The organism is uncultured Campylobacter sp., from assembly GCF_937921625.1.
In the GTDB taxonomy this organism is placed as follows: Bacteria; Campylobacterota; Campylobacteria; order Campylobacterales; family Campylobacteraceae; genus Campylobacter_B.
The window spans coordinates 1-57,671 of record NZ_CAKZTI010000026.1 but is presented as its reverse complement, the minus strand read 5'-3'; the positions used below and the strand labels follow the sequence as shown (position 1 = coordinate 57,671).

Below are 57,671 nucleotides of genomic sequence, written 5' to 3'. Positions count from 1 at the left end.
GCGCGCATTTTAAGGAGCTAAGCAATGACGATTTTGGGCCTGGCTCTGATTTCAAAGAAAACGAAGTTGACGATTATTTCAGCACAGCGCATTCTAAAAAGCAGGATTTAGCGTCACTTCAAGCTCAAAATTCCGCCGCGCTAAATATCCGCAATGCTGCCGCGCGCCAGCAAAATTTCGTTTCACAGCCGCAGAATTTTACGATCCCTGAGGCGCGAGACGATGAGCTCGCCACGCCGCAGCTTCGTAATTCCGCCAAGCAGGATATGCAAGCGGGAAGTCTTGCTTCTTCTGGTGCTAAAAATTCCGCCACGTGCCATCCTGAAGCAGTGCGACATCTCGGGGCTGCGAGACAACCTCAAGCGGGCTACAAATCAAAATATCTCGCAAATGCAGATTTTAAAATTTCAAGCGAGGCGGAGTTTTTGAGCGCGATAAAAGAGCGAATTTTAGTGCTTTTTGAGGGGCTAAACGCTTTTGAGAAGGGTGATTTGAACGCGCGTGTGGAGCTAAATTTAAAATTTATGGAATTTTTGCTTGCAAGTATCGAAAACCGACTTGAAAATCTATCAAAATGACGATTTCATCGCGCTTTTAGATTATCTTAAAAAATTTAGCTCACGCATATATCTAGTAGGCGGCTGCGTGCGCGATCATTTTTTGGGGCGGGCGAGCGCTGATGTGGATGTGGAGCTTTACGATGTGGGACCGCGCCGTTTCGAGCAAATTATGCAGGACTTCGGCGCACAGGGCGTCGGCAAAAGCTACTTCGTCTATAAATACAAAAACTTCGATATCTCGCTTCCGCGCACCGAGAGTAAGACGGGCATAGGGCACAAGGGCTTTAGTGTCGCTTTGGCTATGGACGAACATGAGGCTAGCAGGCGACGCGATTTTACGATCAATGCGATGATGATAGATGTTATAAGCGGCAAAGTGCTCGATTTTTACGGCGGGCTTGCGGATTTGCGCGCGCGTATTTTGCGAGTGGTTGATCCACGCACTTTCGTGGAGGATAGCTTGCGCGTGTATCGCGCGGTGCAGTTTGCCGCAAGATTTGAGCTTCGCGCCGAGCCTCTCACCTTAGAGCTCATGCGTAGTATCGACGCTAGCGATCTTAGTTGCGAGCGCATTAAAGCAGAGCTGATTAAATTTTTCCGTGCACCCATGCACCGATATGGGATGATGCTAATGCAAGAGCTGGGGCTTTATGAGCGGGTTTTTGGATTGCGGATTGATCCGCGCACGCACGAGCGACTGATAAAATTCATAGAGCGCGGCGAATCTTTCGTGAGAAATGAAATGTTTTTTTTATATGCGTTTTTGAATTTTTTAGGATTAGATAAAAATAAGATTTTAAAGAATTTAGGGCTAAATTCTCTTTATAAAAGGCTACTTAGCGAGCCGTTTTTTAAGCGGGTAAGCGACGAGCAGCTATGCAAAATCGCTCTAAAAATGCCGCTTAAGCAGTGGCTCGGGCTGTATTGTAAAGGTAGGGTGCAAGCAGCGAAGCGGCTTGGGATTTGGGATAAGAAATTTAAAAGCTTGGTTTGCGCCGCGGATGTCGCTCGCAATCTGCGCGGTGCGGCGATCGGCAAGGAGATTGAGAGGCTGCAAGAAGCGGAGATTAGGGCGTTCGTAGCGGCTTTAAAAGCGTAAATTTAGAGAGATTTCTGTAAAATCGCCGTTTTATTTAGGAGCTAGTTTTATGAAAAAATTCTATCGTCGCGACGAAATTTACGCGTTTTGCAAGAATGCTGCGTCTTTGCAAAAGTGCGCTTTTTGCTTTGATCGTAGGCAAAATCCCGTGATTTTTGCTGCGCGAAATTTTATCTTTTATGGCGAGCGAAATTTAAATTTTTGCGGCGTAAGATTTCATAGTGCAAAGCTTAGCTCGGTAGAATTTTATGACACAGAATTTTACCTATTAAAATTTCATCCGTCGTGCCGCCATACCGAAAAAGCCCACGAGGCGAAGTTTTATGGATCGAGAGAATTTCGCAGATCACATCGCTGCGGCGAGAAATTATACGAGCCGTGTAGCAGCGAGACGGAATTTCACGGCTCTCATTACAGCGAGATGAAATTTTGCAGATTAGGGCATCTTGGCACAAAATCTCACAGCCTGCGTCATATTAAACGCATTAAAGCAAAATTTAGCGAGCCGTATTGCGCGTCCTGTGCTATGGGAGTAGCTGTCGCGCCGCACCACAAAAAAATGCAAGAGCCATATCGCTGCAAAGAGATATCTGACGTCCTGCAGCGTCGCAAAATCATGAACCTAAATTTTATTTCACAGAATTTCAAATTACAGAATTTTGCCCATTCAAATTTGCAAGGCTTTACTGCGCGAAATCCCAAGCCGCGTAATTTAGCTTTTCGAAATTCTAAATCTCAAAACTTTGCCTCGTGGAATTTTAAATCGCAAAATTGTGCTCGTGCAAAATCGGTGATTTTTGATGTTTAATATTGTACTAGTCTATCCGCAGATCCACACAAACACGGGCTCCATCGGGCGTATGTGCGTCAATGCGAGCTGCCGCTTGCATCTGATCAAGCCGCTGGGATTCCTAATCGACGATAAGCATCTGCGCCGTGCGGGGCTCGATTATTGGGCGAACTTGAATCTTAAAATTTGGGAAAATTGGGACGAGTTTATGGCGGCGAACGATAAATTTAAGCAACGCTTTTTTTTTGCGACGACGAAGACGAACAAGCTCTATTATGAGGCAAAATTTCAGCCGGGCGATTTTTTGATTTTCGGCTCGGAGGGGCACGGACTGCCGCTTGAGATCATGCGCACAAAGCGCGAAAACTGCATCACGATCCCGATGAGCGGGGCGGGGCGCAGTTTAAATTTAGCTACCAGCGTGGGCATCGTAACCTACGAAGCGATCCGCCAAAATATCGATAAATTCGACTTTAGGAGCGCGGTTTGCGAGTTTTAGCGCTACTTTTTGCGATGTTTTTCTGCGGTGCGGGTGCGGCGGAGCTGAAAATCGCATCGTTTAACGTGCAAAATTTATTCGACGGCGTAAACGACGGCACGGAGTATGCGGACTTTGAGATCGGGCGCGGTGGTTGGAGCGAGCAAAAATACGAGCGCAAGCTGCAAGCGGTAGCGGACGAGATAAGCGCGCTTAATGCCGATATTTTGGGGCTGCAAGAGATCGAAAACGAAGCCGTGCTAAAAGCGCTTGCGCAGAAAGCGGGCTATAAATTCTACGCTTTTTCGCGCGCACAGACTGCACCTGCGGGCGTGGCGGTGATGTCGCGCATACCGATAAAATTTCAAAAAACCTACCGCCCGATAGAGCTTAAAACTAGAGATATTTTGCGCGCTGATTTTGCGCTTAACGGCGCTGATTTTAGCTTTTATGTCGTACATATGCTCTCTGCACGCAATCCGCTTAGCGAGCGCAGGCGAAATTTCGCCTTTTTACGCGAGGTTTTGCAAGGGCATCAACGCGCTATCGTAGCAGGAGATTTTAATACGAATTTCGGGCGAAATTCTTTGCTAAACGAGCTTATCGAGCGCGACGGATTTAGTGATTTATGGGCACTACATCCCTGCTCGCAGTTAAAGCATTTTGGCTCTTGTGAATCTCACGAAAGAGGCGCGGTGCTCGATCATATCTTGCTTAGCGACGATTTTTTTAGTAGCGAGCCTGGATATAAAAAGGACAGTTTCGCGGTTGCTAAATCCTCTACCGCTTCCGATCATTTCCCGATTAGCTTCATTCTGACGGACGAGGGCGCTTTAAAATCTATGCCGAAAAAGCAAGAATTTTTAGCTAAAAATACCGCTAGTGTCGCAAAGACCGTCACGATAGAGGAGCTTTACGGGCGCATTGTAAGTGAGCCTATGCTGATAAAAGGCGCAGTCGTGAGCTTTACAAACCGCCACGGCTTTGCAATTTCTCAAGATGGAAGCGGAGTTTTTGTCTATGGCGGCAGCGGGCTGCAGCTAGGCGATAAACTCGATCTGCTAGTAAAAAAGACGAAATTTTATAAGCAAAGCTTTGAAATCGACGATTTTGAGATCGTATATAGAAGCGGCAACGTAGGCTCTATCGCACCATACGTTTTGCCTAGCGCATCGGTGCGGCAGCTGCGCGCAGGAGATGTGATAAGTACGATTAAAGGTGACGTTAAAGACGGCATAATTGATCTAAAAAGCACGGGAGAGTTTAGAATTTTTCGCAAAAGCGCTCCTGTGCAAAACGGTAAAAATTTAGAATTTAAAAATGCCTATTTTACGATTTATAAAGGGCAAAAGGAATTTATAGTAGAATGATACACACCGTTATAACCGCACTTTTCGTGCTTTTTATGATATTTATGATCGTAGGATTTAACCGCGAAATGATGGAGAAAAACGAAAAACGAAATCAACGAAAAAAGGATAAAGATGGAACTACTCATTGAGATTGGGGTCGAGGAGCTGCCTGCGATCCCGTTTTTAAAAGAGCGTGCGAATATCGCGCCAAAATGGCGCGCGGTACTTGAGGCTAACCGCATAAATAGTGACTTTCGCTTCGAATTTAGCCCGCGTAGATTTGTGCTATTTCACGAGGATTTTCCGCAACGCGGTGATGATGCGCAGATCGTAAGCACGGGCGCACCAAAATCCGTCGCGCTCAAAGACGGCGCGTGGAGCCCTGCGGCGCTAAGTTTTGCTAAAAAATGTGGCATAAGCGAAAGCGAGCTGGAATTTCGGCAGATAGGCGGCAAAGAGGTGCTCTACCACGCTGCGGTGCAAAAGGGGCGTGATAGTCGTGAAATCCTAGGCGAAATGATAGAGGAGTTTTTACGATCACTAAATTTTGGACGCGCTATGCGCTGGGGTAGCGGCGAGTTTGAGTTTATCCGTCCGATAAGAAGCATAGCCTGCGTTTTGGGCGGTCAAAACGTAAATTTTGAAATTTATGGCGTGCGAAGCGCGGCTGCATTTTTTCCGCACAGAAAATTTGGCTATGAAGCGATTAAATTTAAAGACGCCGCAGATTATTTCGCACTGCTGGAGCGTAACGGCGTAATTTTAAGCGAGCAAAAAAGAAAAGATAAAATTCTAAGCGAGTTTGCAAAGCTCGAGAAAAAGCATGGCTTTAAGATTGAGGTCGATCCTGCGTTGCTAGATGAAGTAACGGCGATCACCGAGTATCCGACGGCGCTGCTAGGCAGCTTTGAGCGAGATTTTTTAAGCGTGCCAAAAGAGGTCATTATCACTTCGATGAAGGAGAATCAGCGCTATTTTCCAGTTTTCGAGGGTAAAAACTTAAGCAATCACTTCGTTGTTGTTAGTAATGCGATCACCGATGATGATGAGCTTGTAGTACGCGGCAATGAAAAAGTTTTACGCGCGCGCCTAAGCGATGCTATGTTTTTTTGGAAAAGCGATTTGCAAGCGGAATTTAGCCCTGAAAAACTTAAGCAAATTTCCTATATGCAAGCCCTTGGCTCGGTTTATGATAAGCAAGTGCGCGAGCTAGCGGTAGCAAAGGCACTGAGCGCGGATTATGCTACGCAGATTGAGGCGGAGATCGGCAAAAAGGATTTTGCGCAGGATATAGAAAATGCCGTAATGTTTAGTAAAACAGATCTTAGCAGCACGATGGTGGGCGAATTTAGCGAGCTTCAAGGCATTATGGGCAGCTACTATGCCGCACACGCTGGACTGGCAGATCATGCATGCCGCGCGATACGCGAGCAATATCTGCCTAGCGGCGAGGATAGCGAGCTGCCAAGCGGTGTATTTAGTAGCGTAATCGCTGTGGCGATGAAATTTGAAACGCTCCTGGGGCTTTTTAGCATCAATAAAGTTCCAAGCGGCAATAAAGATCCGTATGCACTTCGCCGCGCAGCTACGGGGCTAATTAAAATTTTACTAAATCAAGGATTGAGCTTTGATGCGAATACGCTGGCGCAAAAGCTGGCGCCAAATTATAAGAAATTTGACATTTCTAAGCTGCTGGATTTTATGAAAGATAGATTATATGGAATTTTTGACGAGATAAATCCGTCCGTGATCAAGGCGTGCATCGCAAGCGGCGAAAACGATCTATTACGACTAAGCAAGGCCATAAAGGCGCTGGGCGAGATCGCAGCAGCAGCGGATTTCGGGGAAAATTTCGCGACTTTTAAGCGCCTAGCCAATATCATCAAGGACGAAAAAATAGGCGCGGTGGACGAAAGCCTATTCGAACACGACGCTGAGCATGCGCTAAATGCGGCGTTCAGGGCGGTTAAGCTCAACGAAAACGACGTGAGTGGGTATCTGCGCTCACTATTTGGGCTTAAAGGCGTGATTGATGATTTTTTCGATAATGTGATGATAAACGTCCAGGATGCCGCGATACGCGCAAATCGTATCGCAAATATCGGGCAAATTTATCGCGCGTTTTTGCAGTTTGCCGATATCAAAGAGATAGGATTTTAATTCCGCTTAGAGCTCATTCGCCCAAGGTTTGCACGAATCTTGGGCAAAATTTTACCGCGCAAAGGAGCGCAAATGCTAATCATCAACGCAAAATTACCAACTAAAAATCTAAAAATCACAAAATCTCTCTCGCAGCTGATTCAGGGCTTTCTTTATCGCTATCTGCCAGCTTCAGAGCACGTAGGATACAGGCACGAATCAAGCGGTAAAATTTTTAAACGCACGGTGTTTGATTTTATCTTGCGAGGAGAGGATTTGCGCGTGCGATTTGCTTCATGCGAGCCGGAGTTTGAACGTAAAATCGCGCTAGCAGTGCTAAAAGACGGGCTAAGCTTGGGTGAAATTCTATTTACGCAAACTACCGTCGAAGCGAAAAATCATAAAATTTGCGAGAACGAAGCTATTGTGCAAGGCTACGTGGCGTGCGCAGTAAGCGGGCTTTTGGGGCATAAAGTCTATTTGCAGCCGCAAGATAGCAGGCATTTAGAGATGATGAAGACAAATATTTTACAGCGATTTGAAACGATTATGGAGCGAAAATATGATGGCGAAATGGAGTTAAATTTATTGTGGCAAAAGCCGGGTGAGTCTGTGAAATTCTATTATGGCAACAATCGCGAGCCGGTATATGCGTGGCAAGCAAGATGGAGAATTATAGCTAGGGCTGAACTAATAAATTTGATCCTTGGCACGGGCGCTGGAAGTGGGTGTATGAACTACGGAGTAGGGGTTTTGGAGGTTGTAAAGCAAGACCTTATTAAAGTACAAATTTCAAATCCTAAAAAGGATAATTGCTTGCTTTGAAATCGATTGTATAATAAAAATCTAAAAAAGGCAAATCATTCTTTTAAAATACAATAACTATTGACAATATAATTAAAATTTAGTTATAATTCACCTATATTTTAGAAAGGATAAATTTTGGGCGATATAGTTAAAATTTTTTCTAGTATCGGCGAAATTTATGATAAACAGAAAACTAAAATCAACAACAAGAGCTATGAATACGATGCTATTAAAATTTATCTTTGCGATATTAAAAGTAAAGAAATATCAGTAAATAATAATATTTCAAGAGACGATTTAATAGTTTGTAGATTTGGCATAGGCGCGAATTCTGGCAATTTGTTCCCTAATGTCCAATTCATTAGCAAAGCCGTAAAAGACGATACTCCTAAATTTATAAAAGGAATTTTAAAAGCCGTAAAAAATATGCTCTCTTGCTTCAATCCTGACGATATCAAAAATGATAAAATATTAACGGATTTATCTAGCTTAAACGAGAGCTTTTTTGATGATATTTTAAGTGAAATTACAACTCTACAAGAAGAGCCTAAGAAAAAGGGCATGAAAGTAGCTACTTTTTTTGCATTATCTTGGGAGAGTATACCGATTTCAGCGTATTTTAAAAGTATTTTTATGAGTCATTTAGGCGATAGCAATAATGGTAAAACTGCCAAAATTTATGGTTATGATATGCTTACAAATAGTATTGGTATCGGCGGAGATGCGAATTTAGCGTTTTGTTCCGTAAATGAGTTACCGACTGCTTTACAAGACATTAAAGTTAGATTACTACCTCTAAATAGTGCTAATGCAAATTTGGTTAAAAACGGTTTTATGGCAATTGATAAGGAATTATCTTTTAATTTTTACGGGGATAAAATGGCGGTCTTACCGACGTTAATGGTAAATGATGCAAATTTATTAGAAAAAATAGTGGAAATTTTAAAAGATCCGAGCGAAAAGAAAAAAGATCTGCAAGGCATACAAAATATCGAAGAAAGTATTAATTACGAGTTGGAATTCGTAGCTAAAGCACAAGCAAATATGCCCGTACTAAATACAATTTTATTTTATAAAAAAAGCAATGCTGCGGTTAATGTATTATTGCAAATAGATGATGTATTGCCGTCTTATATTTCTAAAATTTCCGATTTAATGGGTAGATATAATATTAGGGCGATTAGGCGAAAAGATAGTAAAGATCAACAAGATGATACTATTTACATGCAAAATTTATTTCTTAAAAACATCGACATTATGAATTTTTTATTATCGCAAAATAGGATGAATTTGGACGATATGATGGAAAAATATGCTACTTTGATTTATAAAGGCAATATTAACTCTAGCTATGCGTCAAAAATAGAATGGGGATTTTATTTTAATCGCGTTAAGACATATCAAAATAGAAGTATAGAAAGTATCGAAAAATATCAAAATTTCTTTAATGAAATGGGTGCTTTAAATGAAAAAATATCATTTGCAAGGGAGGTTAATTTGCAAAGCTTAAGCGATAAAAAAGAGCTAATAAGCTCTATTTTGAAAAATAGCGAATTTCTAAAAGATAATGAAGTGTTGCAGAGCGCATATTTGCTAGGAATGATGTCTGCAGGGTTGATAAATCGCCAATTTGCTATTAGCAAAAATAGTTCATTTGAAAAATGGCTGAATAATGCCGGACTAATTACGAAAGAGCTTTTAGAACGGATTTGGACTAAGTGCGATGAAACTAACAAAAAACTCTCCAATGTATCGCGAGGAAAAAGAAGTGCTAATATAGAAATCATGCGCGATATTTTGATCGGAATTTTACCAAGTGCGTTTTTATCTCAAAAGCGGGTTAAGAGCGCTTATGTAACGCTAGCTTTTGCTATGGGCGGAAGTGATTTTACGAAATATATTAAAGATAACACTCAAGGAGACGAGTAATGAAAAAGAAAGAAATTCTATTTCTTTGGGACGGCGAAAATTTTAATCCAAACGGCGATATGCTAAGAGATAACGCTCCTAGGATAGACGATGAGACGGGTATAGCAGAAGTTACTGATGTACGTATAAAGCGAACAATTAGAGATGAAATTATGAAAAAAGACGAAAGTGCGATTTTCATTAAAGAGTATAAAAGAGATGAAAATATCTTAGATTGCAAAAGCGCAATACGTGAAGTAATTAACGTTAAGCAAGAAAAAATCGAGATTGAAAAAGAAATTTTATCTAAATTTATCGATATTCGCGCATTTGGTGGAGTTTTGCCGATATCGGATAAAGACGAGATGAAAAAAGAAGGCATAAAAACAGCCGGAATTCAATTTGTTGGACCCATTCAGTTTAGAATGAGCAGATCGCTTCATAGAGTTGCGGTAGAGCATATAAAAGGCACCGGCGCATTTGCAAGCGGTAGCGATAAGGCGAATAAAACGTTTAGGGAAGAAGATTTTTTAAATTATGCAATCTTTGCAACTTACGGAATAGTGGATAATCATAGTGCAAAGATTACAAATTTAAGTGAAGATGATGTGAAAGTGATTTTAAGCGCGCTCTGGAGTGGGACTAAAAATTTAATTACTCGCACGAAAATGGGTCAGATGCCTAGATTTATGCTAGTAATTACATATAAAAATGATACTTTCGCTGGAGATTTAAATAACTGTGTGGCTATAAATAGTAGCAAAGAAGATGTGGAGATAAGAAGTATAAATGATTTTACGATTGATTTTTCTAGATTAAAAGCTAAACTTACTAGATACGCGCAAGAGATCGAAAAAATAGAGTATATGAGTGATTTTGACTTCGAGCAAAATAACAGATCACAATTTGATAGTAATTGGATAAAAATAGGATTTTAAATGGATATAATAGCTTTTGAGCTATCGGGAGATTATGCGCATTTTTCTCATCCGGCTACTATCTACTCGTCTCTTACATACCCGGTGCCGCCAAAGACTGCAGTAATGGGGTTTTTGGGGGCGATTATAGGTGAAATGAATTATTTTAAACTTAACGATATAGGTTATAGCGTTATTTTAAGTTCGCAATTTCGCAAAAAAACTATGATTTTTAACGGTATAAAATTTGCTCTATCTTCAAGTATGCATATCGAACAAGGCTACCAAGATTCTAGTGAGAAAAAGCAGTTTTATAAAGAGCTAATAAAAGATCCTAGATATGTTATATTCGTTGATTTAAGTGCTTTAAATGTTTCTTATAAAGAAAATATAATCAACAGCTTAAAAGCTCATAGATGTGTCTTTACGCCATATTTAGGTATAAATTTTTGTATAGCGGATTTTAAATATATCGAGATAAAAAATTGTGAATTGGTTCATGAAAAAGAAAGTTTTATAGATACGTTCGTTTTGATGGACGATTTTATATTTGATGCACAAAGCTTTGATATCAGACTTACTACGGCTAGAATGGCTTGCGGATGCGAAGAGGGTCGAATTTTTAAGGATTTTAAAGATTTCGTTATCAAGCTAGGCGGCAATAGTCAAATCAAAGCAAAGAATAGAGGAAATATTTATCAAATAAATGACTACAAGGTCTACTTTGCAAAGTGAGCTGCTATCGCATCCTAATAAACCGCTAATAAAGCATATAACAAATATGCTTGCTGAAACGGATAGTAGGCTTTTACAATGCATTAAAATTTATCACGATATAGCTAAGCTAAAAACTAATTTTCAAATTTATATCAAAAATCCTACCGAAAAAATTGCAGATAAAAATCATGCTTTATTATCCGCTTACATATTTTTACTAAATTCAGAATTTAATGAGCTAGATACGGCTTTTGGGTTTTTATCCATCGTATCACACCATGGAAATGTAGAAAATTTTTGTGAGCTTACAACGCAAAATAAAAATTTCGGTAAATATTTTGAGAGCTCGAAAGAGCTAGGCTTTTGGGATGAAGTCTTAGATAAAGCTTTAGGTTTAGAAATTTACAAAGATATTAAAAGGGATAAAAATGAGCTTTTAATTAAAGCTAAACATTTAAGAGAATATTTCAAATTTGCGAAAAAGAAGTTTGATTACGATGACTTTTTAAATTTCAAAGACATATTTTCGTCGCTTATTTATAGTGATAAATATGAAGCTATTTTTAATCAAAGAATTCCTATTTCTAAACCGGCGAATCTTAATACGATCGAAAAATATATCAAAGCTCTGGAAAAACGTAAGCCAAATGAAAAAAGAAGTGAGTTTAGAAAATTCGTTTTAAATAATTTCGATGTAGATCATAATCTTTTTACTTTAACCGCGCCTACAGGCTACGGTAAGACTTTGACTGCGCTAAATTTTGCCGCTAAATTTAATAAAGAACGTATTATTTACGTGCTGCCGTTTACGGCTATCATAGATCAAGTTTATGATGAGATAAAAGAGATTTTCGAAGACGATAAAAATATATTAATTCATAAAATTCATCACAAAACTACGATAGATGAAAGTACCCCGCAAGATCGCTATTCTAAAGTTAAATTTTTGATAGATTCCTTTAGCGGAGATATTAACGTAACCACGCTATATCAATTTATATTTGCACTCTTTGGAAACAAAAATAAAGATAGCGTAAAATTTAACCGATTAAAAAATAGTGTAATAATAATCGATGAGGCGCAGGCAGTACCGTATAAGTTCAGGGCGGATTTTATGAAACTTTGCGAGATGATGGCGGAGAAATTTGGCTGCATTTTTATCTTTATGTCCGCCACGATGCCTATTGTTGATACGACTAAATTTAAAGAAATTTCAAATTTAGATTATTTCAAAGACCAAAATAGATACGTTTTAAAGTGGTTTGATGGCAATGAGAGTGCTTTAAAAGATAAGATTAAACAATCGGCAAAAGGCAAAAATACACTAGTCGTCGTAAATACCATTAAAAAAGCGCAAGAGCTATTTTTGGAATTTTACGATGAATTTAAAGTTTTTTGCCTAAACGGATATATGTGCGATGATCACAAACGAAAAAATATCGAAAATATAAAAGATGCAATTGCAAAAAATAAAAGTGGGCGCGGTGATCCGATCTTGCTAATTTCTACACAGTCTATTGAAGCTGGCGTGGATTTGGATTTTGATGTTGGATTTAGAGAGATAGCGCCCATTAGCTCGATTATCCAAACTGCCGGTCGCATAAATAGAAATTTCACAGCTCTGGGAGAATTATACGTATTTAACGATATTTGCGACTATTCCGATCTCATTTACGGTGATTTAAAACGCATTAGCGATACTATTTTGGTAAAAATTCTAAAGCAAAGAGATATCATCGAAAGCGAAATTTTAGATATTTCCACTAGGTATTTCAGCGCCATAAAGCAAAGCCTAGAAAGTTTATTTTTGGCGGAGCAGATGCGAGAGCTCGGATTTTACGATATAAACGAAAAGATTAGCGAGGCGATGGATGATAGACTTAAAATTTTAGTAATAATTGAGCCAAAAGAAGATTATATTAAAAAATTTCAAAATGAAATTTTTGAAATCAATAGGCTTGATATGGACAAATTTAATAAGAAAGATATATTTACGAATACTATTAAGAAAATTAATAGATTTGGTGTAAATATCACAGAATTTGATGCAAAGCGTTTAAATATAAAGCGTATTGATGGGCTAAAAGATGTTTATTATTTACCATTCGGCGATACTTCGTACAATAATAATTTCGGGATTAAAAAGGATGCCGCCTTAAATCTCAAGAATGAGTTTTTCGACTAATGTTTTGCAAAGACCAAATCACCGGCACGCTTGTGAATTATTACGTCACCTGCAAGCGCGAGGCGTGGCTTTACGCTCACCATATCCACGCAGATCAGGAGGATGAAAACGTGCTGATGGGCAAGGCGCTAGCAGATATTAAAGAGAGCGATTTGCAGGACTTTGCATTTTCAAATTTGAAATTCGACAGGCTCTCCAAGCAGCGCGGACATTATCTCATTACCGAATACAAAAAGAGCTTAAAAAACGAGCTTGCGGGCAAGATGCAGCTACTTTTTTACATCTATCTTTTAAAAACAGGCTTAAATTTAAAAGAGGTAAAAGGCAAATTAATTAGCGGCAAAACCGTCATAGCCATTGAGGATAACGCCGAAAATTTCACTAAAATCGAAATAATTCTAAACGACATTATCGCCCTTGTGAACGAGCCAAAGCCGCCTAAATTTAGCCCGCAAAAGATTTGCGAGAGTTGCGCTTATCGTGATTATTGCATTTAGGAGATAGAATGTACGCTATTTTATTTTACGATATTTCAAGCAGCGACGAAAAGGAGAAAAATAACGCTGCGCGCGTCCGAAAGGCGGTTGAGAAGTTTCTGCCTCGCGTGCAATTCAGCGTTTTTGAGGGTGAAATCAGAGCGAGCGATCTTAAAAAATTAATGGCGATTTTGCAAAAAGAATGCGCCAGCAAGCTTGATTCGGTAGTAATTTATACTTTTAATTCGCTCAAATATTCACAGCGTCTCGTCATCGGGTGCGATAAAAACGAGGCAATATTCAGCTAAAATTTAAGGATAAAGTATGCAAAAATCGGATCGCACGCATTTTATTTTAAGCCCAGGCCGATTGCGCCGCAAAGATGATAATCTATACTTCGATAAATTTAACGACGAGGGCGGAATTTTAACTAGTAAAATTTTGCCGATTAACGCAATTGATGAAATTTATATTTTGGCGCGGGTAGAGCTTGATACTTATGCTATGGCGTTTTTGGCTGATAATAACATTTTGTTGCATATTTTTAGCGCCTATCAGAGCTTCCGTGGCAGTTTTTTCCCGAATACTTCAAATTCTGTAAACAAAAGCGGCTTTGTGCTTTTGGCGCAGCTGCGGGCTTTTGATGATCTTTCTAAGCGCCTTTTTATCGCTCGCGAGATTACTCGCGCTCGCATCTTAAATGCAGCCATTAATTGCAAGGCTTACGGCGTCTCGCTCGATACTGCGCCGCATCTGGATGCTCTAGCGCGCGCCTGCGACATAGCAGCGGTAATGGCGGTGGAAGGCGGCTTTGCCAAGCAGTATTTCGCGGCCTGGAACGAAATCATCGAGGATCAGCGCAGTTTTAAATTTACGACGCGCTCCAAACGCCCGCCGGCAGATAAAATTAATGCCCTCATTAGCTATGTAAATACGCGTATTTATAGCGTCTGCCTCAGCGAAATTTACAAAACCGAGCTTGATCCGCGCATCGGCTTTTTACACGAGCCAAACTACCGTGCGCTAAGTCTGCATCTAGATCTTGCAGAGATTTTTAAGCCTATTTTAGGCGATAGATTAATTTTTGGAATGTTAAACAAGCGCGAGATTACGGCAAAAGATTTTGAAACGGACGCGGGGCGTATTCGATTCGGTCGAGAAGCGGTGCAAAAGATCGAGCTAAAAATGATCGAGAAACTATCATCTTGCGCAAATGTAGCGGGACAGAACCTAACCTGGCGTCAAATCATCCGTCGCGAGGCAAATCAGATTAAAAAATACGTCTGTGAAGGCGTGCCTTACGAGGGGCTGGTATGGCGGTAGGCTGGGGTTTTAAGCTCATTCGTGCTTTTAAAATTTTGACTAGAATCACTTGCGCCTATAGATTGTGCCCTCTTAAGATGCATGTGCTTTTGAAATAAATTTGATCTGAAGCACGGAACGGCGAACGAATTGGCTTTAAAAACGCATATGCTTTTAAAATTTCAGCTTTTTATTATTCACACTTCGATTTTTGAATGTCTTATATTGAGATTTTAACATTTGCACTCACGATACATATAGATAGCGATAAAGTTGCTTTTAAGATTCTGAAATGCCTAATTTTGGGCATTGAGCAATCGGCGCTTTTTTAAATTTAGTCCATTTTAAGGCATAAAAATATATACTCCTAACACTTTCTACCTAGAAAAATGGCAAAATTCGTGCTGTAGAATTCCATCCCGTTGGGAATTGAAACTTCTGTTTTGCGGATATATAGCGCTTCAGTAGCCTTGTAGAATTCCATCCCGTTGGGAATTGAAACTTATTCGGACGACGGCCGCAGAGAAAAGCAAGCGACGGTAGAATTCCATCCCGTTGGGAATTGAAACGATTCCAACTGCCTAAAAATCATCTCAATAACATGTAGAATTCCATCCCGTTGGGAATTGAAACCATCAGAATTCTTGGCAGTATAGAAATAAAAGCTATTGTAGAATTCCATCCCGTTGGGAATTGAAACTAAGCACCAACGATTTGATCTTTGGCATCCTCAAAGTAGAATTCCATCCCGTTGGGAATTGAAACCGATAGTGATTTCGCTACGCAGCATTGTAAGCTCGGTAGAATTCCATCCCGTTGGGAATTGAAACGATTTGAAAGTCAAGGACGTCAATAAAAGAGTATAGTAGAATTCCATCCCGTTGGGAATTGAAACGCGCTTGAGCTTTGCTTATACCGAGCGCTTTTTCTTGGTAGAATTCCATCCCGTTGGGAATTGAAACACACGGCCGCAGCGCGCGCTACGTCGCCTTTAAAGCGTAGAATTCCATCCCGTTGGGAATTGAAACGGTAACACGCCTGAGGTAAAACCGGAACAAAACGAGTAGAATTCCATCCCGTTGGGAATTGAAACTCGCACCGGGGCAATGGCGAGGCGACCCGGTAGGGTAGAATTCCATCCCGTTGGGAATTGAAACCCTCGCTTAAGCCGACCTCCGCCATAACTCCTAGGTAGAATTCCATCCCGTTGGGAATTGAAACACAAGAAAGCCCCGAGTGGCTGGAATATAGAAAAGAGTAGAATTCCATCCCGTTGGGAATTGAAACTCTCTGCCTTACGGCAGCGAGATTTGGGCGCAAGGTAGAATTCCATCCCGTTGGGAATTGAAACTTAGGGCTTTGGGGTATGACGTTTTTGACCCAAACGTAGAATTCCATCCCGTTGGGAATTGAAACTGAAAAATTTAGCAACGATCTGTGCGGTCGTGCTTGTAGAATTCCATCCCGTTGGGAATTGAAACATTATATATTGAATAGCAAATAAAAATATGAAATAAAGTAGAATTCCATCCCGTTGGGAATTGAAACATCTCCTGCGCCTGCGCCGATGAAGTCATAAGCCAAGTAGAATTCCATCCCGTTGGGAATTGAAACTGTGGAGTATTATATTGAAAGCGCCGGCTTGGCTATTGTAGAATTCCATCCCGTTGGGAATTGAAACGGATCACCAAAGGTCTATTCAACTCGCCCGCTAGAGTAGAATTCCATCCCGTTGGGAATTGAAACAATGAGATGGTGCCGTTAAAGTAAGGAAAATAGGGTAGAATTCCATCCCGTTGGGAATTGAAACACGCTCGTTCCCAATGAGTATAAGCGTATAGCCGAGTAGAATTCCATCCCGTTGGGAATTGAAACTAACAATGCTCAAAATAACGCCGAATACACTGCTACAGTAGAATTCCATCCCGTTGGGAATTGAAACGCCAAAAAGGCGACGTGAAGACCGCTAACATTTGGGTAGAATTCCATCCCGTTGGGAATTGAAACTACGTTGTCTTTGCCTCGTTTAGCACCCGGCTTCTGTAGAATTCCATCCCGTTGGGAATTGAAACTCGGCTCTACGCTCATATCGACGCTGCTGATAACGCGTAGAATTCCATCCCGTTGGGAATTGAAACCCCGTTAAGGGAGGGTCAGAGACAAATTTAGACGAGTAGAATTCCATCCCGTTGGGAATTGAAACAACGGCTGCATAAAAAGATATGATGTGTCCTCAAAGTAGAATTCCATCCCGTTGGGAATTGAAACGTGACGCGCGAAGACGATGATAAAATCAAGCAGCACGGTAGAATTCCATCCCGTTGGGAATTGAAACACTGCGGCTCAGATAGCAAACGGCGAGATCAACGGCGTAGAATTCCATCCCGTTGGGAATTGAAACTCAATCCTGCCACTAAAACAAAATTTGTTGATCTGGTAGAATTCCATCCCGTTGGGAATTGAAACACAGGATTTATCGCTTATAAGTAACGAGTATAAGTAGAATTCCATCCCGTTGGGAATTGAAACTGAGGATGTCCGCACCCTAGATGCTACAAAGTATCGCGTAGAATTCCATCCCGTTGGGAATTGAAACTTCGGAGATAAAGGAATTTCTTGCCTCTTTAGAGCACGTAGAATTCCATCCCGTTGGGAATTGAAACAAAGTGGATTGATCGTATGAGTATGATCCATATCGTAGAATTCCATCCCGTTGGGAATTGAAACTATAATTGATACTTTCATATATGGTATACCAGAATTGTAGAATTCCATCCCGTTGGGAATTGAAACCGACTTTTTCACCATAGGCACTACTTTCTACGATATGTAGAATTCCATCCCGTTGGGAATTGAAACAATTTGCATCTGAATTTTGCGCGCTGCCATCCTCGTAGAATTCCATCCCGTTGGGAATTGAAACAGGAAGTACCAAAATCCCCGATGATGCTCTCATCGAGTAGAATTCCATCCCGTTGGGAATTGAAACGGGTTGAAGTTTCATTCACCGGGGTCAAATTTCCAGTAGAATTCCATCCCGTTGGGAATTGAAACCCCTTGATCTTGCCAAGGAATTTGCGATGCTTGAGTAGAATTCCATCCCGTTGGGAATTGAAACACACATCTTGCCGTAGTAGAACCCTCAGCTATTGTAGAATTCCATCCCGTTGGGAATTGAAACGATTTTACAAAAACAATCTTTCAGCGGTTCATCTGAGTAGAATTTCATCCCGTTGGGAATTGAAACTCAGCTCTTGGTGTTTTTAAGGCTTTTTGGGACGTGTAGAATTTCATCCCGTTGGGAATTGAAACACGCTGCTAAGTATCCAATCGATCTTTTCGCCTATGTAGAATTCCATCCCGTTGGGAATTGAAACGCTCCTCTTGCCCGTTTATCTTTTTCATTGAGTTGTGTAGAATTCCATCCCGTTGGGAATTGAAACTTCTGCCACTGCATTTATAGCGTCCCGCAGGAATGTAGAATAATATTTATCCTTTGGGAATTGAAACGCCTAAATGGGCTTATTGCACGATTCGCGTAGGCGGTAGAATTCATCTTGTTGAAATCAAAACGGATTTACGCGATACACCTTTTGCAGCGGAAATGGATAGAATTCTCATCTCGCTATAAAATTTAAAAAGATTAGTTGTGGCTGGGATAAGATACAACATGGGCACTTATGCGAAATTCATTCGGTTTCAATTTGCCCACCAAATATATTAAATTTATGGGTTACTAATGAAATTTTGGAGTCACTCACAAATTAAAATTTTAACGAACTGTATATTTGCCGCAATATAAATAGATTTAAATGCAACTTATTTAGTAGCAAATTCAAAATATTTGTAAAAATGACGCTATGAATCTTAAAAGCTAGGTTAAAGAAAGAATTCCGCATTAATTCCAATTAAATTTACGCTACAAATTTAAGATCATGTGCCAAAGTTAGAATTTAAAATTAAATTAGATGATACCAAAGAGGCAGAAAGATGGAAAAATTTTTATAAAGCAGAATTCGGTAGCATCCTCTGAAACTGCAAAACAAAGAATATCGGCGTGGTCGTCATAAAAAGGAAAAATCATCTAAATTTAATGGATACTACTGCCTTTGCCATATAAAACATAATAATTAAATGCCTCCGCCAATTATTTTTTAAAATTTTTAAAAAATTTCTTCAAAAGCGCCTTATAAAAGATCGCAAATTTCGACTCTTTTTTCTCATAAATCACGCTAAAGACGCCCTGCAGATCCAGCTTTTCTCGCAAAGTAATGTTTTGCACTCTACTCTCCTATAAGTTTTTTTATCTTATGCAGCACAAACGCAGCGTCGTCGATATCGAGCTCGCACAACATCTGGCATATCGCGGTCGCGGCCTGCGGTTTGGTCGTGCCCAAGCGCCAGTCCTGATACGTCCGCATCGACACGCCTAACCTCTGCGCCATCGCGGCGTGCGAGATCTTTTTGCCGTTGTTTTTGGCTTCGACGGCATTGTGCAAAATGTTGAATATATCGCTCGTTTCTAACATATGAAAATTATACAAATTTATTCGTTAATTATACATAAAATCGTATAAAATGAATAAAAATCGTGTTATTCATAAGTAAAAATAGCAAAACACTTCGTTTATCCGTGTGAATTATACAGAATACTGCATAAAATAAACATAAAATTTTATAAAATTTTGCATATTATGCCGTAAAGATGAACCGACTTGCGCAAATAGGTGTCTTATCGATCGGCACATTAAATTTTTAAACCGGGATAGAATGAAATTTTATAATCGAAGCTTTTGGGATTTGATTTTTTGATCGGTTCTGGCAGCAATTACAAACAAGATGGAATTCTACCCTATGCCGAGCCATATCTGCCGGCACAAAGAGCGTTTCAACTTCTAGTGGAATAGAATTCTACGGAAAGGCGGTGAATGCGGGATATGTGAGTTTCGCATTTCAATTCCCGTTGGGAATTGAAACTATGGACGACAGCCGCAGAGAAAAGCAAGCGACGAGGTAGAATTTTCTATTCCACTAGGAATTGAAACGTGATATACTTCATCACGTAGCCCGTGGCGTTGTGTAGAATTCCATCCCATTAGATAGAATTTCAAAGAATCTTGAGGTGCACAATCATAGAATTTAATGCGTTTCTATATATTAGGAAATAAATCCCTAATGAAGCAATTCCTAGCAAGCCTCCCTAGCGAGTAATCTTCATTGGCAAGATTTAGCCCTTTTTCTTATCCTTCTTGTTCTTACGAGAGGGGCTTTCCAGCTTGCGCCAAGCCTCGCTTTTTTGGCTGTCCTCCATTAGCACTATCTCCCTGGCGCCGTTTCGCACGAGGTTTGGATCCACCGCAAGCTCCTTTGCATCGATCTTTTCAGGATAGTCTATGCGCGAGAGGATGCAGCGGAAGGCGTTTAGCCGCGCGATCTTTTTGTCATTGCTATCTAGGATCGTCCACGGCGCAAACTCGGTATTCGAAGCGAGCAGCATCGAGTATTTTGCGAGCGTGTATTGATTCCACAGCTCCTGCGATCTCGCATCCACCGGCGAAAGCTTGTACTGCTTCAGCGGGTCGGTACGGCGCGATTCAAAGCGCCTTTTTTGCTCCTCTTTGGAGACTGAGAAGTAAAATTTAAACAAAATTACCCCCGCACTTACCAAAAGCTCCTCAAATTTAGGCACTTGGCGCAGGAAATCTTTGTGCTCGGCGTGGGTGCAAAAGCCCATCACCGGCTCAACCATCGCGCGGTTGTACCAGCTGCGGTCAAATATCGTGATCTCGCCGCCGCTGGGTAGGTGCGCGACGTAGCGCTGAAAGTACCACTGCGTCTTTTCGACGTTGCTCGGCTTTTCGAGCGCCACGATGCGGCATCCGCGCGGGTTTAGATGCTCGGTTAAACGCTTTATCGTGCCGCCTTTGCCCGCTGCGTCGCGTCCCTCCATCAAAATCAAAATTTTTAGTCCCTTCTCTTTTACGAATTTTTGCAGCTTCAAAAGCTCGATCTGATATCTTTCAAGCAGCGTTTCGTAGTCTTTGAACGAGATTTTTTCGTACTTTGAGCTTTTAAATTCTATCTCTTTCAGTGCTATTTCGCCTGTTTCGGTTTTGATCTCTTTGCTCATATCGCCTCCTAAAAATTTTAAGGAATTTTACAAAAAAGTTCTTTATATTACACTATAAATTCATACTTATTACGTTAGAATGTAGGAAAAAATTTCAAAGGATAAAATTTGATCAGATCACTTATTTTGGCAGCGTTTCTTCTTTTAGGCTTGGGCGCCGAGCCCCTGAAACCCTCCGATGCGTTCAAGCTTAACGCGGCGGCGCAAAGCGATGGCGTAACGCTAAGCTTTGATATCGCGGACGGGGTCTATCTCTATCAAAACGAGATAAAAATTTTCATTGGCGGCGCGGAGGTAACGAATTTAATAAATTTGCCCGCCGCGACCGAATACAAGGATTATAAAATTTACGAGGGCAAATTTAGTATCGCCGTGCCTTTGGGCCTCGTGCTTGCAAATGCCGCAGACAGCGATGATTTCGTACTTAACGGCGATTTTTTGGGCTGCACGAAGTCGGGCTTTTGCTATCAGCCGCAGCAGTTCGGCTTTAGCTTCAAGCGCGTGGTGGAGGGCTATGAGATCAGCAAAATTTCAAACTCCGAGCTGAAAAGATACCGAAGCGGCGTAAATTTCGCGCAGATTTCTGCCGCAGACAGCGCGCAGAGCGGGGCTGTAAATTTTAAAAGCAATACTACAGCAGCGGGCGCAGAGACAGATTCCATGGCGGACTCTCACGTAGTGGGAAATTCCGCGGCAAGCTCGGCGGAAAGCGCTGCTTTAAATTCCGACGAAACCTCCGCGCAAAAAACTTCTCGCGGCGCAAATTCCATCTCCGAACAGGATAAAATTTTAAACGTTCTTAGCGGCAAAAGCTTCATCGCCGCGATCGCGCTGTTTTTCGGCTACGGCGTGCTGCTCTCGCTAAGTCCTTGCGTCTATCCGCTCATCCCGATCCTCTCGTCGATCATCGTGGCGAAAACTTCCTCGAAGCCGAGCGCGAAAAAAAGCCTCGCCGTAAGTCTCGCGTATATTTTCGGGATGGCGAGCTCGTATGCGATTTTAGGGGCATTCGTGGCGGTTTTCGGGCAAAATTTACAGGGCCTGCTGCAAACTCCGCCCGCGCTGATTTTAACCTCGCTCATATTCGCCGCGCTCGCGTTTTCTATGTTTGGATTTTATGAGATCCGCTTGCCTGCGCGCTTTCAAAGCTTCTTAAATAGCAAAAGCGAAAATGCTGGCGGCCTGATCGGAGTTTTTTCGATGGGGCTTATCTCGGCGCTCGTCGTATCGCCGTGCATATCCGCTCCGCTTGCGGGCGCGCTCGTTTACATTGCGGGCAGCGGCGATGTCCTGCTAGGTGCGGCGGCTCTTTTTGCGCTGGGACTCGGAAGCGGCGCGCTACTGCTTGTGGTGGGGCTCGGCGGCGCACTACCTAGACCAGGAGCTTGGATGGAGGCGGTGCCTAAAATTTTTGGCTTTTTGCTGCTTTTTACGGCGGTGTGGATTTCGCGCACGCTCATCGGCGAAAATTTAAGCCTGCTGATTTATGCGGTTTTAGGCGCGATCTTCGCAGGATTTTTAGGACTGTTTGACGGCGGCGCGGGCGGGATAAAGCGCGCTTTGGCCCTTGTAATCGCGCTATATTCGGCGCTGTTACTCGCGGGCTTTGCCAGCGGCGCAAAAGATTTTTCCAGGCCGCTTGGTAATTTGATCCCGCAAAGCACGAGATATTCCAGCGGCGGCTTGGGCGGCGAGAGCTTGCAAGCGAGCGAATTTTCTCGCGCTAAAAATTTAAGCGGCGCGCATTTTTCGTTTGTGCGCGATCTTGCGCAGCTGCGGGGCGAAATAGAAAATTCCAAAAAGCCGGTGATAGTCGATTTTTGGGCTAGCTGGTGCAAAAATTGCGAGCAGAGCGAGCGAGCGTTCGCAGATCCCGCTCTTGCGGGCGCTCTTGATAAATTTAGCCTTTTTAAGATCGATCTTAGCGAAGATAGCGAGCAAAATAGGGCGATAAAAGCGCATTTCAACGTATTCGGCCCGCCTACGATTCTGTTTTTTAAAGAGGGCGCCGAGATTGCGAGCCTGCGCCAGATCGGCAGTGTAAATTCTGAAAAGCTGGCTGAGATTTTAAGCGAAATTTAGTGAAATTTAGATAGATTTCAAACAAAATTTAGTTTTAAGGATTGCGCGATGATAAGCAAAAATAGGGCTACGAAAGAGACCAAAATCGAGCTTGAGCTGGAGCTTTACGGGCGCGGCGCAGCGCAGATACAAACTGGCATCGGTTTTTTCGATCATATGCTTAGCGCGTTTGCCAAGCACGCGTGGATCGATCTGAACCTGCGCTGCGAGGGCGATTTGCAGGTCGATTTTCATCACAGCGTCGAGGACTGCGGCATCGTGCTCGGAAGCGCGATCAAAGAGGCGATCTATCCCGCGCAAAACATCGAGCGCTTCGGCGATAGCGTCGTCGTGATGGACGAAGCCGCCGTAAGCGCCGCGCTTGATTTTTCCAACCGCGCGTTTTTGGTATTTGATTGCCCAAGCCTGAAGCGCGGCAAGATCGGCGAATTCGATGCCGAGCTAGTGGAGGAATTTTTCCGCGCTCTGGCTTTTAACGCAAATTTAACGCTGCATCTAAGCCAGATCCGAGGCGAAAATCTGCACCACGTAGCAGAAGCCGCATTTAAGGCGTTCGCAGTCGCTTTTCGTCGTGCCGTAAGTATCAACGAGCGCGCCGGCGTGCCTAGCACCAAGGGCGTTTTATAGCGGCAAATGCGCGCTAAATTTAGTAAATTTGGCAATTCACGGTTTTGAAATTTTATCGACGTTTGAAATTTTACTTTCGCCGCCGCTTGAAATTTGCAAAATTTCGCCATTGCTCTGGCAAAGCGCGCCGCTTTATTAAGATCGCTTACGCTGGCGGTGCATTTGCGTCCGCCGCGAAAACCACGAACTATGCTATATGAAATTTCGTACCGCCAGAGCGCTAAAATGTCGCTTTGCATATTAAAATTTAAAGGTAAAAGATGAATAATTTCGGATCGCTTATGGAGATTTTAAATGTGCTGTTTTTGATCTGCTTTGTTTGGCTTATCGTGTGTTTGATTAAATTTATCAGATCAAAAGACGATCCGGAGCGCCATAAAAGAGATAGAAAATTTCTAATCATTTCGACGATTGCGTTTTTGTGCACCCTTACTCCGCTGGTATATTTTGAGTGGCTGCCGGATCTATTTATCTCGATCTCGGTTTTGATCGCGCTGCCGATAATTTCGTTTATTTTCCTCATCGTGTATTTAATAAAATTTATTAAATCCGCTAAAAGCGCGCCCGAGCAGCGCAGAAAGATTAGAAATCTCCTGATTCTCTCTGCGTTTTTATTCATAATCTTTTCAGCCGCCTTAATGGGCTTTTTATGGCTGCTTAACAGCGCTCTTTCGCATATGTGAGGCATAAATGAGCGATGAAATTTTTCAAAAAACGATCGCAGTAATAATTACGGCGTGGGCGATCAGCGTTTGCGCGCTAACCGCAGCGGCGCTGTATCTGCAGAGCAAATGCTCGATCATCTCATATATCGCAAACGGAAACTAAGATGAAGCGTGCAATTATCGCCATTTTTCTGGTGTTTATCTTAGCGGCTTTCGATTTTGCGTTTTACCGCCTCGTCGTGAAGCGATACGTAAATCAAAGCAGCGCCGAGATGCAGGCCAAATCGATCGAGCTGCATAAATTTCTGCCGTTTGAGCAGGGCTCGCAGATCGTGCGGGTTAGCTCTAGCTTAAAACTTAGCGGCGATCTGCCGATAATCGACGGAGCAGCGGCTTTGTATCCCGTCTTTTCGGCATTCGTCGCGGCGAGCTATCCGAAGGAAAGCGTGGAATTTGACGGGCAAAATTTCACGAGTGCTAGCAGGCTTAAATTTAGCAATACCCGCGGCGCGTACAAGGCCATAAGCGACGGCGAGGCGGATCTTATTTTCGTCGCAGCCCCTTCGAAGCAGCAGCTTGATTATGCGCGCGAAAAGGGGGCAAACTTGCGCTTCGTGCCGATTGGGCTGGAGGCGTTCGTCTTTATCGTAAATGCAAATAACAAAGTTTCAAGCTTAAGCTTGGATCAGGTGCGAGGAATTTATTCGGGGCAATATAGCGACTGGTCGCAGCTCGGCGGAGAGCGCATGCGAATAGATGCCGTGCAGCGAAACGCGGGCAGCGGCAGCCAGAGCGCGTTTTTGAAATTTATGGGCAAGACGCAGCCTAAGCGCAAGATCACGGGCTTTTTCGGCAGCGCGATCGGCTTTTCGTTTCGATACTACGTCGAGGGGATCGTACGAAACGGCGGCGTTAAGATGCTTAGCCTAAACGGCGCGTATCCGAACAAAGAAAATATCTCTAGCCGCAAATACCCGCTCGTAGCCGAAATTTACGCGGTTTACGATGAAAACAACAAAAACGAAAATATCCGCATCTTGATAGATTGGATCCTTTCGCCGCAGGGGCAAAGCATCATCGAAAATAGCGGCTACGTGCCGATTAAAGGCTAAGATCGCAGCTTAAATTTATACGGCGTTTGCCAAAAATTCAGCCAAATTTCGTTAAAATCACAAAATTTCAAAAAACGGAAAACGAAGTGATAAAGATCATATTTTTAGACGTAGACGGTTGCCTTAGCGACGGCGGGCTGTACCATTCAAATAGCGGCGAAGAGATGAAGAAATTTAACGTAAAAGACGGATTCGGCATCCAGGAGTGGCAACGGCTGGGGCTAAAGGTCGCGATCATCACCGGCAAAAGCTCGCAAATCGTCGCAAACCGTGCGCGCGAGCTAAAGATCGATACGCTCTTTCAAGGCGAAAAAGACAAGTTCGCAAGGGCGGAGCAAATTTTAAAAAATTTTAATCTAAGCTTCGATGAGGCCGCCGCGATCGGCGATGATATAAACGACGCGAAGCTTTTAAATGCGGTCGCGATCAGCTTCAAGCCCGCCGATGCGCTAAGCTCGCTAAAAGCGGACATCGCGCTAAGCAAAAACGGCGGCTGCGGCGCGGTGCGCGAGATGATCGAAATACTCGTCGATAAAAACGGCATGCGCGAAGAGTGGAATAGCAAATGGCTGTAGTTTTGCAAGCGCGCGTGAGAATGCCTGCAAGAGGCGAAATTCCGCGCAGATCAAAGAGGACCGAGCGATGGTGATAAAAATTTTCTACGTCGCGATTGCGATCTTTTGCGTCGCGATGGTGTTTCTAAGCGTGCAGACGCCGTATTTTAGCGATATGTTTAGGCAGGATCTAAGCATTGCGAATATGGAGATGAAAAAGATCGTCGATTATCAGATCGGCGAGCGCGTGGATGCTAAATTTACCGCTGAGAGCGGCACGCGCTATAAGGATCGCGACGAGTTTAAAAATTTCAAAGCCGAGGAGATTGGCGCGGATCTGAATCACACCTTGGTTTCAAAAACCGCGACGCGCGCCGGCGAGCTGATAAAATTTAACGGCGACGCGCATTACGTAAACAGTAGAGGCTTTGATTACACGGCGCAGGAGATCATCTACGATACGAGCAGCAAGATCGTCCGCTCCGACGTGCCGTACGTGTTGCGCCAAGGCGGCGACCGCATTACGGGCGCAAGCATCAGCTACGACACCAAAACCAAACAAACAAACTCAAAAGGAATCCACGCATGGTATTTAATAAAAGATCAAAACTCCACAAACTAATATTCGCAGCCGCGCTAATTGCGGGCTTTGGCGCGACTACTCTTAGCGCCGCGCAGGAGCAGGTCGAGGTCACGGCGGATAATTTTTTCGCCGACGAGATCAAGCAGATCAGCGTGCTGACGGGCAACGTCCGTATCAAAAAGGGCGCTTATGATACGCTAAATTCCGACAAAGTGACGATCTACTTCGACGCCAAACGCCAGCCTACTAAATATGTCGCGATCGGAAACGCAAATTTTAAAATTTTACTCAATCAGAAGCATTACGACGGCAAGGGCGGCGTGCTGACCTACGATCCGACTATCGAGGCCTACACGCTCGAAAATAACGCCTATCTGCACGAGGCCGAGACTAAAAAGGAGGTTTACGGCGATAAGATCATCGTAAATCGCCAAAAAGGCACCTACGAAGTAAAAAGCGGCGGCGGCGAGAAAAAGCCCGTGCGTCTGATCTTTCAGATAGAAGATCAAAACAAATGATCTATCCTAGCAGCGCGCAGTTTATCACCTCCGCCGCAAATATCACGGGTGCGCCCGAGTTTGCGATGAGCGAAGTGGCGTTTTTGGGGCGTTCCAACGTCGGCAAAAGCAGCCTGATAAACGCGCTTACCGGGCGCAAAAATCTAGCCAAATCAAGCTCGACGCCTGGTAAAACGCAGCTGATAAATTTTTTCGAAGTTAAATTTAAACAAAAACTTGCCGCAAGCGCGGACGGCTCGCAAAATGAAACGTCGCCCGATCTAGCAAGCAAAGAGGCTTTAAGCTTGGCTGCAAATTGCGCGCAAGATCGCGCGGACGCTGCGGTGTCTGAGCGAAATTTAAAGCAAGATTTCGTTTTAAATTTAAAAAGCGCCTCGGCGGATTTTAGATCGGATCGCGAGACAGATCTTGCGGCGGGTTTCGCGCTGAATTCCGCGCAAAACTCCGAATTAAATTTTACAGGTAGATCCGCGCTAAGCTTAGCGGGCAACCCCGCCTTTTCGGATCTTGCTAGCTTGGGGGAAAATATCTCTTTGATCTTCGTGGATCTGCCGGGGTTTGGATACGCTAAGGTTTCTAAAAAACTGCATTATATCTGGCAAAAAAATCTCGACGAATTTATCAAAGAACGCCTAAATATCAAGCTTTTCGTCCATCTCATCGACGCGAGGCAGTTTGATCTTACGATAGATAAAAATTTGCAAAACTATCTCGCTAGTTTTCTGCGCGGCGATCAAAAGGTCGTGAGGCTCTACACCAAAGCCGACAAGCTCAACCAAAGCGAGCGCGCAAAGCTTTTGAGGCACGATCCGCAGGCGATTTTGGTCTCTACGCTAAAGGGCGGCGGGCTGCAAAAAGCGCGCGAGATCATCGTGCGCAGGGCGTTTGGATTATGAAATTTCTAAATTTAAATACTCAAAATTTCGCGGCGCAGAATTTCAAAATAATTAAATTTAGCGGATATAAAATGCACCGCGAAAATTGCGCGAAGATTAGGGAAAATTTTAGATGATACGGCTAAAAAAAGCGCGCCTTTGCGACATTTCGCGTATGCAGGAGCTCGTAAAAGAGGAGGTGCAAAACGGCGTGATCTTGCCGCTTGAAAGCGATGAGATAGCTGCCAATATCCGCTCATACGTGCTGGCGTTCGGTTGTGATTCTAAGGCGGATAGGAGTTTTGATTCCAAGGAAAATTTGAGTTTTGATTCTAAACAAAATTCCGATTCAAATTTAGCCAGGAATTCCGATTTAAATTTAGCGCGCAATGCCGATTTAAATTTAATTCAAAGCTCCGCCGCAAATTTTGCCAAAAATTCTACTGAAAATTCCGCCGAAAATGCTGCGGGTAATTTTGCGCCGCAACGAGCTACGCCGCAAAGCGAAGCACAGGCCGTATCCGAGGTGGGGCGCGCGCAAGCGGGCAAAGAGCAAATTTTACGGAGCGAATATTCGCAAGAAGCGAGCGTTTTTCAAACCGAACGTTCGCAGCCCTGCGAATCGCAGTCCGTAAAAAATGCCGAAATTTTAGCGGGCTTTGCTTCGCTTAAAATTTTTAACGCCGATCTTGCCGAGGTACGCTCGCTCATCGTCGCTCCGCAGTTTCGCAGGCAGGGCATTGCCAGAGCTATCGTAAACGAGCTGCTCGGTGAAGCGAAATTTTACGGGCTAAAAAGCGTATTTACACTCACCTATCAAAAGGAATTTTTCGAGCGGCTGGGGTTTACCGAAATCCCAAAGGATGAGCTACCCGCGCAAAAAATTTGGGCCGATTGTATTAAATGTAAAAAGTTTCCGGTATGCAACGAAATCGCACTTATCTATACCTTATAGCGGACACGCTTTTTAGCGCGGGAGTTCTTTTCTACCTGCTTCTAAGTGCGGTGTATAGGGGGCTGCCGCCACTGATTGGATTTTTTTTCACGGCGATGGTGGTGCAAAAATATGAAAACGACGTAAAATTTAAAAAGTTCGGCTTTACCTGGTTTTTCTCTATTTTTTATCTGTTTTGCGCCGAGCAGATCCACGGATTTAACCTATTTAGCGTGGCTATCGCGTATTGTATATTTTATTTCGTGGTCTATGAAAACTCGTTTAAATATATTAAATTTAGAAATTTTTTGATCTGCTTTTACGTGATGATTAGCTATGTTTTGGTCTTTGTGGTGAGCAACGCGATCTCTGCGATCAAAAAGAGCGAGTATCTGCCACTAAGCGGCGAGTATTTAAATTACATCGTGATTGAAATTTTGCTTGCTCTGCTCTTTTTTAAGGGGCGGCTGGTATGAGGCTGAAGTTTGTATTCGTATTCGTGATACTATTTTTTAGCATGCTTTTGGTTAGAATTTATTATCTTTCGATCAAATCAAACGAATTCTACGAGCAGGTCGCCAAAAACAATGTCATCTCCACCGAATACATCCCGCCGGTGCGCGGTCAAATTTTAGACGCCAAAGGCCGCCCGCTCGCGATAAACAATCTCGGCTTTTCGCTATCCATCGCGCCGCATCTAAAAGACGACGCGCTGCAAAGCGAGCTAAATAATATCTCGCGCTACTTCAAAGATCTCAATGTCACCGCGATGAGCAAGAGCTACAAGGACGCAAATTCCGCTTACAACCAAGATTTTATCGAAGTCGTGCCGTTTCTGGACTACAACGCCACGATAGAGCATTTCGCGAGCTTGAGCCTGCACGAAAATATCAAAATTTCGCCCGCTTCGCAGCGCTTCTATCCTTACGGCGCGCTTGCCTCGCACATCATCGGCTACGTAGGCCGCGCCAATAAAAAGGATATCCAAAGTAACCCCCTAAGCGCGCTTACCGGATACAACGGCAGAAGCGGCGTCGAGGGGTATTATAACGAGCTTTTGCAGGGCAGCAAGGGCGAGCGCAAGACGAAGGTTACGGCGCTAAATCAGGTCGTAGAGGAGATCTCGATGCAGGAGCCCAGCAGCAGCGAAATTTCTCTTACCATCGATCTTGAGCTGCAAAAATACCTCGAGGAAATTTTTAAAGATAAAGACGGCGTAGCGATCGTGATGGATCTGCGCGACGGCGCTATCATCGCGGCGGGCAGCTTTCCCGAGTATGATCTGAACACCTTCGTGGGCGGAATTTCACAGGCGCAGTGGGACGAGCTGATAAAAGACCCGCGCCATCCGTTTACGAATAAGCTCGTAAACGGCCTCTATCCGCCGGGCTCTGTAATCAAGATGGCAGTGGGGATGAGCTTTTTAAACAGCGGCAAGATCAACGAAAATTGGAGCGTGTTTTGCAGCGGCGCGATAGAGCTTGGAGGGCGAAAATTTCGCTGCTGGAAGAGTTGGGGTCACGGCCGCGTAAGCCTAGTAGAGGCGATCAAGGGCAGCTGCGACGTGTATTTTTACGAAGGCTCACTGCTGGTGGGGATCGACTATATGTCCGCGTATCTGCAGCGCATGGGTTTTGGTAGCAAAACGGGCGTCGATCTGCCCAATGAGTTTGTAGGCACGATGCCTAATAAGGCCTGGAAAATGCAGAAATTTAAGCGCGCGTGGTATCAGGGCGAGACGGTCAATGCCTCGATCGGCCAGGGCGACGTGCTCGTCACCCCTATGCAGGTGGCTAAAAACACCGCTCAGATCGCCGCAGGCAAGGCTATCACGCCGCATTTTTTAAAAAGCATCGACGGCAAGCCGGTGGAATTTGCCCCTACCGAGCTTTTCACGCCGAAAGAAAAGGCGCAGCTGCCGCTCGTGCGACGCGGTATGTATGAGGTCGGCAACAACCCTGACGGAGGCACTGCCTACAAGCTCATCCATACCGCAGTAGTCCCTCTAGCGGTCAAGACCGGCACCGCGCAGGTCGTAGGCATCTCGCAGACCACCAAAAAGCGAATGAAAGAAGCCGATATGGACTACTTCCACCGCTCGCACGCTTGGATGACGAGCTTTGGTCCTTACGACAAGCCGCAATATGCCGTAACCGTGCTCGTAGAACACGGCGGCGGAGGCGGAAGCGCGGCAGGTCCCGTGATAATGCAAATCTACGAAAAGCTCGTCCAGATGGGCTACATCGACGCCAACGCAACGACTAGCAAAGACAGCGCAAAGAAAACGAAGTAGAGTAGAATTTTAAAATTATAAAATTTTAGAATTCTACTCGTGCTTTGCTTGCTTTAAATTTTAAAATTTAGAAAGCCTTTGCGGGCTTTAAATTTTGAAATTTACCCCGCTTCCGTAAGTCTGAAATTTTAAAATTTCATGTAGGTTAGAGGTATAGAATTTTATCTTGCTATTGCGAGTTTGAAATTCCAAGCGGTGCGGAGGCTTTGAAATTTAGAATTTTACCCGTCCTTCGCAGATTTTAAATTTTAAAATTTAGAGTAGCAAAAGACCTTGAAATTGGGTAGGGCAAAGCGATTTTAAATTTTAAATACATTATATATTAGCGCGCAGGCGGATATAAATATATCGTGGTATAATCCGAGAATTAAATTTTAAGGAGTCGAGAATGGCGTTTGTTGCGGAATATATTTCGAAAGAGGACTTGGAGAAATATGATATTATAAATCGTGTAGATCAGTGCTTGGCAAAATATCATTATAATCCACAAAAACCCTATCAAATAAAGTGGTTGAATTGGGTCATAGACAGGCAAAGAGATATTTGGCTTATTTTTGTTTGTAGCTCGCATCTGCCTGATCCAAGAGACGGATATACCGGAGAGATGATTTGGTTGCTTTATTATAAAGGTAGAGAAATCGAGCTTGATATTAGACGGGTCTATGACGAAACCACAAGTAAAATGCTAGTCGATAATCCATTTTTTATCAAATATAAGCTAGAAAATATAAATTCTAGTATTGACGGAATTTTGTTAGATGAACTTTATGGCGTCTTGAATGAGGCTTTAAAAGAATATGGTAGTCGTGGAATTGGCGGTAGAAAATTTCTACCAAAAGAACACCAGATTGTAACATTTTTACACGATTGAGAAAGGATAAAAAAATGACGCGAGAACAATAAGCAAGGTGAAAATTATAAAGTCACGCTTATAGATGCAAGAAAAAGGATAAATAGTTTTTTATCCGATCAGAATTCAGCTCGGTAAATTTTAAAATTTAGCGCAGCCAAGGCTTAAATTTGATGAGAGATCATGACAAAGAGTTTTGAAAGTGCCAAAATGAACGCGATATAAAATTCAAATTGATCTTAAAAGCTATAAATTAGGGGCTAGGGTGATAAAAGAGTTCATTAAAAAATGTTTTGAGCCAAAAGGGTGAGGATTTTATTCTGGATCGCCTTGCCCATTTTTACTATAGACTGCTTGGGCGTTATATTTGCCAGCATAGATGCGGTTTTTTTGGCGGAATATAGAGGTTATGATATCGCGCATCCGTTTTCTATCGTTTTAAAAGCTTTTGAACTAACGTGGCACGAAGAGGCGAGCGATAGGGAAAGCGATATTTTCGGCGCTATGATATGTATCTATTTTGCGCGACGGTGATTTTGCCTCTAATCATCTGCTGCTTTGCATTTTCCAAAATAAAGGCTTTTATTCTGCTAGATAAAATATCCGGTGCATCTACATTTTTTATAAGTCTATTTTATACTTATTCGCTAGCTGTGATAATCCTAACAAGAGCCGATTTGACTTGGTTGGGTCATCTGTTTGATCGCTCAAATTTTAATTTTAACATAATGATTATAAGCGCTTTATCATCGCTAATAATCGCGTCTGCAACGGTTTTTATTCTAAAAAGAAGAGATAAAATTTAATGTGGATAAGTTTATGAGACCATCTTTTTAGCTAAATTTTGCGTAAATTAATACGTAAAATTTAACGAATAGAGCTTGAGAAATGGAAATTTAAAAGGGGTAAATTTTGAAATAATCTTAAAATTTACCTCCGTTTCAGATTTAAAATTTTAAGTTTCGAGGTTTGGAATTTCGATCATCGACTTCGAATTTTAAAATTCTAATCCTGCCCGCCTTTTTAAATTTTATAATCTAAAATCCTCGTGTTTTGAATCACGCAGCTTGAAGTCGCTGCTTCTTAAATTTAAAATTCTAAGCTCTGGGATGCGGAACCCTGCTCGATAAAATTTTAAAACTTCAAGTCTAGAATTTAATTTGATAAAAATTTTATCAGGCAGAATTTGGCTCTAAATTCTATAGAATGCTACTATGGGAGAGGGAAAATGAGATTTTAAATAGAGTATTTCAATTCCCAACGGGATGGAATTCTACGTGGCGATCGACTTTTGCGGGTCGGTATCCAGCAGGTTTCAATTCCCAACGGGATGGAATTCTACTCAAACACAGTATCTCCGTCGAGTGAGTGCTTTAAGTTTCAATTCCCAACGGGATGGAATTCTACCAGAGGTTAAGTCCTCTCGCCTTGACACATCTGCCTGTTTCAATTCCCAACGGGATGGAATTCTACTCAAGGTCAATTTTAAGATGAATGAGAAGCAATAGTTTCAATTCCCAACGGGATGGAATTCTACTATGCGCCGATCCTATCATGGCGCAAAATACCAAGTTTCAATTCCTAAGGAGAAGATTATTCGCCCAATTTATATTAATAAAGTGTTTTAGATTCACCTCGCCAAATTTACTCCACCGAAGCGCGGAATTTACCCCGCAGGATAAATTCCGCCGAGTTTTACTTCACTCTCTTTATTTCGATTTCGCCGTCATGCGCGCCGATTTCGATCCGATCGCCCGTTTTGATCTCGTCGCTTAGGATCATATCGGCGATCTTGTCCTCCACTAGATCGTAAAGCGCCCTGCGCAGCGGCCTCGCGCCGTATTCGATATCAAAGCCCGCCGAGGCAATGAGCTTTTTGGCATTTTCGCTTAGGCTCGCGTTAATACCGCGATTTGCGAGCGTTTTTTGCAGACTCTTAAACATAATGCCCACGATTTTTATAAGATCGTCTTCGCTTAGGGCATTGAAGATCACGATATCGTCCAAGCGGTTGATAAATTCGGGCTTGAAATAATTCTTCAGCTCGCTCTTTACCGCTTCCTCTCGCTCGGCAAGCGCGATTTCGCGCGGCTTGTCTGCATTTTTGGCGTCAAGCTCCATAATCTTAGCCGAGCCGATATTGCTCGTTAGGATGATGATCGTGTTTTTGAAATCGACCGTAACGCCCTTGTTGTCGGTCGCGCGTCCGTCGTCTAAAATTCCAAGCAGGATGTTAAAAACGTCCTTGTGCGCCTTTTCGATCTCATCAAAAAGCAGTACCGAGTAGGGCTTTCTGCGCACCGCTTCGGTAAGCTGTCCGCCCTCATCATAGCCCACGTATCCAGGAGGCGCGCCGAGCAAGCGCGAAACGCTGTGTTTTTCCATATACTCGCTCATATCAAAGCGGATCATCGCTCGCTCATCGTCGAATAAAAACCTCGCTAAACTCTTTGCGCTCTCGGTCTTGCCGACGCCGGTAGGGCCTAGAAACAAAAAGCTTCCGATCGGGCGGTTTTCGTTTACGAGTCCCGCTTTGTTGCGCTTGACGGCGCGAGCGATGGCGTGCAACGCCTCATCCTGCCCCACGACGCTCTCTTTTAGATGCTCCTCGATGTGGAGGAATTTCTCCTTTTCGGAGGAGAGCATTTTGCTTACCGAGATGCCCGTCCATTTGCTTAAAATTTCAGCCACGCTCTCTTCGTCCACGCGGTTTCGCAAAAGCACGCCGTTTTCTTTCATCGCGTCCCATTTCGCCTCAAGCTCCTTGACCTTTGCCTGCGCGGCGGGGATCTTGCCGTATTCGATCTCGGCGGCCTTGCTAAGATCGCCGTTGCGTCTTGCTAGGCTAGCTTCGTTTTTAAGGCTATCGATTGCTTTTTTCTCCTCGCTGATGCCGCCGAATACGGACTTTTCGTTTTCAAATTTAGCCTGAAGCGCGTTTTTCTGCTCGGTTAAATTTTCGATCTCTTTATCGATCTGCGCGAGCCTCTCGTCGTTTTTGCCGTCATCCTCCATCTTAAGGGCTTCCTTTTCGACCTGAAGCGTGAGGATGTCGCGCTTGGCCTTGGCAAGCTCGTTTGGCTCGCTTTCGATCTGCATTTTAAGCTCCGCCGCCGCTTCGTCAATGAGATCGATCGCCTTATCGGGCAGAAATCGATCGCTGATGTAGCGGTCGCTTAGCCTTGCAGCCGCCACAAGCGCGCTATCAGTGATGGTGACGTTGTGATGCACCTCTAGCCGCTCCTTTATGCCGCGCAGGATCGCCGTAGCCTCGCTCACGCTAGGTTCCGCGACCGTCACGGGCTGGAAGCGGCGCTGAAGCGCAGCGTCTTTTTCAAAATACTTTCGGTACTCTTTCAGCGTCGTAGCGCCGATTGCGTGCAGTTCGCCGCGCGCAAGGGCGGGCTTTAGGATATTGGCGGCATCCATAGAGCCTTCGCTTGCGCCTGCGCCTACGATGGTGTGAATTTCATCGATGAAAAGCACGACATTCGCGGCTTTTACGACCTCGTTTATGACGGCTTTGAGCCTATCTTCAAACTCGCCGCGGTACTTCGCGCCCGCAATCAGCGCACTCATATCAAGCGCGATGACGCGTTTGTTTTGTAGGCTGAGCGGTACCTCTTTTTTTGCGATCAGCTGAGCAAGACCCTCGACGACCGCGGTTTTTCCCACGCCCGGCTCCCCGAGTAGGATAGGGTTGTTTTTCGTCTTACGGATTAAAATTTGCATCATTCGCGAGATCACCTCGTCGCGGCCGATGACCGGATCGAGCTCGCCCGCGATTGCCTTAGCGGTGAGATCAACGCCGAATTTACTAAGCGCCTCAAGCGTCTCGTCGGCGGTTTGCGAATCGATACTTTTGCCGCCGCGAAGCGCCTCAAGCTCCTTTTTGATCTCGCTAAGATCTGCAAATTTAGACAGAATTTTCTTTAGCGGATCTGCGTTTAAATTTGCGATCAGCCAGGTGTCTACGGCGATAAATTTATCGCCAGAGCTCGTCATCAGCCCCTTTGCGAGCTCTAGCGAGTTCATCAGCTCGCGCGAAATACGCACGTTTTCCTTCGTGACGTTTGAGCTGGTCGGCAAATTTGAAATTTCGCTTTTGATCTCGAGCTCGACTGCGGTCTTTTCGATACTAAATTTATTAAAAATTTGATTTAGCACCGAGCCGCTGTCGGCTACCAAAGCCCAAAGCATGTGCAATACGCCCACTTCGCTATTTTTGGAATGGATCGCCAAAGAAACGCTGCTTTCGAGCAAAGAGCGCATTTTGTCGGTTAGAATTTCAATAGTTTCGTTCATAAATTTTCTCCTAAAGTTGAAGTTGATCGCATTATATAACTTTAGTGTGTTTATGTCAAGGTTTTTTAGTGAGATTTTAAAATTTTCGGCTTAAATTTATTCGTAAACGCGCAAATTTCGTATGAAATTTACCTTATTTTTAGCCAATTTTCTATAAAATTCACTCCATTTTACTTTCAAGGATAAACTTTGCGACAAAAACACCTCTTTTTCGGCTTGGGATTCATATTTTCTCTATTTTTAGGCGTTAGTTTTTTTACCGGAAATTTACAAGCCAGAGAGGTCAATGCGACTAAAAAACCAGACAGCGAAAAAACGCGTCTGGAGGCGCTAGCTAAGCTTACCAAAACGCTTGCGATCGTCGAAAACAATTATGTTGATGAGATGACATTCTCGGAGCTTGTGGACAAGACGATCTCGGGGCTTATGAATAACCTCGACGCGCACTCAAGCTATATGGACGAAAAGGCGTTTAACGATACGAAAGTCCAGACTGAGGGCGAGTTCGGTGGGCTTGGAATTCAGGTGGGTATGAAAGACGGCGCTCTGACCGTCATCTCGCCTATCGAGGGGACTCCTGCCGATAAAAAGGGCATTCAGGCTAACGATGTGATCTTGCGTATCGACGGCAACGCGACCTTCGGCATCACGATCGACGATGCGGTCTCAAAAATGCGCGGTAAGCCGAAAACTAAAATCACTCTAACGATCGTGCGCAAAGGTGTTAGCAAGCCTTTCGACGTCGAGATTATCCGCGACATAATCAAAGTGGAATCGGTTTACGCCAAGATGATCGAGGATGATAAAATTTTATATCTGCGCGTTACAAATTTCGATCAGCACGTGGTGGCGGACGCGAGCAAATTTATAAAAGAGCATAGAGACGCCAAGGGCATTATTTTGGATCTGCGAAACAACCCGGGCGGGCTTTTGGATCAGGCGATTGGGCTTGTGAATTTATTCGTCAGCAAAGGGCTTATCGTCTCTCAAAAAGGGCGTGCGAAAAACGAAACCGAGGCGCATAACGCCGATCCTAAAAAGAAGATCACCGATCTACCGCTTGTGGTTTTGGTTAATGGCGGCAGCGCAAGCGCGAGCGAGATCGTAAGCGGCTCGCTTCAGGATCTAAAGCGCGCCGTGTTGGTTGGTGAAAAAACTTTTGGTAAGGGAAGCGTGCAGGTGATCCTCCCGATCGAGGATAAAGAAGCCTTGCGACTAACCATAGCGCGTTACTATCTATCAAGCGGCCGCACTATCCAAGCGGTGGGCGTGACGCCTGATCTCATAGTGGCGCCGGGCAAGGTGCCGAGCCGCGACGAGGATGAATTTTCGCTAAAAGAAGCTGATCTTAAAAAGCACCTGCAAGGTGAGTTAGCCAAGGTCGAGACCAAGAAAAAAGATGCTCAGAAAAAGGATGAGAAAAGTTTCATCACAGCGGAGCAGATTAATAACGATATCCAGTTAAAAACCGCAATAGACGCGATAAAAATTCTAAACATCAAGTAAGGAGAGTGTGATGCAAGCTACCAAAAAAGAGCTTATCTACGAAGGCAAGGGCAAAAAGATGTGGTCGGTTAACGAAAGTGACGACCTTTTAATCTCGGAATTTAAAGATTCGCTGACGGCGTTTAACGGCGTCAAAAAAGCCGAAGAGAGCGGCAAAGGCGCGCTGAATTGTAAAATTTCGACGCTGATTTTTGATTTGCTTAAAAAGCACGGCATCGCCACCGCGCTTGTTGATACGATCAGTCCGACCGAGCAGCTCGTGAAAAAATGTAAAATTTTCCCTCTGGAGATCATCGCTCGCAATATCGCCACCGGCTCGCTTACAAAGCGCCTAGGCATCAAAGAGGGCACGAAGCTTCCGTTTACGCTGGTGGAGTTTTGCTATAAAGACGACGAGCTGGGCGATCCGATCCTAAACGACGAGCATTGCTTGCTGCTTGGCGCCGTAAAGAGCCAAAGCGAGCTTGACGAGCTCAAAAAGATCGCGCGCAAGATCAATGAAATCTTGATTAAATTTTTCGATGAGCGAAATTTAAAGCTCGTGGATTTCAAAATCGAGCTTGGCAGAGATAAGGACGGCAATATCCTGCTTGCAGATGAGATCAGCCCCGATAGCTGCCGCTTTTGGGACAAACAAACCGACAAAAAGCTCGATAAGGACGTATTCAGACAGGATCTCGGTAGCGTAAAAGTGGCCTACGAAGAGGTCTTGCGTAGAATTTTAGGATAAGCGATGAAGGTGATCGTAAACGTAAGACTTAAAGAGGGCGTGCTCGATCCGCAGGGCAAGGCGGTCAAACACGCCCTCGCTTCGCTTGGATTTAGCGGTGTGCGAGATGTGCGCGTAGCCAAACAGATTGTCCTTGAGCTAGATGACGAGGATAGGGATAAAATTTATGCCGAAGTTGCCAAGATGTGCGATGAAATTTTGGCAAATACCGTCATCGAAGACTACGAGATCGTGATATGAAGGTAGCGATCGTAAATTTCCCCGGCACCAACTGCGAGCGCGACAGCAAATACGCCTTTGACGCGCTGGGTTGCGAAACGCAGATAATCTGGCATAAAGAAACCGACATAAACGCCGATCTGATCGTGCTTCCCGGCGGCTTTAGCCACGGAGATTATCTGCGGACGGCGGCTATTGCCAAATTTAGCCCGGTGATGAAGGCGGTTCTCGCTCATGCTGCGCGCGGCGGCTATATCTTAGGCATCTGTAATGGCTTTCAGATGCTTTTGGAGTTAGGCTTGCTCGCAGGCGCGATGAATAAAAATATAAATTTAAGCTTCATATCAAAATTCCACCATCTGCGCGTCGTTTCAAACGATAATAAATTTCTGCACTGTTGCGATAAGGGCGAAATTTTAAATATCCCGATCGCGCATGGCGAGGGCAACTACTATGCGCCTGCAGATACGCTAAAGTCGCTATACGACGAGGATTGCGTGCTGTTAAAATATTGCGACGCAAACGGCGCGGATCTAAATCCGAACGGCTCAGTGGACGCAATCGCCGGGATTTGTGATAAAAACAAAAAGATTTTCGGCCTGATGCCGCATCCTGAGCGCGCGATAGAGCCTATTTTGGGCGGCACGGACGGAGAGAAAATGCTAAAAGGCTTAATTTGCTAAAAAAATTTTTTGCCATTCTGGGCGTGTGCGCGATCGCTTTTGCGGCGCCAGAGATTGAGATCGATTCGCTCGACGATCTAAGTAAATACGCGCCGAAAAAAGCTGAGGATAAGCCCGACGAGCCGCAGACACGCGATAATTCCAAGGTGATGCTGAAGTATAATAAAAAAGAGGTTATGTCGATGGATAATCTAAGCATCGACGATCTTAAGGCTCTGGCGCCTACTAACGAAGTCGATCTGGACGTATCCGACGATAAGGTCTATCAGGACATTAAGCCCAAGGAGCTTACGCTAAAAGCCAGCGGGATGCCTAGGAAGGTGTATTGTAATCAAATTTTTAAGATTGATTTCGCCGTATATTTGGGGCAGAAAATCACCGTTAAGCCAAAGCTAGAGATCAGCCGCACCAATGGTATGAAGTGGCTTAATGCCGACAATCTTACGTGGATTGAGGGTGACGAGATGTTTGAGACGACGCTGTGGTTTGCAGCAAGCGATAAGAGCGACAAAATCAATGAGCTCGTTTTGACGCTGCAGCGCAACGGAGAATTCTTTGAAAAAAGCTCTATCAAACCTGATAATCCGGAATTTATGAAGCTTGACACGAAGCCTAATTTTTCGCATATCGTAGCCGACGAGCTGAAACTTAAAAACTACAAAACTACCAAATTTGACGACGCATCGAATTTACTCACGCTCGATCTTGGTATCCGAAACGGCGCAATCAGCGCTTTTAGCATCGATAATCCAGCCATTATCAAGCAGGGCGTGGACTCCGTACGCGGCACATACGCAAGTCAGAGCGGATATTATTTCGCCGTCGTGGATAAAAATATCACAAATTTAGACTTCAGCTATTTTAATCTTAATACTAAAAAATTTGAAAATTTCGGGCTTGAGCTTAATCCGCGCGCCGAGGATCTTAGCACGCAGATCGGTCTGAATCCGAAAGAAAGCAAGTTCGAAGCCTATAAGCAGATCGCGATCTATACACTCGCAGCCGGGCTTTTGGTGATGTTTCTGCTTAGTAAAAATATCACGCCGCTCATCTTTGCGGTGCTGATTTTGGCGGTAAATTTCTACGCGCAAAGGCCATACGGCACGGGCAGCATCGCGCAAAATTCCCCGGTTAGAATTTTGCCTATGCAAAGCTCCACCGTGTTTTACGTGACTAAAAATCCCGAAAAGGTTGAAATTTTAGGCACGAATAAGGAATTTTATAAAATTATGCTGGGTGGCAACAAGATCGGCTGGGTTAAAAAAGATGAGCTTAGCAAGGATTAGAGCGTTATTTTATGCGATTTGGTTTATTTTTACCGTCGTTTGCGTCGTGATCGCCATGGCGGTGAAAAACTCCTCTCATCGCCGCTTCCGCCGCATTTGGGGGCGCTTCCAGCGCTATGGTATTGGATACGATATCCAGATCATAGGTACCCCCGATCCGCGCGCGCAGCTAGTAATCGCCAACCACCAAAGCATAATGGATATCGTCGTGCTCGAAGAAACCCATCCCGCCGATATCTGCTGGATCGCTAAAAAGGAGATCGCAGACATCCCTATCATCGGTAAAATCATCACTCTTCCGAAGATGATCCAGGTCGATCGCTCAAATCCGCGCGATCTGGTGCGGATCGTGCACGAAGTACAGCAGCGCGTGAGCGAAGGGCGCGTCATCACGATGTTTCCCGAGGGCACTAGACATCGCGGCACGCAGCTTTTGCAATTCCAAAGCGGTGCTAAAGCGATCGTTAGCAAGCTCGGTCTGCGAGTCCAGCCCGTGGTACTCATCGGCACGCAGCATATCGCAAACTCTCACGATTTCACCGTCCACAGCGGACACGTCAAAATCATCTACCTAGACCTGCTCGATACGAGCGATAAAGATTGGCTGCAGCACGCCAGAGAGGCGATGCAAGCCGTAATCGACGAAAACGAAACCGCCGAAGCATAGGCGGAATTCATAAATTTATCGATGAAATTCAAACGCGACTTTTGTTAATTCGCGCGATTTCTGTGCGCTAGCGCGTTTATTCGTCGCCTTGATTTGCAGCGGCGGAGTTTTTATAAATTTCATCCGCTCGTGCAGACGATGGAATTTAAAAATTTTATCCATGCGCAAGCCCGCGCGATTTTGAGCGGCTGTGAATGGAATTTAGCGGCGAATTATGGAGTTTTCATACGCGGTATGTGCGCGGCGAATGGCTAAATTTTAAAAATTTCACCCAAGCAGACGCGAGTTATCGGCAAGAGATAGGCAAGAAAACAGCGCCTGTATAAAAGCGAAATTTTAAAATTTACGCGGCGCTGTAAGATAGAGCTTAGCGTATATTTAGCCATTTGTGCGAATGGCTAAACGATTTGTCGCAAGAGCAAAGACGGCGGCAACCCGCAAGCAGTCTTAAAATTTTAAATTCTTAAGGAGGAGAGAATGGCGTTTGTTACAGAGCGTATTTCAAAAGAGGATATTGATAAATACGATTTACTAAAACCGTGCAATGAGATATGTGAAAAGTATCATCAAGTTAAGCTGGAATGGGCTATTCTAAATTCAAGAAGCTGGTGCATAGATCGAGAAAGAGGTATTTGGCTTTTTTCAGTGTGCAGTATCACTATCGGAGATCCGAGAGATATGGAATTTAGCGGTGAAGATATATGGCTTTTGCATTATAGAGGCAAAGATATAGAGATCGATTTAAGGAATATACATAACAAAAATACTAGTACGAAAATTACGGATAATCCGTTTAAAATAATCTATGAGCTAGAATCCATAAGAAGTGATATCGGGAATATACCAAAGCAAGAGATTGTAGATATTTTAAAAGAAATTCTAAATGAATATGGCGATGGAGTGTCTATTGTCCCTAAAGAAAATATTCAAGTAACTTTTATATCAAAAATTTAAAGTAAAGGATGAAATATGGGCTATACGGTAGAACAAGCAAATGCTGATTTAAAGAAATAGTAGATGATTAAACCGCCTGCGATTAAGAAAACTGTTTGCTTTATACCGATCATAAATATAGAGTCGATTTAAAATTTTATCGTCGCAATAGGATAAATTTTAAAACCTCATCCTCTTAAATCAGCGTCGGCTTTAGTTTGCGCGCCGAAAAGTCGGGCCTCTCGCCGCGAGCTAGAGCGATGAGCTCATCCGTCGTAATTATATAAAAGCCCGCGAGATCTCTACCGAAAAGCCTTTGGATTTCATCGCTTTTGCCGTCTAAAAAATCAAGCGCGAGCTTGGAATTTAGGAGCAAAAAATCGCTTCCGCTATCAAACGCGTCAAATAAAATTTCGCCCCCCAGCCGCAGCGCGCACTCCCGCTCCCGCTCGTATATCTGCGCTCCAAGCGGCGCGCCTTCGCAGCCAAAGTGCACGATCTGCGCGCCCAACCTGCTAGCGAGCTCCTCCGCAGCCTCGTCGTACCACACGGCGACGTTAAAGCCGCTAAAATCGTGCTTCGTGCCCGCTGCGTCAAATTCCGCCATGCTCTGCGCGCTCAAAATTTTATTACTGCGCGCAGGCTCAAATTTTAAAATATCGCAAAACGCCCTGTATGCCGCGCGGTCGTCAAACTCCATCCCCACGGCGTTGCACTTCGTAAAATACGCCATCTGCGGCTCGATGATCTCCAAAATCCTCATGCGCTCGCTCGGGTGCGTCTGCATCAGGCGGTGCGCGAAGATAAAGGCGCTGTTGCCCAAAAACTCCCGTGAGCATGCGGGGATTTTCGTCGAGTAAAAATAGGGCGCGAGGCTTTTGTAAAACTCGAAATCAGCAGCGTCCGCGATGCTCTCAAAGGCTTTAAATTTATCCAAAAACGCCCTCGGCTCGCAGCGCAGATCTTTAATCGACTCTTTTTCGCTAAGAGGCGAGATGATTAGCTCGCTTCCAAAGTGCGCTATAAGCGTATCTAGCGGCTCTTTTACGCTTACGGTGGTGCCGCCAATTTTTACAAATTTCACTCCCTGCACGCTAAAATAGGGATCGTGCGCGCAGATGTCGTCAAGCAGTGCCGCAAGATCGGCAAAGGGCGCGCTTTCATAAACATAGGGCTTGAAGTAGCTTGCGACGTCGCAGCGAGGATCGAAGCGAAAGAGCCTGATTTGAAGCATTTTTCATCCTTTTTTATGGCGAATGATACTAGAATTTGCCTTAATAATGAGTTTTTTAGGCTCAATTTTATAAAATTGCGCCTTAGATTAACGCAAAGGCCGGCTATGAAAAATTTATACACCCTAAATCACGCGCCGATAAATGCGCATTTTAGTAAAAACTCAAGCGATTTCGTCGTGCGCGAAGTGCCGCTTTACGAGCCTAGCAATGAGGGCGAGCACTGCATTTTGCTGCTGCAAAAAAAGGGCATCAGCACGCACGAGGCGTTGCGGATTTTAAGCGAACACACGGGCGCTAAGATGCGCGAGTTCGGCTACGCGGGACTTAAAGATAAACAAGGCCTTACGACGCAGCACGTTAGTATTCCAGCTAAATTTGAGCCCGCGCTGGGCGGATTTTCGCACGAAAGCCTTAAAATTTTAAGCGCGCAAAGGCACAAAAACAAGCTTAAAATCGGCCATCTTAAGGGCAACGACTTTTTCATCCGCCTAAAAAAGGTCCTACCGCCCGACGCCGTCAAGCTCGCAGCCGCGCTAGATACGCTAGAGCGCGAGGGCTTTGCGAACTACTTCGGCTATCAACGCTTCGGCAAGTTCGGCGACAACGCAGCTCAGGGCGAGGAGGTGCTGCGCGGACAGAGGCGGCTTAAAAACCCCAAAATGCGCGACTTTTTAATCAGCGCCTATCAGAGCGAGCTTTTTAACTGCTGGCTTAGCAAGCGGGTCGAAATTTCAAAATTTGCGGCGGAATTTAGTCTTAGGGAGTTTGCTAAAATTTACGGACTAAGCAAGGAGGAGGCGCGCGAGATCGCGGCTCAGCCGCAGTTTTTTAAACTTTTAAGAGGCGAGATTTTAGGACACTTCCCGCACGGCGCGTTTTTTGGCTGTGACGATCTTGGCGCTGAGTGCGAGCGGTTTGCGAGGCGAGAAATCACGAGCGCAGGCCTTATCGCGGGGCGAGCTAAGCTGCGAGCTAGCGGGCTTGGCGGCAGATTTGAAGATGAAATTTTCGCGCCTGCTCGCGAGTTTGAGGCACAGATGAACGGCTCGCGCAGATTTGCGTGGAGCTTTATGGAGCGCGTGCAGCACGCCTACGATGCGCAAAATGCGCATTTTAGCTTCAGTTTTTACCTGCCGAAAGGCTCTTACGCGACGGTCGTTTTGGAAGAAATTTTGCACCGAGATATATTCGAGGGCGCCGCGACAGACGAGGATTGAGCCGCATCGCGCGCTGTAGGGTAAGGACTCACGCGTCCCATGTCATGCCACGTCAAACCGCGCCGTAGAGTAAGGTTCGCACCACATTTAGGCTACGTCGTAGCGCACTGCACCGCGCTGCAGAATAGGGCTCACGCCACGCCACGCTCCACGTCAAACCACGCCATATCGCGCGAAATTTTACGGAATTTTAGAGCTTGGCTGCGTGGATTTAAATTCGCGCGGTAGAAAAATTTTATAAAATTTCGTGAGATTTCATCGCAGAAAGCGCGCCGCTTTGTCTAAGCCATAGAATTAAAATTTAAAATTTTATTCGGCTCGGCCGTAGATGAAATTTTATAAAATTCTATTTCGCGACGATCTGTTTTGCCGCACCGAAATTCCGCAGCGGCGCGGATTAGGCGCTAAAATTCCACTCTCACGCCGTAAAATTCCGCGAGCCCTGAAGTTTAAGCCAAAAAAGCTATAATTGCGCTCGGGTGTGGCGTGCGGTCGCTCCGCAAGGAGAGGAAAGTCCGAGCTGCGATAAGACAAGGTTGCGTCTAACGGACGCCGGGGGCAACCCTAGGGAAAGTACAACAGAAAGCAAACCGCCGCGCAAGCGGTAAGGGTGAAAGGGCGGGGTAAGAGCCCACCGCGCGCGTGGAGACACGGGCGGCAATGCAAACCCAACCTGCAGCAAGAACGGGTGGTTTCGTCTTATATTCGAACCGTTCGCTCGAACCGATTTGCAAAAATCGGTCTAGATAAATGACCGCTGTAACGGAACTCGGCTTATAACCACACCTATTTTTACACCGAATTTATTTACTTGAAACAAGGAAAAAATTTTGAAAAGCTTAATTTTATGCAGCGCGCTTTATGCCGTCGTTTTAGGGCTCGGAGGCTGCGCGAGGAGTGCGGGCGCTGATAAATCTATAATCTTGCAAGGCGACGCTCACAATCGCGCTTGTGCAGAGGTTTATGAGCGCTATAAAGAGCTAGAGGCGAAGCTTTTGGCGGTCGAGGATCGATACGCAAACCCAAGCGTTGCGAACGATTATATACAGAATTACGACGAGTACGAGCGCACCATTGCCTACTACAATAAAAATTGCGCGACCGATAAATAAGTGGTGCGGATTTGGTGCGGTTATACGGCTGTAACGCAGCGGCGCAAAACGCTTAAAAATTTTATAAAATCACTAAAAACTATTGAAAATTTTGCGCGAGGCAAAAAAAGCATCTAAAATTTATTACGCACGTTTGGATCTAGCTATGCAAAGTCGCGGCGTGGAGCATGGGCACGATGCCTATTCATGCCCGTATTTAGTTTGGCGCGTCAAGGTTGCAGTAAATCGTATGACGACACCACATACTCCGCATTAGCTAAAGGGCGCGCGATTTATTAATTGGATCGGCGCTAAGCCTTGAAATCGCGAAGCCGCGCTCAAAAAATTCCACCGTGCGAATTTGAATTAGCGGCTTAAAGTGTCAAAGCAATACCCCAAAATTTAGCCGCGAGTCGGACGACGAACGATTTATTAATCGGATCGGCGTAAAGTCGCACCAAAAATTCCGTCAAATGGAGTTGGTTGCTGTGCCCGTTTATGCGTCCACTAAAGCCTTGTAGCCTTAAAATTCCGTCGCATAGATTTGATCGGCGCCTAGGCACTTGGATCGATCATAAAATCAGGTATCAAAAATCCTATTACTCAGTTTTGATCTGCTGCGCGATTTTCGAGGCGTATAAGGGTGGTAAAACGAGATCATTAGCGCAGTATTAAGGTACGGCGTAATTTTTTCGCTTACGCATGCGGCTTTTAGGCGCTCGGTAATTCCAGTTTACGCGCAGAATTTAGACATGCGGTTATTTTGGATTTCAGAGGTGAGCTTTGGAATTTTTAGCGAGAAAGCTTTTTTTGGCAGGTTTGCGGTGCTATAGCTTTGATTTTTGCCGAGAAATTTTAGAATTTTATGATTTTGCAAGAAAATTTTGTGTGTTTTGGCGCCGCGTTGAACTTAAAATTTCATCTTGCCGCCGCGTAAGATTGCGCGTCCAATCTTTCTGTTTTTTTAAATACGACGTATGTTTTGAGATTCGCGTCCGTTTTTAAAATTTTACTCCGAATAAACGCCGAATTCACAAAATGAGCCGCCCGGCGATAATTTTAGAAAGCCGTGCAAGCCTACAATGCAAAAGCAAAGCTTTATGAGAAGCGGAACCTAAGGCGCCTTTACCGATAATTTAGCCGCTCAAAATGCCGCGACTTTAAAATTTAGCGAGTTAAATTTTAAAATTTATGCCACTTGCTGTGGCTGGTAAAATTTCGCGAGCTAAATTGCGCTGAAATTTTACGAACGGCGACAAAAACTATTCGGCGTAGAATTTTATTCAGCTTGCTTATGCGGAGCGAGGGTTTGGGCTTGCAAGTAACCGCGGTTTTTGCTTTACGCTCGCACCAACCGTCCAAAGTAAGCGCGATGTTTATCTTGGCTACGCTTTAATGCGCGAGGTTTTTGTGTCGCCGTAAAATACAAATTTACAAGCTTTTGGGATTGTAGATTAATTTTGCGCGCTTGCAGATCGCTTTTGAAATTTTGTCAAAATCTGAATTTCTATCCGTGCAATGCCCATAAATTTCTTAGCGTCAAACGGCTAATCCTGCTCGCAGCGCTGCTGTTTGAAATTCATAGTGCCTGTAAGCCGCTTTTTAAAGTTTCGCCAAAATATGAAATTTCGCTCATGAATCATGAATTCTGACTCTGAAATGTAGAATTTTGCCTGCAACCGCAAATTACGTACGCAATAATGTGGCGTCAAATTTTATTTCGGTATAGCAGCGCTGAATTTCTTGGGCGGAAAGCGTATCGATTGATCTTGCCACATCGTGATGAGGGCGTGCGTTTAATGCTTGAGCGGATTGAATTAGCTCGCGCGTCCATGAAATTTAGCCGATCAAATTTTATGCGCGTCAGACAGCCTTGGAATTCTGCTTGCTCGCGTAACAAATCCATTAAGCTGAGTTTTAAATTCTGTCTATCTGCCTCAAATGGAAATTTTATCTGCAAAATAGGCGAAGTGCAAATTTAATTTGAATGCCACTCGCCCACCCGTGGAATTCCGCCGCGTTATAAGCTTGCTAAAGTACTCCAAGCTGCATTGTACGCTACGGTTTGCCCACCTTACAGCTCGCTAAAACGCTCAAAGCGGGCTTTTAGAGATTTTGCATTTTTGTTTAAAAGCTCCGCTTGTGCAGCGAGCTTATCCGCGTATGTTTGAAGCGCCGTCGCATACTTAGCATGCGTCTCAAAGTCCGATTTTAGCGCGTAAATTTCATCTTTTACCGATTTTATATTTTGCGCGAGCGCCTCGTCTTTTACGAAGGTGCGGATCGTGCCTAAAAGCGCCAGTAGCGTCGTGGGTGATGCCGCAAAAATGCCGATTTGCGCGCAGTATTCAAGCACCTGCGGCAGCTTCTCGCAGACGTAGACGAAAACCGCCTCACTCGGCACGAATAGCACCGCAAACTCCGTGCTAAGAGGCGGTATGATGTATTTCTCCGCGATATCTGCGGCATGCTTTTTCATATCTGCGGCGAGTTGCTTATCCGCGCTAGCAAGCGCTGCGGCGTCGTTTGAGGCGGAGGCGGCGATAATTTTTTCATAGCTTTGAAGTGGGAATTTTGAGTCGATACAAAGAATTTTTTCTTTTGCGATATGTAGCGCGCAGTCTGCGATCCTGCCGTTTGGTAGGTGCTTTTGCAGCTCGTAAAATGCGGCGTTTTGCCCGTAAATCATCGATAAAATTCTCTCTAATCGGTACTCGCCGAAGTTGCCGCGCAGCTTGACGTTGCCTAAAATCGAGTTTAGCCTTGCGATTTCGTCACGCACCTGAAGCGAAGTCTTATTTTGCTCGCTCATTCGCGCTAAATTTTCCGCTATGTCCTTAAAGCCGCGATCCAGCGAGCTTAAATTCTCGCTAAGCGCGCTATTTTGGCGCTGCAAACCCTCGCCTAGGGATCTATTAAGATAATAGAGCTTATCGTTAAAGCCGTCGTTTAGGCTTTGATTTAGCTTAAAAAGCTCGGCACTTGCTCTTGCACTTTGAGCCGTAAGTTTCTCGCCCAAAAACTCGCTAAGCGCAGAGTTTGCATCGCTTATGCGGCGGTTTTGCAGCACGAGCGCGATTAGCAGGGCAAGCACTAGCGCAGCAAAAAACGCAAACGTCGCGAGTAAAATCCCATCAGCGCCCATTTTCTTGCACACTTTGCGGATCTAAAATTTCATTTTTGTAGCGTAGATATTCGATGTCGTTGTTAAGCGCGCGATTTTCCTCAAGCAAAACCTCGTGTTTAGTGCGAAGCGCGGCGATGTCGCGGCTGATATAATAAATTTCGTTGCGGATGTAAATCGCCGGCACCGTCAGCAAAAACGCAAATCCGATCAGCAGATAAACGACTAAAAGCTGATAAAGCGTGAGATTTTTCTCCTTTTTTTTCTCGGCATCGTAGTTGCGTAGTAGCTCGTCTTGTGCGCCAGCAAAACTGCCATAGCTGCGCCCTGCGGCAAGGCTTGCATAATCATACGTGCCCAGATCTGCGTAATTTTGATTTTGTGTACCTGTAAAGTTCGCACCCACAAACGCCACATAATCCACCTTGCCGGTAAAATTGGCACCTACAAAATCGCCGTAGCTCGCTCCGCTGGAATTATCGCTGCCGCGATTGGCTGAAAGATTTGCGTCGTCGCGTCCTTTTAATTTTACTTTGTTGCTTTTATTAAATTTTGTTCCGCCGCTTTCGGAATTTAGATAGTTTTGGGTATTTGTAAAGCCTGAACTTTCGAATTCCAAGCCGGTAAAATCGTCGTAACCGCCCGCTGCGCCCGCGTAGTTTCGTTTTACGGAAAGATCCGCGGCAAGCTTATCCTCTAGCTCCTCATCCGTCAGATCCTCCATAGCTCGTCTTTTCGCAAGCTCTATGCCCGCTAGATCGGATGTTCCTGCGAAGTCGTGCCCGTCATCGTCGTCGGCAAAATATTCATATTTATTCATCTAAAATCTCCATAAATTTAAAACCACGATCCTATCTTTACTCGCCGCCAAGGTGCCTGCGTCAAGATAAATTCAGCTCGAAACCCGCAACTCGCGTGCACTCAGCAAATAGCCGTTAAGATAAAATTTAAAAGCCAAAGTTACGAGCAAAATTCTTCTTTGTAATTTTACCTCGGTAAATGGAATTTTATCTTAACTCGCCAAATTCTATCTCGGCCAGCAAAATCAAAATTTCACTTTAACGGGCTATTTCGTTTATTTGGCTGGCTCTTTGCACGATATTGTATAGCAGCGGAAGCTTCAAAAGAAGCATCGCGTTAATTTTGCTCGCCTTTTGCACCGCCTGCTTGGGAAAATTCGCTTTGGTGGGTAAAAATCGAGCTCACTTTACCGAGATTGACTATTTATAAAATTTTGTCAAATCATCTGAAAAACCGCTTAAAATTTTTACTGCGTCTTCGATGCGCCTTAAAACGCTAAGCGAAGGATATCGCTTGCAAGATAGGCTTTATCATCTAAAAGGTCAATGAAACTACTGCTCGCTTACAAAATTTCGTTAAAGCAAAGAATGAGATTCGACGTTACGCCGCTTGCTTTAGGCGCCAAATTTTAACTCTCACTCTGTTTTGTATCTATGCTGCCACTTAGTTTTTAAAATATGCAGCAGTCAATAAATCTCATAAAATTATACATTAAATTTAGCGTAAAATTAAACGTTAAATTTAATGATTTAGACATTGCGCGTTTGAAATAACGCTGAAAATATCATAAATTCTAAAGCGAATCTTTGAAAGCTGAATTTTAAAATTCCATAAAATTTTAAAATTTAATGCCTGCAAATCTATAAATTTTACAAAATTTCGTCAAAATTTAAAATTCATAGCAAGCAAAGGCGGTTATTTCAGTCGAAAAATTCTTAGCTTTGCGCTCGCTGCTCGCGAGTTTTGCGCGAGTTCCTGCGCATCTGCCGTTATAGGGCTTTTGGTTAGGATTTTGCCTAACGAATGCCCGCCGCCGCATTCGCAGCGCATAAACTCGCTAGGGCAGACGCAATCGCGCTCCCACGCTCTAAATCGCTCCTTTACTATGCGGTCTTCAAGCGAATGAAACGAGATTATAGCGACAGTTGCATTAGTTAGAATTGAATCACGCGATTTTTGCTCAATGAGCGCGAGCAGGCGCTTTAGTTCGCCGAGCTCGTTGTTTACCTCGATGCGGATCGCCTGAAATGCTAGCGTAGCCGTGCTGATGCTGCGCCCTTTAACGGGCTTCGTTCCGATTAAATTTGCCAAAGCTTTGGCGCTTGTTAGCGGTGCGTTAGTCCGAGCAGTAGCTATTTTAGCAGCGATTGCGTTAGCATTTGTTAGCTCACCGTATTCGCGGAAAATGCGCGCTAGATCCGCTTGCGAGTAGCTGTTTACGACATACGCCGCATCTAGCGCTGCGCCTGCATCCATTCGCATATCCAGCGCGTCGCTTTTAGTGGAAAAGCCGCGGCAGTTTTTATCCAGCTGAAGAGATGAAACGCCGATGTCGGCTAATATCCCGCGAACTGCGCGGAGCTTTTGCTCGGGCAGAATTTCTAAAATTTCGCTAAATTTTGCTTTGTGAATTTCTATGCGATCTTTAAATTTACTAAGCCGCTCGCGCGAAAATTCTATCGCTTCGGCATCTCTGTCGCAAGCGATAAGCTTAAGACGCGGATTAGCGGTCAAAATACCCTCGCTGTGCCCTCCATAGCCTAGCGTGCAGTCTAAAACATAGCCATCTTCTAGCCCGGCAAAAGCTGCGATCGTCTGCGAAAAAAGAACGGGAATATGTGGAGCTTGCACCTGAATTTATCCTTTTGAAATTTCTAGTACTATATAATAGCGAAATTTTTTACAAAGGCGAGAGATGGACGAGTATTATTATGAAATTTTACGCAAAATTTCGCTTTCGATGTTTAGAGATAGGCTTTTTGGGATCTTTCACGGCTCGATTTCAGCAAAAATTAAAGAAAATCAGTTCTTGATCAACAAAAAAGACGCGATTTTCGATAGCCTGGATAGGGATGATTTTATAACGCTGTTTTCAAAAAAAGACTACCGCTGGCAAGATGCTAGCATCGATAGCGACATACATATAAATATCTACAAAAATATAAAAGAGGCGAAATTCGTAACCTACGCGACACCGCCGTATCTGGTCGCATATACGCTGGAGCATGATTTTATTTTGCCGCGAGATTACTTTGGGGTGAGCAAATTTAGGCGCATTGAAATTTACGATCCTAAGAACTACGACGACTGGCACGAGCGCGCGCCGTATGAAATTTGTAACTATATGATAAATGAAAATAGCGATATAATGGTGATTCGCGGCTATGGGGTTTTTGCCCATGCAAGGAGCGCGCAGCAAATGGCGAAAAAAATAGCGATTTTAGAAATGAGTTCAAAGCTGCTTTTGCTAAGCTAAGATTAATGTATACCAAATCATTTACTAACGCGTTATAATTCGCTAAAAATGCCTATTTTTCAGCCTTACATAAGGTTTTATCTGTATAATTACTAACAAAAAATTTCTTTAGTTAGCTATTTAAGGATTTAGATGATAGAATGGATGCAAAAGCATAAGAAGTCGCTTATACCGACGATCTGGATAAGCACGATAGCTTTCGTGGGCGCAGGCTTCGTCGGCTGGGGCGCATATGATATGAATGCTAACCGCGCAGGCTCAATCGCTAGAGTAGGGCAGATTTCCATAACCAATCAAGAACTAAACACAAAATACTCCGAACTATACAACAGGCTGAGTGCTATGAGCGATGGGCAATTTACTCAAGAACAAGCCAAAAATATGCATCTAGATCAGATCGCAGTAGATCAGCTAATCGGCGAGGCATATTTTCTAAATTTTGCTAAAGATTTAGGCATTCAGGCTAGTGATAAAGATGTGGCGGAATTTGTGCTAAACTCGCCGAATTTCCAAGAAAATGGCGCATTTAGTAAGGAACTTTACGATAATGTCGTAAGGAATTCAGGACTTACTAAAAAGGAATTTGAGCGCAATCTACAAAAGGTCCTAACTTTAGAAAAGCTCGGCAAAGCACTAAAAATAACGCCTAGCCCTAAGATCGTAGAAGCATTTGCAGCATCACAGCTGATGCAGGATAAGGTTTCTGCAGAGATAATCTACGCCGATGCTAACGTCACTTTTAACGACGACGAGCTAAAGAAATTTTGGGAAGGCGAGAAATCACATTTTATGACTGAGAAAAAATATACTCTCGGAGCATATTTTGTGGCGCCTAGTAAAGCCGACGTGAATGAGACCGAACTAAGTAAATTTTATGAAGAACACAGAGGCGAGTATAGAAGCCTAGATGATAAATTATTGGATTTTGCAGAGGCTAAACCTAACGTCTTAAAAGATTACCGAATGGATCAGGTTAAAAAAGACGCTACAAAGGATTATCTGGAGATCAAAAAAGGCAAGCTCGATACTAATGAAACTATAGTCGCTACGGCTAGCAATTTTCCAGTATCTGAGATTGAGGTCGCAAAGCCAGGAGATGTCATCAAGCCTTTCGAGTACAAAGGCGGATATTTGATTGCTAAACTAAACGGTGTAGAGCAGCCTAGGCAGATGAGCTTTGAAGAGGCTAAGTCTTTGGCTTCTAAAGAATTTGAAACAAAAAAACGTAAAGAGCTACTTGAAAAAAGAGCTCAAGATGCACTTAAAAATTTCAAAGGCGAAGATTTCGGCACGCTATCTCTTAATAGTAAAAACAACACCAAGCTAAGCGATGATGAATTTTATAAATTTCTTATCGATATGTTTAATAAGCCTGCCAAAGAAGGGATAGTGATGTTTGATAATAAAGCCGTAGTGTATAAAATTTTACAGCAGAGCCTAGGCAGCAGCGAAGAGATAGATAAAGAAAAAGCGATCGTAGCCGATAGGATAACCGCGTTATTAAATTCCAATCTACAAGACGATCTAACCAAAATGCTAGAAAAGCGCTATAAAACCGAAAGATATTTTAAAGGTAAAGACAGTGAGTGAGTATATTTTAGGTCTAGATATAGGCTCAACTAAAATTCGCGCGATAATCGCTAAAAATGATGGCATTTTTACGGTCTTAGGCGTTGGCGGAGCCGATACTTTAGGTATCAAAAAGGGCGTCATAACAAACATAGAGCAAGCCGCGGGCTCAATAAAACAGGCGGTGAAAGCAGCAGTAAAAGGCGCTGGTAGAAGCTACGATAAAGCCATTATATCGATCTCTGGCTCATATGCCAAAAGCGTTAAATCTCGCGGCGTCATAACCATGGAAAATGAGATCGGACTAGATGAAATAAAGCGTGCCATGCAGGTTGCCGAAGCTCAGGCTAACGTGCCTAGCGATAGCGTAATCTTGCATGTGCTTCCGTATGATTTTAGGGTTGATGAGCAGGAACACATCGAAGACCCCCTCGGTATGAGTGGTACCCGCCTGGAGGTATCTACGCATATCGTCATCGCTCCCGAAAGCTCGATTAAAAATTTGAAAAAATCCGTAGAGATGGCGGGCGTAAAGGTAGATAACATCGTCCTTTCAGGCTACGCATCATCCATATCTACGCTTAGCAAGGACGAAAAAGAGCTAGGTGTCGTACTGATTGACATGGGCGGCGCTACATGTGATATAGTCATCCATCTGGGGAATTCCTTGCGTTATAACGATGTTGTGATGTTTGGCTCTAATAACGTTACTAACGATCTATCGCGCGCTCTGCACACGCCGCTTCCATATGCGGAAAACATAAAGATCACCTACAACGATCTAATTAATCAAGGCAATAGCGAAGTTGAATTGCCTGCTTTAGGCGATAGCGAATCGGAAAATCACATAATAAGCCTTGAGATCATCTCTCAAGTCATCCTCGCTCGCGTTAAAGAGACCTTCGATATGATAGCCGATAAGATCGAAAGAAGCGGCTATAAAGACCGCATAGGCGCGGGTATCGTCATCACGGGCGGTATGGCGAAGCTAGACGACGTGCGCGATTTGGCGGCGATAGTTTTTGATAACACTTCCGTTAGGGTCGCAAGAGCAAAGAGCGTGGGCGGCCTACACGAGATCGCCGACGATATTTCAAATTCTTGCGCACTAGGACTTTGCATGTATGGCTTCGGCGAATTCACTCCTTACGAGATGGACTCTAACGGCAAACTCCGCTACAAAGACGAAGTTATAAACAAGGCTCCGAAACGAAATGTGAACGAATATTATGAAAAAGAGGTCAGCAAGGCGATAGAAAAAGAGGGTGTCAGAACGGATAGCGGTGCGGCTAAGAAGGAGGATCTAAATATCCAACTTCCCAAAAAAGACGGACAGAATTTTTTCAATAAAATTTGGTCGTCTATGAAAAATTGGTTTTAAATTTTAAGCTAAGGAGATACTCGTGAAAGGATATAGTATGGAAGAAAGAAAGGGCATCTACGGTGCCAAGATGAAGGTTATCGGCGTCGGCGGCGGCGGATGCAACATGATAAATCATATGATTCGCGAAGGATTTACCAAAACCGATGTTGAGCTTATGGTGGCTAACACCGACGCGCAGGCGTTAGAAAAGTCGATCGCAAATACTAGAATTTTACTAGGCGAAAACACCACCAAAGGCCTTGGCTGCGGTATGGATCCGGCGCTTGCTAAGATGGCTGCGGAGGAGAACTACGACGATCTTAAGGACCGCTTGGACTACTCCGATATCGTTTTTGTGGGCTCAGGTCTAGGCGGCGGTACCGGCACGGGCGCTGCGCCTATCGTAGCTAAAGCTGCGAAAGAGAAAAAAGCGTTAACTATCGGCGTCGTTACTACCCCTTTCGGTTTTGAGGGTAAAAAGCGTATGCGACTAGCGCAGGAAGGCCTTGAAGAGCTTAAAAAAGAGTGCGATTCCATAATCGTTATCCCAAATCAAAATTTATTGAAGATCATCGATAAAAAAACCGGCCTAAAAGATGCCTTTAAGATCGTAGATAATGTCCTATTCCAAGCCGTAAACGGTATGATCTCCGTGATCTTAGAATCCGGCGATAGCGATATCAATGTCGATTATGCTGACGTTAAAAAGGTAATGACGCACCGCGGCCTAGCGCTGATGGGTATCGGCGTTAGCGAAGGCGACGGCGCGGCGGAGGAAGCGTTAAAAAGCGCGATCCAATCTCCGCTTTTGGATAATACCTCCATTCACGGCGCTATGGGCGTGTTGGTGCATTTTAAGATGTCGCCTGATTGCTCCTTGCTTGAGATCGAATCCGCGATGAATATCATCGAAGATACCGTGGATAAGGATGCCGACGTTACCTGGGGCACCACCACAGATCCTAAGATGGAAAACAACCGCGTCGAGGTTACTCTCATCGCCACCGGTTTTGAAAGGAGCATCGAGGAAAAAAAGCAGGTCGCCAGCGATAACGTAGCGGATCGCAGAAAGGCGCTTTTAGAGAGTATGGGTAGAAATTCTATCTTTTCTAGACAAAAGGTAAGTAGCGGCGATTTTAATGGAGACGAAACCTACGACGAGCTCGACGAGCCCGCATTTCTACGCAACCAGATGGACTAAATGCGCAGACGAGATAGGCAGCTAAGCGAAGATGAGGCGTTAAAAATCATCGACGAGAGCGAATACGCTACGCTTAGCTGCATAGACGATAGCGGCGAAATTTTTAGCGTGCCTATCTCGCCCGTGCGCGATGCAGACGTTATTTATATCCACGGCGCGCCTGCCGGTACAAAGGCGAAACTCTTTCAAAATGGACGCGCGGTAACGGCGGTTTTTGTTAGCTACAACCGCGTTCCTACCCCAAGCGACGAAGAATACCGATCTATCGCAAACGACGCTGCCGCTTTAGGCTCTAGAGTTTATACGACGGAGTACCGCAGCGCGATCGCCGTTTGCGAAGCAAACGAAGTGTTAGATGACGAGCGTAAAATTTACGCCCTGCGGATACTATGCGAAAAATACACCCCAAACTATATGTCGCGCGTGGAGTTTGCCTCCAGAGCATCATTAAAGCGCACGAAAGTGTATGAGCTTAAAATAAAATCCGTAACCGCAAAGGCTAAAATTTTATATAATTAAATTTAAGAAATCTAAATTTAAATTGCTTGATTTCTTAAAATTTCAAGTTCGAATGCTAGGCAAATTTTAATCTGAAATTTCGTATCGCCAAATTACAAAGCTTCTTGTGGGCGCGAGCATCGGCACCACTGCGGCGATCGTGCCGCTTACTATCGGCTCGGCACCCTTTATCGCGCGGCTCATCGAAAGCGCGCTACTGGAGGTCGATAGCGGCGTAATTGAGGCGGCGAAGAGCTTCGGCGCGAGCAAGACGCAGATTATCTTTCGCGTAATGTTCGTCGAGGCGCTGCCTAGCATCATCGGCGCGATTACTCTGACGCTTATCGTCATCATCGGATTTACGGCGATGGCGGGCACGGTCGGAGGCGGTGAGCTCGGCGACGTGGCGATCCGCTACGGCTTTCAGCGCTTCCGTCCCGATATAATGGCATACACCGTCGTGATACTGATCGTACTCGTGCAGATAATCCAAAGCATAGGAAATTTACTCTATAAAATTACGAAAAAGTAAGGGTATATGGACGGCGGAATTTTAGATGAAATTTTACCTGCTTTACTTTCGCTGTGAAATTCTGCTCTTGTTGTGGGATTTCATCTTTGCTTGAGATTCTACTCTTACTAGCGAGATTCGGCATTCGCTCGCAAGGCTTCGCTGCCGCTTATTTGATTGCACTCTTGCCGTAAAATTTTGCCGTAAATTTTGATCTGAAATTTTGTATTGCAAATTTTAAAACGGCATAGAATTTTATGAATTATCTTGCGGCGCTTGCGGTAAAATTTTATGCGGGCGGAT

Annotated in this window: 51 protein-coding genes, 1 other RNA gene, 2 pseudogenes and 2 CRISPR repeat arrays (1 of these 56 running past the window's edge); of the genes and pseudogenes, 45 read left to right on the top strand and 9 right to left on the bottom strand. The window is 44.3% G+C overall.

The features are described 5' to 3' along the window. From Q0101_RS03690 to cas1, 15 genes are all read left to right on the top strand, one after another. Positions 1 to 578: the 3' portion of a hypothetical protein gene (locus Q0101_RS03690; protein ID WP_297942441.1), read on the top strand. Its footprint begins 787 nt before the window's first position; only the last 578 of its 1,365 coding nucleotides appear in the window; the start codon falls outside the window, past its left edge; the stop codon is at positions 576 to 578. After that, complete coding sequence (locus tag Q0101_RS03685; RefSeq protein ID WP_297942438.1) at positions 538 to 1,659, top strand: CCA tRNA nucleotidyltransferase; 1,122 nt, start codon at positions 538 to 540, stop codon at positions 1,657 to 1,659. The genes Q0101_RS03690 and Q0101_RS03685 overlap by 41 nt, the downstream gene beginning before the upstream one ends. A gap of 49 nt (positions 1,660 to 1,708) precedes the next feature. Further along, positions 1,709 to 2,467: a hypothetical protein gene (locus Q0101_RS03680; RefSeq protein WP_297942435.1), complete on the top strand. Its 759-nt coding sequence runs from the start codon at positions 1,709 to 1,711 to the stop codon at positions 2,465 to 2,467. Continuing rightward, complete coding sequence (locus Q0101_RS03675; RefSeq protein WP_297880829.1) at positions 2,460 to 2,948, top strand: tRNA (cytidine(34)-2'-O)-methyltransferase; 489 nt, start codon at positions 2,460 to 2,462, stop codon at positions 2,946 to 2,948. Before Q0101_RS03680 ends, Q0101_RS03675 begins: the two co-directional genes overlap by 8 nt. Further along, a complete protein-coding gene (locus Q0101_RS03670) occupies positions 2,936 to 4,297 on the top strand; it encodes an endonuclease/exonuclease/phosphatase family protein (RefSeq protein ID WP_297942432.1) in 1,362 nt (453 codons plus the stop codon). The genes Q0101_RS03675 and Q0101_RS03670 overlap by 13 nt, the downstream gene beginning before the upstream one ends. Then, on the top strand, positions 4,294 to 4,428 hold the full coding sequence (locus Q0101_RS03665; protein WP_297942429.1) for a hypothetical protein: 135 nt from the start codon (positions 4,294 to 4,296) through the stop codon (positions 4,426 to 4,428). Before Q0101_RS03670 ends, Q0101_RS03665 begins: the two co-directional genes overlap by 4 nt. Further along, complete coding sequence (glyS, locus tag Q0101_RS03660; protein WP_297942426.1) at positions 4,412 to 6,439, top strand: glycine--tRNA ligase subunit beta; 2,028 nt, start codon at positions 4,412 to 4,414, stop codon at positions 6,437 to 6,439. The genes Q0101_RS03665 and glyS overlap by 17 nt, the downstream gene beginning before the upstream one ends. Positions 6,440 to 6,511: 72 nt before the next feature. Then, positions 6,512 to 7,243 (top strand): CRISPR-associated endoribonuclease Cas6, encoded by a 732-nt coding sequence (locus tag Q0101_RS03655; RefSeq protein WP_297942423.1) that lies wholly within the window; start codon positions 6,512 to 6,514, stop codon positions 7,241 to 7,243. 117 nt (positions 7,244 to 7,360) lie between these two features. Next, positions 7,361 to 9,154, top strand: a complete 1,794-nt coding sequence (locus Q0101_RS03650; protein ID WP_297942420.1) for a TM1802 family CRISPR-associated protein — start codon at positions 7,361 to 7,363, stop codon at positions 9,152 to 9,154. Then, the gene (cas7b, locus tag Q0101_RS03645; RefSeq protein WP_297942417.1) at positions 9,154 to 10,071 is read left to right on the top strand and encodes a type I-B CRISPR-associated protein Cas7/Csh2; all 918 of its coding nucleotides are present in this window, start codon (positions 9,154 to 9,156) and stop codon (positions 10,069 to 10,071) included. The genes Q0101_RS03650 and cas7b overlap by 1 nt, the downstream gene beginning before the upstream one ends. Next, a complete protein-coding gene (gene cas5, locus Q0101_RS03640) occupies positions 10,072 to 10,785 on the top strand; it encodes a CRISPR-associated protein Cas5 (protein ID WP_297942414.1) in 714 nt (237 codons plus the stop codon). Positions 10,786 to 10,831: 46 nt separating this feature from the next. After that, complete coding sequence (cas3, locus tag Q0101_RS03635) at positions 10,832 to 12,952, top strand: CRISPR-associated helicase Cas3' (protein ID WP_297942412.1); 2,121 nt, start codon at positions 10,832 to 10,834, stop codon at positions 12,950 to 12,952. Next, the gene (locus Q0101_RS03630; protein ID WP_297942409.1) at positions 12,952 to 13,449 is read left to right on the top strand and encodes a Dna2/Cas4 domain-containing protein; all 498 of its coding nucleotides are present in this window, start codon (positions 12,952 to 12,954) and stop codon (positions 13,447 to 13,449) included. The genes cas3 and Q0101_RS03630 overlap by 1 nt, the downstream gene beginning before the upstream one ends. Before the next feature lie 8 nt (positions 13,450 to 13,457). Continuing rightward, entirely contained in the window at positions 13,458 to 13,736 is a 279-nt protein-coding gene (gene cas2 / locus Q0101_RS03625; RefSeq protein ID WP_005869129.1) for a CRISPR-associated endonuclease Cas2, read from the top strand. Between the two features lie 16 nt (positions 13,737 to 13,752). Continuing rightward, complete coding sequence (cas1, locus tag Q0101_RS03620) at positions 13,753 to 14,751, top strand: CRISPR-associated endonuclease Cas1 (RefSeq protein WP_297942407.1); 999 nt, start codon at positions 13,753 to 13,755, stop codon at positions 14,749 to 14,751. A 385-nt stretch (positions 14,752 to 15,136) separates the two neighbouring features. Further along, a CRISPR array of direct repeats spans positions 15,137 to 18,240; the repeat unit is 30 nt; unit sequence GTAGAATTCCATCCCGTTGGGAATTGAAAC. A gap of 637 nt (positions 18,241 to 18,877) precedes the next feature. On the opposite strand, the gene Q0101_RS03615 is transcribed toward cas1, so the two are convergent. The 3 genes from Q0101_RS03615 to ppk2 form a co-directional block, all read right to left on the bottom strand. Continuing rightward, on the bottom strand, positions 18,878 to 19,012 hold the full coding sequence (locus Q0101_RS03615; RefSeq protein ID WP_297942405.1) for a hypothetical protein: 135 nt from the start codon (positions 19,010 to 19,012) through the stop codon (positions 18,878 to 18,880). A gap of 1 nt (position 19,013) precedes the next feature. Beyond that, positions 19,014 to 19,259: an XRE family transcriptional regulator gene (locus Q0101_RS03610; RefSeq protein ID WP_297942489.1), complete on the bottom strand. Its 246-nt coding sequence runs from the start codon at positions 19,257 to 19,259 to the stop codon at positions 19,014 to 19,016. Positions 19,260 to 19,957: 698 nt separating this feature from the next. Continuing rightward, positions 19,958 to 20,860: a polyphosphate kinase 2 gene (ppk2, locus tag Q0101_RS03605; protein WP_297942403.1), complete on the bottom strand. Its 903-nt coding sequence runs from the start codon at positions 20,858 to 20,860 to the stop codon at positions 19,958 to 19,960. 108 nt (positions 20,861 to 20,968) lie between these two features. Here ppk2 and dsbD point away from each other — a divergent pair, with 108 nt between their 5' ends. The 14 genes and pseudogenes from dsbD (at position 20,969) to Q0101_RS03530 (ending at position 32,487) form a co-directional block, all read left to right on the top strand. Next, positions 20,969 to 22,942, top strand: coding sequence for a protein-disulfide reductase DsbD (dsbD, locus tag Q0101_RS03600; protein ID WP_297942401.1), 1,974 nt, complete (start codon positions 20,969 to 20,971; stop codon positions 22,940 to 22,942). A 48-nt stretch (positions 22,943 to 22,990) separates the two neighbouring features. Then, positions 22,991 to 23,569, top strand: a complete 579-nt coding sequence (hisB, locus tag Q0101_RS03595) for an imidazoleglycerol-phosphate dehydratase HisB (protein ID WP_297942399.1) — start codon at positions 22,991 to 22,993, stop codon at positions 23,567 to 23,569. A 260-nt stretch (positions 23,570 to 23,829) separates the two neighbouring features. Then, a complete protein-coding gene (locus Q0101_RS03590) occupies positions 23,830 to 24,252 on the top strand; it encodes a hypothetical protein (protein ID WP_297942397.1) in 423 nt (140 codons plus the stop codon). 7 nt (positions 24,253 to 24,259) lie between these two features. Next, a complete protein-coding gene (locus tag Q0101_RS03585; protein ID WP_297896117.1) occupies positions 24,260 to 24,397 on the top strand; it encodes a hypothetical protein in 138 nt (45 codons plus the stop codon). Position 24,398: 1 nt separating this feature from the next. After that, positions 24,399 to 25,346, top strand: coding sequence for a substrate-binding domain-containing protein (locus Q0101_RS03580; protein ID WP_297942395.1), 948 nt, complete (start codon positions 24,399 to 24,401; stop codon positions 25,344 to 25,346). Between the two features lie 86 nt (positions 25,347 to 25,432). Then, positions 25,433 to 25,921 carry an HAD family hydrolase gene (locus Q0101_RS03575; protein ID WP_297942394.1) on the top strand — a complete coding sequence of 163 codons (489 nt, stop codon included), beginning with the start codon at positions 25,433 to 25,435 and terminating at the stop codon, positions 25,919 to 25,921. Between the two features lie 67 nt (positions 25,922 to 25,988). Then, positions 25,989 to 26,522 carry an LPS export ABC transporter periplasmic protein LptC gene (lptC, locus tag Q0101_RS03570; RefSeq protein WP_297942391.1) on the top strand — a complete coding sequence of 178 codons (534 nt, stop codon included), beginning with the start codon at positions 25,989 to 25,991 and terminating at the stop codon, positions 26,520 to 26,522. Further along, positions 26,486 to 27,001: a lipopolysaccharide transport periplasmic protein LptA gene (gene lptA / locus Q0101_RS03565; protein WP_297942389.1), complete on the top strand. Its 516-nt coding sequence runs from the start codon at positions 26,486 to 26,488 to the stop codon at positions 26,999 to 27,001. Before lptC ends, lptA begins: the two co-directional genes overlap by 37 nt. Next, a pseudogene (locus Q0101_RS10690) lies at positions 26,998 to 27,210 on the top strand (GTPase); the annotation flags it as partial. The gene lptA and the pseudogene Q0101_RS10690, both read left to right, overlap by 4 nt. Before the next feature lie 799 nt (positions 27,211 to 28,009). Continuing rightward, positions 28,010 to 28,831, top strand: a complete 822-nt coding sequence (locus Q0101_RS03550) for a GNAT family N-acetyltransferase (RefSeq protein ID WP_366939393.1) — start codon at positions 28,010 to 28,012, stop codon at positions 28,829 to 28,831. Further along, a complete protein-coding gene (locus Q0101_RS03545; RefSeq protein WP_297880117.1) occupies positions 28,798 to 29,286 on the top strand; it encodes a hypothetical protein in 489 nt (162 codons plus the stop codon). Before Q0101_RS03550 ends, Q0101_RS03545 begins: the two co-directional genes overlap by 34 nt. Next, entirely contained in the window at positions 29,283 to 31,103 is a 1,821-nt protein-coding gene (mrdA, locus tag Q0101_RS03540; RefSeq protein ID WP_297942385.1) for a penicillin-binding protein 2, read from the top strand. Before Q0101_RS03545 ends, mrdA begins: the two co-directional genes overlap by 4 nt. Positions 31,104 to 31,491: 388 nt before the next feature. Continuing rightward, positions 31,492 to 31,974: a hypothetical protein gene (locus Q0101_RS03535; RefSeq protein WP_297942382.1), complete on the top strand. Its 483-nt coding sequence runs from the start codon at positions 31,492 to 31,494 to the stop codon at positions 31,972 to 31,974. Positions 31,975 to 32,259: 285 nt separating this feature from the next. Next, positions 32,260 to 32,487: a hypothetical protein gene (locus Q0101_RS03530; protein ID WP_297942380.1), complete on the top strand. Its 228-nt coding sequence runs from the start codon at positions 32,260 to 32,262 to the stop codon at positions 32,485 to 32,487. 713 nt (positions 32,488 to 33,200) lie between these two features. Beyond that, a CRISPR array of direct repeats spans positions 33,201 to 33,554; the repeat unit is 30 nt; unit sequence GTTTCAATTCCCAACGGGATGGAATTCTAC. Between the two features lie 94 nt (positions 33,555 to 33,648). Here the strand turns inward: Q0101_RS03530 and Q0101_RS03525 are convergent. After that, positions 33,649 to 36,258, bottom strand: a complete 2,610-nt coding sequence (locus Q0101_RS03525) for an AAA family ATPase (protein WP_297942378.1) — start codon at positions 36,256 to 36,258, stop codon at positions 33,649 to 33,651. Positions 36,259 to 36,474: 216 nt separating this feature from the next. On the opposite strand from Q0101_RS03525, the gene Q0101_RS03520 reads away from it, so the two are divergent. The 6 genes from Q0101_RS03520 to Q0101_RS03495 are packed head-to-tail and all read left to right on the top strand — an operon-like array spanning position 36,475 to position 41,349. Beyond that, positions 36,475 to 37,764: a S41 family peptidase gene (locus tag Q0101_RS03520; protein ID WP_297942485.1), complete on the top strand. Its 1,290-nt coding sequence runs from the start codon at positions 36,475 to 36,477 to the stop codon at positions 37,762 to 37,764. 10 nt (positions 37,765 to 37,774) lie between these two features. Then, on the top strand, positions 37,775 to 38,494 hold the full coding sequence (purC, locus tag Q0101_RS03515; protein WP_297942377.1) for a phosphoribosylaminoimidazolesuccinocarboxamide synthase: 720 nt from the start codon (positions 37,775 to 37,777) through the stop codon (positions 38,492 to 38,494). Positions 38,495 to 38,497: 3 nt separating this feature from the next. Beyond that, on the top strand, positions 38,498 to 38,734 hold the full coding sequence (gene purS, locus Q0101_RS03510; protein WP_297942375.1) for a phosphoribosylformylglycinamidine synthase subunit PurS: 237 nt from the start codon (positions 38,498 to 38,500) through the stop codon (positions 38,732 to 38,734). Next, complete coding sequence (gene purQ, locus Q0101_RS03505) at positions 38,731 to 39,396, top strand: phosphoribosylformylglycinamidine synthase subunit PurQ (RefSeq protein ID WP_297942373.1); 666 nt, start codon at positions 38,731 to 38,733, stop codon at positions 39,394 to 39,396. Before purS ends, purQ begins: the two co-directional genes overlap by 4 nt. Continuing rightward, positions 39,390 to 40,682, top strand: coding sequence for an SH3 domain-containing protein (locus tag Q0101_RS03500; RefSeq protein WP_297942370.1), 1,293 nt, complete (start codon positions 39,390 to 39,392; stop codon positions 40,680 to 40,682). The genes purQ and Q0101_RS03500 overlap by 7 nt, the downstream gene beginning before the upstream one ends. Beyond that, positions 40,663 to 41,349 (top strand): 1-acyl-sn-glycerol-3-phosphate acyltransferase, encoded by a 687-nt coding sequence (locus tag Q0101_RS03495; protein ID WP_297894348.1) that lies wholly within the window; start codon positions 40,663 to 40,665, stop codon positions 41,347 to 41,349. Before Q0101_RS03500 ends, Q0101_RS03495 begins: the two co-directional genes overlap by 20 nt. A gap of 251 nt (positions 41,350 to 41,600) precedes the next feature. On the opposite strand, the gene Q0101_RS03490 is transcribed toward Q0101_RS03495, so the two are convergent. Further along, the gene (locus tag Q0101_RS03490; RefSeq protein WP_297942368.1) at positions 41,601 to 41,735 is read right to left on the bottom strand and encodes a hypothetical protein; all 135 of its coding nucleotides are present in this window, start codon (positions 41,733 to 41,735) and stop codon (positions 41,601 to 41,603) included. Positions 41,736 to 41,826: 91 nt separating this feature from the next. Between Q0101_RS03490 and Q0101_RS03485 the strand changes: the two genes are divergently transcribed. Next, entirely contained in the window at positions 41,827 to 42,303 is a 477-nt protein-coding gene (locus Q0101_RS03485) for a hypothetical protein (RefSeq protein WP_297942367.1), read from the top strand. A gap of 175 nt (positions 42,304 to 42,478) precedes the next feature. On the opposite strand, the gene Q0101_RS03480 is transcribed toward Q0101_RS03485, so the two are convergent. Next, a complete protein-coding gene (locus Q0101_RS03480) occupies positions 42,479 to 43,516 on the bottom strand; it encodes a hypothetical protein (RefSeq protein WP_297942365.1) in 1,038 nt (345 codons plus the stop codon). 105 nt (positions 43,517 to 43,621) lie between these two features. Between Q0101_RS03480 and truD the strand changes: the two genes are divergently transcribed. The 3 genes from truD to Q0101_RS03465 all read left to right on the top strand — a co-directional run bounded on the left by truD (position 43,622) and on the right by Q0101_RS03465 (position 45,846). After that, positions 43,622 to 44,734 carry a tRNA pseudouridine(13) synthase TruD gene (truD, locus tag Q0101_RS03475; protein ID WP_297942362.1) on the top strand — a complete coding sequence of 371 codons (1,113 nt, stop codon included), beginning with the start codon at positions 43,622 to 43,624 and terminating at the stop codon, positions 44,732 to 44,734. 476 nt (positions 44,735 to 45,210) lie between these two features. Then, positions 45,211 to 45,527: RNase P RNA component class A (gene rnpB / locus Q0101_RS03470), an RNA gene on the top strand. A gap of 37 nt (positions 45,528 to 45,564) precedes the next feature. After that, the gene (locus Q0101_RS03465) at positions 45,565 to 45,846 is read left to right on the top strand and encodes a hypothetical protein (protein WP_297942359.1); all 282 of its coding nucleotides are present in this window, start codon (positions 45,565 to 45,567) and stop codon (positions 45,844 to 45,846) included. A 2,053-nt stretch (positions 45,847 to 47,899) separates the two neighbouring features. On the opposite strand, the gene Q0101_RS03460 is transcribed toward Q0101_RS03465, so the two are convergent. The 3 genes from Q0101_RS03460 to rsmH form a co-directional block, all read right to left on the bottom strand. Next, positions 47,900 to 48,970: a DNA recombination protein RmuC gene (locus Q0101_RS03460; protein ID WP_297942357.1), complete on the bottom strand. Its 1,071-nt coding sequence runs from the start codon at positions 48,968 to 48,970 to the stop codon at positions 47,900 to 47,902. Then, a complete protein-coding gene (locus Q0101_RS10685; protein ID WP_366939392.1) occupies positions 48,960 to 49,769 on the bottom strand; it encodes a hypothetical protein in 810 nt (269 codons plus the stop codon). Before Q0101_RS10685 ends, Q0101_RS03460 begins: the two co-directional genes overlap by 11 nt. Before the next feature lie 896 nt (positions 49,770 to 50,665). Continuing rightward, a complete protein-coding gene (rsmH, locus tag Q0101_RS03450; protein WP_297942354.1) occupies positions 50,666 to 51,601 on the bottom strand; it encodes a 16S rRNA (cytosine(1402)-N(4))-methyltransferase RsmH in 936 nt (311 codons plus the stop codon). Between the two features lie 64 nt (positions 51,602 to 51,665). On the opposite strand from rsmH, the gene Q0101_RS03445 reads away from it, so the two are divergent. From Q0101_RS03445 to Q0101_RS03420, 6 genes and pseudogenes are all read left to right on the top strand, one after another. Continuing rightward, positions 51,666 to 52,226, top strand: coding sequence for a class II aldolase and adducin N-terminal domain-containing protein (locus Q0101_RS03445; RefSeq protein ID WP_297942352.1), 561 nt, complete (start codon positions 51,666 to 51,668; stop codon positions 52,224 to 52,226). A gap of 132 nt (positions 52,227 to 52,358) precedes the next feature. Further along, entirely contained in the window at positions 52,359 to 53,816 is a 1,458-nt protein-coding gene (locus Q0101_RS03440; protein WP_297942350.1) for a peptidylprolyl isomerase, read from the top strand. Further along, a complete protein-coding gene (gene ftsA / locus Q0101_RS03435) occupies positions 53,809 to 55,176 on the top strand; it encodes a cell division protein FtsA (RefSeq protein WP_297942348.1) in 1,368 nt (455 codons plus the stop codon). The genes Q0101_RS03440 and ftsA overlap by 8 nt, the downstream gene beginning before the upstream one ends. Positions 55,177 to 55,198: 22 nt before the next feature. Beyond that, entirely contained in the window at positions 55,199 to 56,359 is a 1,161-nt protein-coding gene (ftsZ, locus tag Q0101_RS03430; protein ID WP_040303139.1) for a cell division protein FtsZ, read from the top strand. Then, on the top strand, positions 56,360 to 56,878 hold the full coding sequence (locus Q0101_RS03425; RefSeq protein ID WP_297942346.1) for a pyridoxamine 5'-phosphate oxidase family protein: 519 nt from the start codon (positions 56,360 to 56,362) through the stop codon (positions 56,876 to 56,878). It abuts the gene before it with no gap. 91 nt (positions 56,879 to 56,969) lie between these two features. After that, a pseudogene (locus Q0101_RS03420) lies at positions 56,970 to 57,389 on the top strand (methionine ABC transporter permease); the annotation flags it as partial. Between the last annotated feature and the right edge of the window lie 282 nt (positions 57,390 to 57,671).

Coding starts and splice junctions, on each gene's coding strand:
- Q0101_RS03655 (WP_297942423.1), top strand. CDS start 6,512: ATGCTAATCATCAACGCAAAATTACCAACTAAAAATCTAAAAATCACA.
- Q0101_RS03425 (WP_297942346.1), top strand. CDS start 56,360: ATGCGCAGACGAGATAGGCAGCTAAGCGAAGATGAGGCGTTAAAAATC.
- lptC (WP_297942391.1), top strand. CDS start 25,989: ATGGTGATAAAAATTTTCTACGTCGCGATTGCGATCTTTTGCGTCGCG.
- Q0101_RS03545 (WP_297880117.1), top strand. CDS start 28,798: ATGCAACGAAATCGCACTTATCTATACCTTATAGCGGACACGCTTTTT.
- Q0101_RS03550 (WP_366939393.1), top strand. CDS start 28,010: ATGATACGGCTAAAAAAAGCGCGCCTTTGCGACATTTCGCGTATGCAG.
- Q0101_RS03535 (WP_297942382.1), top strand. CDS start 31,492: ATGGCGTTTGTTGCGGAATATATTTCGAAAGAGGACTTGGAGAAATAT.
- Q0101_RS03480 (WP_297942365.1), bottom strand. CDS start 43,516: ATGCTTCAAATCAGGCTCTTTCGCTTCGATCCTCGCTGCGACGTCGCA.
- Q0101_RS03680 (WP_297942435.1), top strand. CDS start 1,709: ATGAAAAAATTCTATCGTCGCGACGAAATTTACGCGTTTTGCAAGAAT.
- glyS (WP_297942426.1), top strand. CDS start 4,412: ATGGAACTACTCATTGAGATTGGGGTCGAGGAGCTGCCTGCGATCCCG.
- Q0101_RS03460 (WP_297942357.1), bottom strand. CDS start 48,970: ATGGGCGCTGATGGGATTTTACTCGCGACGTTTGCGTTTTTTGCTGCG.
- lptA (WP_297942389.1), top strand. CDS start 26,486: ATGGTATTTAATAAAAGATCAAAACTCCACAAACTAATATTCGCAGCC.
- Q0101_RS03495 (WP_297894348.1), top strand. CDS start 40,663: ATGAGCTTAGCAAGGATTAGAGCGTTATTTTATGCGATTTGGTTTATT.
- cas3 (WP_297942412.1), top strand. CDS start 10,832: ATGCTTGCTGAAACGGATAGTAGGCTTTTACAATGCATTAAAATTTAT.
- cas1 (WP_297942407.1), top strand. CDS start 13,753: ATGCAAAAATCGGATCGCACGCATTTTATTTTAAGCCCAGGCCGATTG.
- cas7b (WP_297942417.1), top strand. CDS start 9,154: ATGAAAAAGAAAGAAATTCTATTTCTTTGGGACGGCGAAAATTTTAAT.
- Q0101_RS03590 (WP_297942397.1), top strand. CDS start 23,830: ATGAATAATTTCGGATCGCTTATGGAGATTTTAAATGTGCTGTTTTTG.
- Q0101_RS03440 (WP_297942350.1), top strand. CDS start 52,359: ATGATAGAATGGATGCAAAAGCATAAGAAGTCGCTTATACCGACGATC.
- Q0101_RS10685 (WP_366939392.1), bottom strand. CDS start 49,769: ATGAATAAATATGAATATTTTGCCGACGACGATGACGGGCACGACTTC.
- Q0101_RS03525 (WP_297942378.1), bottom strand. CDS start 36,258: ATGAACGAAACTATTGAAATTCTAACCGACAAAATGCGCTCTTTGCTC.
- Q0101_RS03585 (WP_297896117.1), top strand. CDS start 24,260: ATGAGCGATGAAATTTTTCAAAAAACGATCGCAGTAATAATTACGGCG.
- Q0101_RS03665 (WP_297942429.1), top strand. CDS start 4,294: ATGATACACACCGTTATAACCGCACTTTTCGTGCTTTTTATGATATTT.
- truD (WP_297942362.1), top strand. CDS start 43,622: ATGAAAAATTTATACACCCTAAATCACGCGCCGATAAATGCGCATTTT.
- purS (WP_297942375.1), top strand. CDS start 38,498: ATGAAGGTGATCGTAAACGTAAGACTTAAAGAGGGCGTGCTCGATCCG.
- mrdA (WP_297942385.1), top strand. CDS start 29,283: ATGAGGCTGAAGTTTGTATTCGTATTCGTGATACTATTTTTTAGCATG.
- hisB (WP_297942399.1), top strand. CDS start 22,991: ATGATAAGCAAAAATAGGGCTACGAAAGAGACCAAAATCGAGCTTGAG.
- Q0101_RS03580 (WP_297942395.1), top strand. CDS start 24,399: ATGAAGCGTGCAATTATCGCCATTTTTCTGGTGTTTATCTTAGCGGCT.
- purQ (WP_297942373.1), top strand. CDS start 38,731: ATGAAGGTAGCGATCGTAAATTTCCCCGGCACCAACTGCGAGCGCGAC.
- Q0101_RS03610 (WP_297942489.1), bottom strand. CDS start 19,259: ATGTTAGAAACGAGCGATATATTCAACATTTTGCACAATGCCGTCGAA.
- Q0101_RS03630 (WP_297942409.1), top strand. CDS start 12,952: ATGTTTTGCAAAGACCAAATCACCGGCACGCTTGTGAATTATTACGTC.
- Q0101_RS03490 (WP_297942368.1), bottom strand. CDS start 41,735: ATGGCTAAATATACGCTAAGCTCTATCTTACAGCGCCGCGTAAATTTT.
- Q0101_RS03445 (WP_297942352.1), top strand. CDS start 51,666: ATGGACGAGTATTATTATGAAATTTTACGCAAAATTTCGCTTTCGATG.
- cas5 (WP_297942414.1), top strand. CDS start 10,072: ATGGATATAATAGCTTTTGAGCTATCGGGAGATTATGCGCATTTTTCT.
- purC (WP_297942377.1), top strand. CDS start 37,775: ATGCAAGCTACCAAAAAAGAGCTTATCTACGAAGGCAAGGGCAAAAAG.
- Q0101_RS03675 (WP_297880829.1), top strand. CDS start 2,460: ATGTTTAATATTGTACTAGTCTATCCGCAGATCCACACAAACACGGGC.
- Q0101_RS03485 (WP_297942367.1), top strand. CDS start 41,827: ATGGCGTTTGTTACAGAGCGTATTTCAAAAGAGGATATTGATAAATAC.
- cas2 (WP_005869129.1), top strand. CDS start 13,458: ATGTACGCTATTTTATTTTACGATATTTCAAGCAGCGACGAAAAGGAG.
- ppk2 (WP_297942403.1), bottom strand. CDS start 20,860: ATGAGCAAAGAGATCAAAACCGAAACAGGCGAAATAGCACTGAAAGAG.